Source organism: Serratia sp. CY83965 (genome assembly GCF_052166375.1).
GTDB classification, from domain to species: domain Bacteria; phylum Pseudomonadota; class Gammaproteobacteria; order Enterobacterales; family Enterobacteriaceae; genus Serratia; species Serratia marcescens.
The window spans coordinates 338114-392647 of the sequence record NZ_JBJNOV010000003.1 but is presented as its reverse complement, the minus strand read 5'-3'; the positions used below and the strand labels follow the sequence as shown (position 1 = coordinate 392647).

The 54534-nt window shown below is 53.9% G+C and carries 66 protein-coding genes (1 of these 66 running past the window's edge); 14 read left to right on the top strand and 52 right to left on the bottom strand.

All coding sequences use genetic code 11. The annotated features are described in order from the left end of the window. Positions 1–451: 451 nt before the first annotated feature. Positions 452–2944: a P-loop NTPase gene (locus tag ACJ8PL_RS09830; RefSeq protein WP_442531132.1), complete on the bottom strand. Its 2493-nt coding sequence runs from the start codon at positions 2942–2944 to the stop codon at positions 452–454. A gap of 391 nt (positions 2945–3335) precedes the next feature. Between ACJ8PL_RS09830 and ACJ8PL_RS09825 the strand changes: the two genes are divergently transcribed. From ACJ8PL_RS09825 to ACJ8PL_RS09815, 3 genes are all read left to right on the top strand, one after another. After that, the gene (locus ACJ8PL_RS09825) at positions 3336–3521 is read left to right on the top strand and encodes a hypothetical protein (protein ID WP_442531131.1); all 186 of its coding nucleotides are present in this window, start codon (positions 3336–3338) and stop codon (positions 3519–3521) included. Beyond that, on the top strand, positions 3522–3710 hold the full coding sequence (locus tag ACJ8PL_RS09820) for a hypothetical protein (protein WP_442531130.1): 189 nt from the start codon (positions 3522–3524) through the stop codon (positions 3708–3710). A 360-nt stretch (positions 3711–4070) separates the two neighbouring features. Further along, positions 4071–5075 (top strand): LacI family DNA-binding transcriptional regulator, encoded by a 1005-nt coding sequence (locus ACJ8PL_RS09815; RefSeq protein WP_442531129.1) that lies wholly within the window; start codon positions 4071–4073, stop codon positions 5073–5075. 6 nt (positions 5076–5081) lie between these two features. On the opposite strand, the gene araD is transcribed toward ACJ8PL_RS09815, so the two are convergent. The 10 genes from araD to ACJ8PL_RS09765 form a co-directional block, all read right to left on the bottom strand. After that, on the bottom strand, positions 5082–5774 hold the full coding sequence (gene araD / locus ACJ8PL_RS09810) for an L-ribulose-5-phosphate 4-epimerase (RefSeq protein WP_033632583.1): 693 nt from the start codon (positions 5772–5774) through the stop codon (positions 5082–5084). Beyond that, positions 5768–6637, bottom strand: coding sequence for an L-ribulose-5-phosphate 3-epimerase (locus ACJ8PL_RS09805; RefSeq protein ID WP_442531127.1), 870 nt, complete (start codon positions 6635–6637; stop codon positions 5768–5770). Before ACJ8PL_RS09805 ends, araD begins: the two co-directional genes overlap by 7 nt. Further along, positions 6624–8111, bottom strand: a complete 1488-nt coding sequence (locus ACJ8PL_RS09800; RefSeq protein ID WP_442531126.1) for an FGGY-family carbohydrate kinase — start codon at positions 8109–8111, stop codon at positions 6624–6626. The genes ACJ8PL_RS09805 and ACJ8PL_RS09800 overlap by 14 nt, the downstream gene beginning before the upstream one ends. An 8-nt stretch (positions 8112–8119) precedes the next feature. Further along, entirely contained in the window at positions 8120–9109 is a 990-nt protein-coding gene (locus ACJ8PL_RS09795) for an ABC transporter permease (protein ID WP_079452223.1), read from the bottom strand. Beyond that, positions 9106–10596: a sugar ABC transporter ATP-binding protein gene (locus tag ACJ8PL_RS09790; RefSeq protein WP_442531125.1), complete on the bottom strand. Its 1491-nt coding sequence runs from the start codon at positions 10594–10596 to the stop codon at positions 9106–9108. Before ACJ8PL_RS09790 ends, ACJ8PL_RS09795 begins: the two co-directional genes overlap by 4 nt. A 53-nt stretch (positions 10597–10649) precedes the next feature. Further along, entirely contained in the window at positions 10650–11567 is a 918-nt protein-coding gene (locus ACJ8PL_RS09785) for an ABC transporter substrate-binding protein (RefSeq protein WP_016927010.1), read from the bottom strand. Between the two features lie 135 nt (positions 11568–11702). After that, on the bottom strand, positions 11703–12770 hold the full coding sequence (locus ACJ8PL_RS09780) for an erythritol/L-threitol dehydrogenase (protein ID WP_016927009.1): 1068 nt from the start codon (positions 12768–12770) through the stop codon (positions 11703–11705). A 354-nt stretch (positions 12771–13124) separates the two neighbouring features. After that, on the bottom strand, positions 13125–13442 hold the full coding sequence (gene tmaR, locus ACJ8PL_RS09775) for a PTS system regulator TmaR (RefSeq protein WP_004935612.1): 318 nt from the start codon (positions 13440–13442) through the stop codon (positions 13125–13127). Between the two features lie 160 nt (positions 13443–13602). After that, positions 13603–14670, bottom strand: a complete 1068-nt coding sequence (locus ACJ8PL_RS09770) for an FUSC family protein (protein ID WP_442531169.1) — start codon at positions 14668–14670, stop codon at positions 13603–13605. A gap of 94 nt (positions 14671–14764) precedes the next feature. Then, complete coding sequence (locus ACJ8PL_RS09765) at positions 14765–15532, bottom strand: N-acetylmuramoyl-L-alanine amidase (RefSeq protein ID WP_442531124.1); 768 nt, start codon at positions 15530–15532, stop codon at positions 14765–14767. A gap of 175 nt (positions 15533–15707) precedes the next feature. Between ACJ8PL_RS09765 and ACJ8PL_RS09760 the strand changes: the two genes are divergently transcribed. Continuing rightward, positions 15708–16454, top strand: a complete 747-nt coding sequence (locus ACJ8PL_RS09760) for a S24 family peptidase (protein WP_019453597.1) — start codon at positions 15708–15710, stop codon at positions 16452–16454. Between the two features lie 34 nt (positions 16455–16488). Here the strand turns inward: ACJ8PL_RS09760 and ACJ8PL_RS09755 are convergent, their stop codons facing one another. Continuing rightward, a complete protein-coding gene (locus tag ACJ8PL_RS09755) occupies positions 16489–17598 on the bottom strand; it encodes an SDR family oxidoreductase (protein WP_079452255.1) in 1110 nt (369 codons plus the stop codon). A gap of 258 nt (positions 17599–17856) precedes the next feature. Between ACJ8PL_RS09755 and ACJ8PL_RS09750 the strand changes: the two genes are divergently transcribed. The 4 genes from ACJ8PL_RS09750 (at position 17857) to ACJ8PL_RS09735 (ending at position 19098) form a co-directional block, all read left to right on the top strand. Then, positions 17857–18063 carry a hypothetical protein gene (locus ACJ8PL_RS09750; protein ID WP_079452220.1) on the top strand — a complete coding sequence of 69 codons (207 nt, stop codon included), beginning with the start codon at positions 17857–17859 and terminating at the stop codon, positions 18061–18063. 54 nt (positions 18064–18117) lie between these two features. Then, positions 18118–18306, top strand: coding sequence for a DNA polymerase III subunit theta (locus tag ACJ8PL_RS09745; RefSeq protein WP_016927003.1), 189 nt, complete (start codon positions 18118–18120; stop codon positions 18304–18306). 311 nt (positions 18307–18617) lie between these two features. After that, positions 18618–18866 (top strand): DinI-like family protein, encoded by a 249-nt coding sequence (locus ACJ8PL_RS09740; RefSeq protein ID WP_046687465.1) that lies wholly within the window; start codon positions 18618–18620, stop codon positions 18864–18866. Continuing rightward, positions 18859–19098 (top strand): hypothetical protein, encoded by a 240-nt coding sequence (locus tag ACJ8PL_RS09735; RefSeq protein WP_442531123.1) that lies wholly within the window; start codon positions 18859–18861, stop codon positions 19096–19098. The genes ACJ8PL_RS09740 and ACJ8PL_RS09735 overlap by 8 nt, the downstream gene beginning before the upstream one ends. A gap of 24 nt (positions 19099–19122) precedes the next feature. On the opposite strand, the gene ACJ8PL_RS09730 is transcribed toward ACJ8PL_RS09735, so the two are convergent. The 39 genes from ACJ8PL_RS09730 to ACJ8PL_RS09540 all read right to left on the bottom strand — a co-directional run bounded on the left by ACJ8PL_RS09730 (position 19123) and on the right by ACJ8PL_RS09540 (position 51100). Then, on the bottom strand, positions 19123–19317 hold the full coding sequence (locus tag ACJ8PL_RS09730) for a recombinase RecA (RefSeq protein ID WP_442531121.1): 195 nt from the start codon (positions 19315–19317) through the stop codon (positions 19123–19125). 2 nt (positions 19318–19319) lie between these two features. Beyond that, positions 19320–20228, bottom strand: coding sequence for a hypothetical protein (locus ACJ8PL_RS09725; protein WP_368927156.1), 909 nt, complete (start codon positions 20226–20228; stop codon positions 19320–19322). Then, positions 20229–22772, bottom strand: a complete 2544-nt coding sequence (locus tag ACJ8PL_RS09720) for a prophage tail fiber N-terminal domain-containing protein (RefSeq protein ID WP_442531120.1) — start codon at positions 22770–22772, stop codon at positions 20229–20231. Between the two features lie 51 nt (positions 22773–22823). Then, positions 22824–26207, bottom strand: coding sequence for a host specificity protein J (locus ACJ8PL_RS09715; RefSeq protein ID WP_442531119.1), 3384 nt, complete (start codon positions 26205–26207; stop codon positions 22824–22826). Positions 26208–26266: 59 nt separating this feature from the next. Next, positions 26267–26881, bottom strand: a complete 615-nt coding sequence (locus ACJ8PL_RS09710) for a tail assembly protein (protein ID WP_438916854.1) — start codon at positions 26879–26881, stop codon at positions 26267–26269. Between the two features lie 42 nt (positions 26882–26923). Further along, positions 26924–27307, bottom strand: coding sequence for a hypothetical protein (locus tag ACJ8PL_RS09705; RefSeq protein WP_442531118.1), 384 nt, complete (start codon positions 27305–27307; stop codon positions 26924–26926). Positions 27308–27352: 45 nt separating this feature from the next. Further along, the gene (locus tag ACJ8PL_RS09700) at positions 27353–28054 is read right to left on the bottom strand and encodes a C40 family peptidase (RefSeq protein ID WP_442531168.1); all 702 of its coding nucleotides are present in this window, start codon (positions 28052–28054) and stop codon (positions 27353–27355) included. A 2-nt stretch (positions 28055–28056) separates the two neighbouring features. Continuing rightward, positions 28057–28806 carry a phage minor tail protein L gene (locus ACJ8PL_RS09695; protein WP_442531117.1) on the bottom strand — a complete coding sequence of 250 codons (750 nt, stop codon included), beginning with the start codon at positions 28804–28806 and terminating at the stop codon, positions 28057–28059. 8 nt (positions 28807–28814) lie between these two features. Continuing rightward, the gene (locus ACJ8PL_RS09690) at positions 28815–29168 is read right to left on the bottom strand and encodes a phage tail protein (protein ID WP_019455898.1); all 354 of its coding nucleotides are present in this window, start codon (positions 29166–29168) and stop codon (positions 28815–28817) included. Then, positions 29165–32527: a tape measure protein gene (locus tag ACJ8PL_RS09685; RefSeq protein WP_442531116.1), complete on the bottom strand. Its 3363-nt coding sequence runs from the start codon at positions 32525–32527 to the stop codon at positions 29165–29167. Before ACJ8PL_RS09685 ends, ACJ8PL_RS09690 begins: the two co-directional genes overlap by 4 nt. Before the next feature lie 32 nt (positions 32528–32559). After that, positions 32560–32790 (bottom strand): phage tail assembly protein T, encoded by a 231-nt coding sequence (locus ACJ8PL_RS09680; protein ID WP_406818551.1) that lies wholly within the window; start codon positions 32788–32790, stop codon positions 32560–32562. 56 nt (positions 32791–32846) lie between these two features. Then, positions 32847–33269 (bottom strand): phage tail assembly chaperone, encoded by a 423-nt coding sequence (locus ACJ8PL_RS09675; RefSeq protein WP_442531115.1) that lies wholly within the window; start codon positions 33267–33269, stop codon positions 32847–32849. 17 nt (positions 33270–33286) lie between these two features. Next, positions 33287–34006, bottom strand: a complete 720-nt coding sequence (locus ACJ8PL_RS09670) for a phage tail protein (RefSeq protein WP_438811708.1) — start codon at positions 34004–34006, stop codon at positions 33287–33289. 58 nt (positions 34007–34064) lie between these two features. Then, positions 34065–34412: a tail completion protein gp17 gene (gene gp17 / locus ACJ8PL_RS09665; protein ID WP_193146543.1), complete on the bottom strand. Its 348-nt coding sequence runs from the start codon at positions 34410–34412 to the stop codon at positions 34065–34067. Beyond that, positions 34409–34825, bottom strand: a complete 417-nt coding sequence (locus ACJ8PL_RS09660; protein ID WP_019455891.1) for an HK97-gp10 family putative phage morphogenesis protein — start codon at positions 34823–34825, stop codon at positions 34409–34411. The genes gp17 and ACJ8PL_RS09660 overlap by 4 nt, the downstream gene beginning before the upstream one ends. After that, complete coding sequence (locus ACJ8PL_RS09655; RefSeq protein WP_019455890.1) at positions 34822–35160, bottom strand: phage head closure protein; 339 nt, start codon at positions 35158–35160, stop codon at positions 34822–34824. The genes ACJ8PL_RS09660 and ACJ8PL_RS09655 overlap by 4 nt, the downstream gene beginning before the upstream one ends. An 8-nt stretch (positions 35161–35168) precedes the next feature. Beyond that, a complete protein-coding gene (locus ACJ8PL_RS09650; RefSeq protein ID WP_019455889.1) occupies positions 35169–35495 on the bottom strand; it encodes a head-tail connector protein in 327 nt (108 codons plus the stop codon). An 8-nt stretch (positions 35496–35503) separates the two neighbouring features. Continuing rightward, positions 35504–35923: a DUF7210 family protein gene (locus ACJ8PL_RS09645; protein ID WP_442531113.1), complete on the bottom strand. Its 420-nt coding sequence runs from the start codon at positions 35921–35923 to the stop codon at positions 35504–35506. A gap of 48 nt (positions 35924–35971) precedes the next feature. Further along, positions 35972–37192, bottom strand: coding sequence for a phage major capsid protein (locus tag ACJ8PL_RS09640; protein WP_442531112.1), 1221 nt, complete (start codon positions 37190–37192; stop codon positions 35972–35974). 15 nt (positions 37193–37207) lie between these two features. Continuing rightward, complete coding sequence (locus tag ACJ8PL_RS09635; protein ID WP_033655091.1) at positions 37208–38059, bottom strand: head maturation protease, ClpP-related; 852 nt, start codon at positions 38057–38059, stop codon at positions 37208–37210. Positions 38060–38071: 12 nt separating this feature from the next. Beyond that, complete coding sequence (locus ACJ8PL_RS09630; RefSeq protein WP_342182650.1) at positions 38072–39376, bottom strand: phage portal protein; 1305 nt, start codon at positions 39374–39376, stop codon at positions 38072–38074. Continuing rightward, positions 39376–41121 carry a terminase large subunit gene (locus ACJ8PL_RS09625; protein WP_019453554.1) on the bottom strand — a complete coding sequence of 582 codons (1746 nt, stop codon included), beginning with the start codon at positions 41119–41121 and terminating at the stop codon, positions 39376–39378. Before ACJ8PL_RS09625 ends, ACJ8PL_RS09630 begins: the two co-directional genes overlap by 1 nt. Further along, entirely contained in the window at positions 41072–41539 is a 468-nt protein-coding gene (locus ACJ8PL_RS09620) for a phage terminase small subunit P27 family (RefSeq protein ID WP_047574388.1), read from the bottom strand. The genes ACJ8PL_RS09625 and ACJ8PL_RS09620 overlap by 50 nt, the downstream gene beginning before the upstream one ends. Before the next feature lie 125 nt (positions 41540–41664). After that, positions 41665–41994, bottom strand: a complete 330-nt coding sequence (locus ACJ8PL_RS09615) for an HNH endonuclease (RefSeq protein WP_442522726.1) — start codon at positions 41992–41994, stop codon at positions 41665–41667. 122 nt (positions 41995–42116) lie between these two features. Continuing rightward, the gene (locus ACJ8PL_RS09610; protein WP_110621455.1) at positions 42117–42320 is read right to left on the bottom strand and encodes a hypothetical protein; all 204 of its coding nucleotides are present in this window, start codon (positions 42318–42320) and stop codon (positions 42117–42119) included. Positions 42321–42382: 62 nt separating this feature from the next. Next, on the bottom strand, positions 42383–42562 hold the full coding sequence (gene lysC / locus ACJ8PL_RS09605) for an Rz1-like lysis system protein LysC (RefSeq protein ID WP_442531111.1): 180 nt from the start codon (positions 42560–42562) through the stop codon (positions 42383–42385). Next, positions 42516–42929, bottom strand: coding sequence for a DUF2570 domain-containing protein (locus tag ACJ8PL_RS09600; protein ID WP_108681524.1), 414 nt, complete (start codon positions 42927–42929; stop codon positions 42516–42518). The genes lysC and ACJ8PL_RS09600 overlap by 47 nt, the downstream gene beginning before the upstream one ends. Further along, positions 42926–43366: a lysozyme gene (locus ACJ8PL_RS09595; protein ID WP_171454585.1), complete on the bottom strand. Its 441-nt coding sequence runs from the start codon at positions 43364–43366 to the stop codon at positions 42926–42928. The genes ACJ8PL_RS09600 and ACJ8PL_RS09595 overlap by 4 nt, the downstream gene beginning before the upstream one ends. Next, a complete protein-coding gene (locus ACJ8PL_RS09590) occupies positions 43353–43670 on the bottom strand; it encodes a phage holin family protein (protein WP_442531110.1) in 318 nt (105 codons plus the stop codon). Before ACJ8PL_RS09590 ends, ACJ8PL_RS09595 begins: the two co-directional genes overlap by 14 nt. 167 nt (positions 43671–43837) lie before the next feature. Beyond that, on the bottom strand, positions 43838–44347 hold the full coding sequence (locus ACJ8PL_RS09585) for a hypothetical protein (RefSeq protein ID WP_442531109.1): 510 nt from the start codon (positions 44345–44347) through the stop codon (positions 43838–43840). 256 nt (positions 44348–44603) lie between these two features. Next, positions 44604–45407 carry a hypothetical protein gene (locus tag ACJ8PL_RS09580; protein WP_442531108.1) on the bottom strand — a complete coding sequence of 268 codons (804 nt, stop codon included), beginning with the start codon at positions 45405–45407 and terminating at the stop codon, positions 44604–44606. 6 nt (positions 45408–45413) lie between these two features. After that, on the bottom strand, positions 45414–45653 hold the full coding sequence (locus ACJ8PL_RS09575) for a hypothetical protein (RefSeq protein ID WP_060559925.1): 240 nt from the start codon (positions 45651–45653) through the stop codon (positions 45414–45416). A 361-nt stretch (positions 45654–46014) separates the two neighbouring features. Further along, a complete protein-coding gene (locus tag ACJ8PL_RS09570; RefSeq protein ID WP_442531107.1) occupies positions 46015–46686 on the bottom strand; it encodes a hypothetical protein in 672 nt (223 codons plus the stop codon). Next, positions 46683–47261 (bottom strand): recombination protein NinG, encoded by a 579-nt coding sequence (locus tag ACJ8PL_RS09565; protein ID WP_063990587.1) that lies wholly within the window; start codon positions 47259–47261, stop codon positions 46683–46685. Before ACJ8PL_RS09565 ends, ACJ8PL_RS09570 begins: the two co-directional genes overlap by 4 nt. Beyond that, on the bottom strand, positions 47245–48231 hold the full coding sequence (locus tag ACJ8PL_RS09560) for a toprim domain-containing protein (RefSeq protein ID WP_197766042.1): 987 nt from the start codon (positions 48229–48231) through the stop codon (positions 47245–47247). The genes ACJ8PL_RS09565 and ACJ8PL_RS09560 overlap by 17 nt, the downstream gene beginning before the upstream one ends. Beyond that, the gene (locus ACJ8PL_RS09555) at positions 48228–49757 is read right to left on the bottom strand and encodes a DEAD/DEAH box helicase (RefSeq protein ID WP_046687494.1); all 1530 of its coding nucleotides are present in this window, start codon (positions 49755–49757) and stop codon (positions 48228–48230) included. The genes ACJ8PL_RS09560 and ACJ8PL_RS09555 overlap by 4 nt, the downstream gene beginning before the upstream one ends. 186 nt (positions 49758–49943) lie before the next feature. Continuing rightward, the gene (locus tag ACJ8PL_RS09550; RefSeq protein WP_033653818.1) at positions 49944–50243 is read right to left on the bottom strand and encodes a hypothetical protein; all 300 of its coding nucleotides are present in this window, start codon (positions 50241–50243) and stop codon (positions 49944–49946) included. A 34-nt stretch (positions 50244–50277) separates the two neighbouring features. Then, entirely contained in the window at positions 50278–50811 is a 534-nt protein-coding gene (locus ACJ8PL_RS09545) for a YmfL family putative regulatory protein (protein WP_149559508.1), read from the bottom strand. A 58-nt stretch (positions 50812–50869) separates the two neighbouring features. Then, positions 50870–51100, bottom strand: a complete 231-nt coding sequence (locus tag ACJ8PL_RS09540) for a helix-turn-helix transcriptional regulator (protein ID WP_072008241.1) — start codon at positions 51098–51100, stop codon at positions 50870–50872. Between the two features lie 104 nt (positions 51101–51204). Here ACJ8PL_RS09540 and ACJ8PL_RS09535 point away from each other — a divergent pair, with 104 nt between their 5' ends. From ACJ8PL_RS09535 to ACJ8PL_RS09520, 4 genes are all read left to right on the top strand, one after another. Next, complete coding sequence (locus ACJ8PL_RS09535; RefSeq protein WP_033653816.1) at positions 51205–51870, top strand: LexA family protein; 666 nt, start codon at positions 51205–51207, stop codon at positions 51868–51870. A gap of 402 nt (positions 51871–52272) precedes the next feature. Next, complete coding sequence (locus ACJ8PL_RS09530) at positions 52273–52539, top strand: hypothetical protein (RefSeq protein WP_442531105.1); 267 nt, start codon at positions 52273–52275, stop codon at positions 52537–52539. A gap of 17 nt (positions 52540–52556) precedes the next feature. Further along, positions 52557–53102 (top strand): hypothetical protein, encoded by a 546-nt coding sequence (locus tag ACJ8PL_RS09525; protein ID WP_139375489.1) that lies wholly within the window; start codon positions 52557–52559, stop codon positions 53100–53102. A gap of 40 nt (positions 53103–53142) precedes the next feature. Beyond that, on the top strand, positions 53143–53283 hold the full coding sequence (locus ACJ8PL_RS09520) for a hypothetical protein (protein ID WP_188265704.1): 141 nt from the start codon (positions 53143–53145) through the stop codon (positions 53281–53283). A gap of 51 nt (positions 53284–53334) precedes the next feature. Here ACJ8PL_RS09520 and ACJ8PL_RS09515 read toward each other — a convergent pair whose 3' ends face one another. After that, positions 53335–53646: a hypothetical protein gene (locus ACJ8PL_RS09515; RefSeq protein WP_164033980.1), complete on the bottom strand. Its 312-nt coding sequence runs from the start codon at positions 53644–53646 to the stop codon at positions 53335–53337. A gap of 188 nt (positions 53647–53834) precedes the next feature. Here ACJ8PL_RS09515 and ACJ8PL_RS09510 point away from each other — a divergent pair, with 188 nt between their 5' ends. Both ACJ8PL_RS09510 and ACJ8PL_RS09505 read left to right on the top strand, forming a co-directional pair. Next, positions 53835–54197 (top strand): hypothetical protein, encoded by a 363-nt coding sequence (locus tag ACJ8PL_RS09510; protein WP_442531104.1) that lies wholly within the window; start codon positions 53835–53837, stop codon positions 54195–54197. 42 nt (positions 54198–54239) lie between these two features. Next, on the top strand, positions 54240–54534 hold the 5' end (the start) of the coding sequence (locus tag ACJ8PL_RS09505) for a YfdQ family protein (RefSeq protein ID WP_442531103.1). Its footprint extends 527 nt past the window's final position; only the first 295 of its 822 coding nucleotides appear in the window; it begins with the start codon at positions 54240–54242; its stop codon lies beyond the right edge, outside the window.

The following is a 54534-nucleotide window of genomic DNA, read 5'->3' as shown; positions in this document are numbered from 1 at the left end:
TGCATCCCAAATATATTTCTTAAAAAAGAATCCTAGCCATTCAGGTAAACCCAATCATATTCTACCGGAATGGCTTAGAACCCTTTTCTAACATAATGTCGTTCATTATGTATTCTTAGATTTTAGAGGCTCAATGTTAATGTCTATTTGTGGCTTATAGTAAGAATTACAGTAACAACAATTATGCAAAGCTTTAATCGACTCAGGTTCCTTCAGGAAATTTTCGATTCCCTTCTTACCACACATATTTAGATCTCTGACTGATATTGGAACGATTACTGGAGCGCTATCGTGAACATGGAGCACTTTCTCTTCTAAACCGATGTCGTAGCCAGTCTAGTAACTGGAAACTGATGCCGGACCACGCTGAAAGTGCGCGACATATCGTAGGGGAGGTTCTGGCTCCCCTATTTATTTACCAAATCATTAATGGCACATAAGACTGATTTGATTAATCATAACTATGTATGTCAACAATAATTCCTTTAGTGAAATATACAGTAAGGAATTTTTTGGTAGCAATAACCATCTCATTCAGCTTGGCATCATTTTTTCCAAATTTATATGTGAGTTCATCAAAATATTGCTTGGCAATTATTTTCGCCTCACTCTCCCTACCTAGCTTATCTAAAATACGGACATGGCTAATCGAGAGTGTAATAATCGGATAGCGATCACTTTCGTGTTTGTTAGTTTTATCAAGCCTATTTAGAATGTCTTTTGCCTTACCTAAGTATTCTAGCGATAAATTTGTATCGCTAGTATTTTCAGCAATGATAAGTAATTGTTGAGCATACGCATGCTCGATATGAGGTGATTCAGGAAAAGCCTCTCGGGCATTAATCAATTTTTGAAGCGCTAATTCATTATCTCCATATGCACGGAGAGCCAAACCATATTGCAATAAAAACAAGCCTTCTAGTTCTAGTTGTTTTTCAAAAAAGGAATAAATATTAAGTATGGATTCTTTTGAATCTCGAAGTACTTTCTTTAAAAACTTATAATTAACAAGTCCTTTATAAACTGCAGCATCTTTCTTAGAAATATTAACAACTATAGGAAATTGATATACGGAAAACGAATATATGTAAGCCGTAATAAGCTCACTCATTTCAGCTTCATCAACAAAAAGAGATGTTAACCGCTCAACATATATTCTATGTCGAGTACTTACATACCCGTTATTATAATTCACTAATCCAGATAGTCTTGAACAAAGTTCACTTACATTTGAAGTCGCTCCCAAGTAAGATAAAGCGCGAGTTAAGGTGGACTCAGATGCCTCACTTCTGTGCAGTGTCGCCAACCCTGAAAGTAGTAAAAGAGCTCGTTCACTCTTATCATTAATGTCTGCGAACTCACGCTTAATTATTTGATCAAAACCCTCTCCAGAAGTAGCCTCAATAAGCCCAATTAACAACTGACGTTTAGATTTTTTCAAAATTTCAAGGCGTCTATTTCTATAAGACATTTTTTTCAATCTGGCCCAATTACCATATAGCTCTATCTTGTTTAATATTGGATCAACATCTTTTTCACTTATAGAATCATAACTTTGGATATATGGAGAGAACTGCTCAAGATGTTCTCTAACCCGATACTCCCATATTCTGACATTCTCTGAACCAACAAATATGGCATGTTCATCAAAACCATTTGCGATCAATTGTGATAAATCGGATGCAATGTCAGCAAGTTTCTCGAAAAAGACGTAAAAAGAGGACGTATTTCTTTTATTTAATACCTTTAGAAGATTAGTTAAATCTTCGGGTATCCCTTCAACATAGTAACAATTTTTCGCCGTTCTGTCTGCTATTTCTAAAGCTAACTGCTTCAAAGCCGTTGTCTTACCTGAACCTGCTGGCCCTAGTATTAAGAACAATTTTTTGTTTAATTTGTTTCCGACACAAGCTTCAATGATTTTTTTAGTATTATCAAGAAGTGCGGGAATGTTATTAATTATATCTGACCAGGTAGGTTTAAATCCTTTGTAGAACTCCTTTACCATGGGTTGCATACTTTCAGTATGCTTCAATAACTCAGATCTGTTAACTTGCACCACCTTATCTAACGCTTTTGCTATTGATTTTGAAAAAGTTGGTTCTTCTCCGCTGCTTAAATAAGCCATTTCAGGCCGAGTATTCATTAATATATCTTTGGGAGTTAATCCAGAAGGAAATGTATCTTTCATCCAATTCATGAAATCTGATAAAGTTCCATTTATATATTCAATATTGCTCCCAGATAAACTATTCTGCTGTACGGAGCTTAGCTCTGGTACTATAAGATAGCTTTTAAGACTTTGATCACCTGTTCTTTTTTTGTACTTTTCAATTTGATGCCTAAAAATAGGCTCTTTGATTTTTGTACCAATAAATACAAATGTAAATCGATGATAATCTCTAGCTAATTCCATATACCATACAGGTTCTTCAGCAGAGCCTTCCCCATATTGTGCTGGAGAAAAAATAAAACCTTCCTCAGGGTAATTAATATCGCCATTTAGTTTAACAAGATCCATTTGACTAAAGAAAGGATCGAAATCCTCAATTCTACTATTTCTTCTTCTTACATTGAACACTTTGTTTGTAGTTACACCAGCTGCTTTTTCGATGGCATCATCAATATTGAATGTATAAACTCTTGGGAATGGATATTTCATCATATCCAGATATTCTTGAGAGGGCTGACAATGCTTATAGTATTTTTCAAGTAACTTTTGCATTCCTATTTCGCCTAAATGATTTAAGCCGGAAGCATATACATCAGATAAGTCGTCACCATCCTCCAATTCAAACCCTGCTTCTTCCGCAATTATTTTTGATAACGCATTACCGATTGGAGGATTTGATTTGAGTCGATTTGAACAGCCAAAAGAGGCACCAGCGCCAAGCAGTAACACAAATCGTCCATTCAAAATGGCTGTTCGGATATGATTATTCATTGACATATACCTTTTGTTTTCAAAGCATTCTGATTAAAATCTTATCTGTTTTACTCGATATTAAGTTATTTAAAAGATTAAGACAATTATATTGAATGCTTTTCTGATTTTTATCTACTTATTCAAACGTACGTTTGAATAAGTAGACTTCTGCGGTAGGCTCTGACGGTGTCATTTACCTCGATTTTTCACGCAGCTCGCCGGACGGTTTCCGTTCTGTACGGAGCGCTGGATGGCACTGATGCCCGATAATGCTTCGGATCTAATCATGTCGCCAGTGGTCATTCCTCTCGATGAGAATTTCCTCCCAGCGTTTGCTAGGAGTGACAAATCTGTCAGTCCCGCCCGAGTCTACCTGCGATCCCTTAATTCTCCCAGCAGTCGGCAGACCATGGCTTCGTTCCTGAATATCGTTGCCGGCATGCTCAGCGCCGATTTCCTGGAGTCCTGCAACTGGGGTAGCCTCAGTCGCCATAACGTTATGGCCTTGACCGAGCTGCTGCGCGACACCGGCCGAGCCACCGCCACCGTCGACACCTATCTTTCGACGTCGAAAGGCGTGGCGAAGGAAGCGTGAATGCTGAAGCTAATGGATGTGGACAGCCTCCAGCCCATCCGGGTGGTCCGTAACCTGCGCGGCAATCGTCTCTCGCAGGGTCGGACCCTGCCGCCGGAAGAGAACCGCGCGCTGTTCGGTGCCTGTGAGGTCGATGACTCCAGTGTCGGCCTCCGCGATGCTGTGATGCTGTGTAAATATCCCGTATAACCGAACCATTTAATATTGGTATCACGATCGATTGAACTCACAGTACGAATTTGTCCATAAGCTGAAACCGAAGATCGGCTGACCTTCTCCCTAGTTATTAATAGGTTTCACCTTTAGCGAAGTCCGCTCCTGGCACAAAGCAGCCATTGATACCTAACTTCAACAATGAAACACACCTTACCAACCTCTCTTCAAAAAAACACAGCCACATAAAATGATTAAATTCACAATTAATAAACCAACGACATTATTACATCTATTTTTATTCCATTATTTTCCCTCCCCCAACTCCCCCCTAGCACCGCCCCCGCCCTTTCCCTACAATAAGGGATCTGTTGAGGCATAACGCAAGGAAAGACGGTGTCGAAAGCCAATCCCAATGCCACTATCGTGGATATCGCCCGCCGCGCCAAGGTGACCAATATCACCGTTTCCCGCGCCTTCAATAAGCCCGAGCTGGTCAAGCCGGAAACCCGCGAGCGCATTCACGCCATCGCCAAAGAGCTGAACTATGTGCCCAATGCGTTCGCGCAGGGACTGAAAAGCAGCAGCAGCCAGATTATCGGCATCGTCACCAGCAGCATGTACAACCCGTTCTATTCCGGCCTGATCAAGACCGTGTCGCGCATTGCGCGCCAGCAGGGCTACCAGATCATGCTGTTCGACACCGACGGCAGCGAAGAGGCGGAAATGCGCGCCATTCAGGCGCTGTTCGGCTATAAGGCGCGCGGCATCCTGCTGTCGGCGGTGCGCGACGACAAGCGCTACCGCCCCGCCTATCTCGAGCTGGCCGAGGTGTACGGCGTGCCGCTGATCCTGATCGACCGCGATCTTTACGATCAGCAGCTGAGCGGCGTGTTCCTCGATAACCGCGAGATCGGCGTTTTGGCCGGGCGTTATCTGGCGGAGCAGCCGGAGCAGAAGCTTTTGATTATAGGCGGCCCGGCGGATTCGGAAATTACGCTAACGCGCACCGCCGGCATCGTCGCGGCGCTGCAGGGCAGCGGCCGTGAGATTCATATCATCAACGGCGACTACGATTTCACTTCACAGGAAAGCGAAGTGCGCGCCTATCTGGCGCAGCCGGAGAACCGCCCGGATTACATCATCGGCCTGAACGGCATCATCACGCTGGGCGCCATCGCCATCTGCCACGAGATGGGACTTTATCAGCAGGTGAAGTTCTTCTCGATAGACGAGCCGCCGCGCGCCGGCGCTTACGGCCTGCACATTCCGGGGGTGTATCACGATACGCAGAAACTGGGGGAGATCGCCGCGGAGCTGTTGTTCAGCGCCATTAACAGCCCGCGCGGCGAACTGCCGGTGCGCAGAGAGTTCTTCACCGGCTCACTGTTGAATCGCTGACGGGCGCTATTGCCCGTAGTAGGCGTGTTTGCCGTGCTTGCGCAGGAAATGTTTGTCCAGCAGCTCCGGCTGCATCGGGGCGATGGCCGGCGCCAGCTGGCGCGTCGCCATCGCCATGATCGCCACCTCCTCCAGCACCACCGCGTTGTGCACCGCATCCGCCGCGTCCTTGCCCCAGGCGAATGGGCCGTGGGAGTAAACCAATACCCCCGGCACCTGCTGCGGATCGCGCCCCGCCTGATTGAAGGTCTCGATAATCACCTTGCCGGTTTCCCCCTCGTAATCCCCGGCGATCTCCGCCTCGCTCATCGGCCGGGTACAGGGAATGTCACCGTAAAAGTAGTCGGCGTGGGTGGTGCCCAGCGCCGGGATCGGCTGCCCGGCCTGCGCCCAGATGGTGGCGTTGCGGCTGTGGGTGTGCACCACGCCGCCGATATCGGCGAAGGCGCGGTACAGCGCCAGATGGGTGGCGGTGTCGGATGAAGGCTTGCGGTGCCCTTCGCGCACCTTGCCCTCCAGATCCACCACCACCAGATCCTCCAGCGTCATCGCCTCGTAGGCGATGCCTGAAGGCTTGATCACCACCAGCCCGCTCTGGCGGTCGATCGCCGAGACGTTGCCCCAGGTAAAGGTCACCAGCCCGTATGCCGGCAGGCTGAGGTTGGCGGCCAGCACCTGCCGCTTGAGCTCGTTCAGCATGCGATGCCTCCCTCGATCATCTGTTGTTCGATCCAGGCCTTGGCCTGGGCGATGCGTTGCTTATCCTGCCCGTCTTCGCGCGCCCACATCTCCAGCAGATAGGGGCCGCGATAGCCGAGCGCGTTGAGCACGGAAAAGGCGTGGGCGAAATCCACGCAGCCTTCGCCGAACGGCACGTCGCGGAACTGCCCGGCGCTGCCCGGCCCCACCGCGACGGTGTCTTTGAGGTGTATGGCGGTGATGCTGCCGATGCCCAGCGCCAGCTCGGCGGCGACGTCGTTGCCCCAGGCGCTGAGGTTGCCGAGATCGGGATACACTGTGAACCACGGGCTGTTGACGTGGCGGGCGATGTCGCGCCATTTGCTGATGCTGTTGATGAACGGCGTGTCCATCACCTCCACCGACAGCATCACCTGCGCTCTGGCGGCCTGCGCCGCCGCCCACTGCATGCCCTCGATAAAGCGCTCGCGGCTGTGGCGATCGGCGGGTTCATAATAGACGTCGTAGCCCGCCAGCTGGATGTTGCGGATGCCAAGATCCGTCGCCAGTTCCAGCGCCTTGCTCATCAGCACCCGCGCCCGCTCACGGGTGGCGGCGTCGGCGCTGCCGAACGGATCGCGCCGGTGCGCCGACAGGCACAGGCTCGGCACCGTCACCCCGCTGTCGAGCCGCGCCTGGATAAACGCCAGCCGCTGGCGGCGATCCCAGTCCAGCCGCTGCTGGCGCGCCGGCTGCTCGTCGATCGACATCTCCACAAATTCAAAGCCCAGCTCGGCGGCGGTGGCCAGCCGCTGCGGCCAGCTCAGATCGGCAGGCAGCGCCTTTTCATACAGCCCCAGACAGGCGGCGTTAGTCGTTTGCATCAGTCACCTCACTCAAAGCCTGGGCGACCGCCAGATAGTGCGCCTGCTGGGCGCGCAGGCGCCGATGGGCGGCGGTCGCGGGATAATAACAGCGCAGCTTGGGCGGCGCGGCGGCGATCGCTTCGGCGAACCCGGCGTACTCCCCGGCGCCGACGGCGGCGCACAGGGCGGCGGCGCGGCAGCCGCTCTGGCGGGTTTCCACCACCTCGAGCGGCAGGTTGCCGGCGTCGGCGTACATCTGCATCCACACCTCGGACTGCGTCGGCCCGCCGGTCATACGCACCCGTTCGATGCGCGGGTTCAGCTGCACCATGCGCTCCTGATGGATCAGGTGCGAAAACACGATGCCCTGGTAGATCGCCTGCACCACGTCCGCCATCTCGTGGTGAGCGCTCAGGCCGATCAGCCCGCCCGGCGTGTTGCCGCCGAGGTTGGAGCCGTACAGATAAGGCAGGAACAGCAGCCCGCTCGGCTGCTCGCGGCGCTCGGCCACCCAGGCGTTGAACTGGGCGTAGCGCTGCCGGTCGTCGGCGCAGAACTGGCGCAGAAACCAGGCCAAATTGCCGGCCGAGGTCGGGCTGCCTTCGTGCACGAAATAGCGGCCGTCGATGCAGTAGCGCCCCCAGGCGTAGGGATAATCGGCGGGAATGATGCGCTCGGTTACGCAGGTGGCGATCGACCAGGTGCCCGCCACCGCGCTGAGCGTGCGATCGTCGGCCACGCCGGAGCTGAGCGCCGCGCCCACCACGTCGAACAGGCCGCCGTATACCGCGGTGCCCGTTCGCAGGCCGCACTGCGCCGCCGCAGCGGCCGTCACCCGCCCGGCCAGCTGCGCCGAGCCGATCACCGGCGCGGTCTTCTCCTGCGCCTCTTCGATGCCGAAGGCCGCCATCAGCGCCGGATCGTAAGCGCCGCTGTACTGGTTAAACAGGTTGCTGCCGGAGATGTTGGTCACCTCGGCCGCCGCCTCGCCGGTGAGGCGAAAGCGCAGGTAGTCGTGCGCCATCAGGATGCGATCGACGGCGGCGTACTGCGCCGGCTGCCGCTGCTTCAGCCAGCGCAGCAGCAGCGCCGGGTGGCTGGGCCACAGCGGCTGCAGGCTGCGCGGGTAGGTCTGCGCGTCCACGCCGGCGCGGCGCAGCTCAGCCGCCGTGGCCGCCGCGCGGTTGTCCGAAGAGAGGATGCCGTTGCCGACCGGTTTGCCGTGGCGGTCGATGGCGTACAGCCCTTTGCCGTGCGCCGAGAAGCTGACGCCGCGCACCTGCCCGGCCTCCAGCCCAGCCGCGTGCAGCGTCTGGCGGATCGCCGCGCAAACGTCATCCCACAGCGCGTCCATATTGCGTTCGCTGAAGCCTGGCTGAGCGGCGATCGCCGCGCCGTCGCGCTCGGCGATCGCCAGTTCTTCGCCATCGGCCCGGTACAGCCCGGCCTTGATCACCGTGCCGCCGACGTCTATGCCAAGAAAGACTGACATCGCGCCTCCTATTTGCGCCGCACGGAGCTGAGGTAGATGGCGGCCAGGATGATGCCGCCCTTCACCACGTTCTGGATATACGGCGATACGTTCATCAGATTGAGGCCGTTGTTGAGCACCCCGAGCATCATCGCCCCCACCAGCGTGCCGACGATGGCGCCGCGCCCGCCGGAGATCGCCGCCCCGCCCAGCACTACGGCGGCGATGGCGTCCAGCTCGAAGCCTTCGCCGGCGTTGGGCTGCCCGCTCATCAGGCGCGAGGTCAGCACCAGCCCGGCCAGCGCGGCGGTCAGGCCGCTGATCACGTACACCAGCATCTTGTAACGCGGCACACGGATGCCGCTCAGGCGCGCCGCCTCTTCGTTGCCGCCCATCGCGTAGACGTAGCGGCCGAACGGCAGCTGATTGAGCATCAGCCAGGCCAGCACGTACACGCCGAGCATGATCAGGATCGGCACCTGAATGCCCAGCAGCGTGCCGCGGCCGAAGAAGGAGAAGACGTCAGGCAGGCCGGAGATCGGGTAGCCGCCGGTATAGAGCAGCGCCAGGCCGCGGGCGATGCCCATCGACGCCAGGGTGACAATGATCGGCGGCATGCGCAGGTAGGCGATGCAGGCGCCGTTGGCCAGGCCGAACAGCGCGCCGAGCGCCAGCGCCGCCACCATAGCCAGCGGGATGGGCACCGCCGCCAGCATCAGCCCGGCGGCGACCGAGCCGGCCAGCGCCATCACCGGCCCCACCGAGAGATCGATGCCGCCGGTCAGGATGGCGCAGGTCATGCCCACCGCGATAATGGCGTTGATCGACACCTGGCGCGCCACGTTGGTCAGGTTGTTAACGCTGAGGAAGCTGTCGTTCAACAGGCTCATCAGCACGAACAGGATCACAAAGCCGATAAACGGCAAGACCGCCGGGTGATGCAGCAGTTTTTCCCAGCGCTTGCCGAGGCTGGGGCCGGCGGCGCGGCGCGCCACGGCGGGTTGTTCAATTCCGATCATAAGGCACTCCCGGTCGCGTGAAGCATGATGTGGTTGGATTCGATGTCGTCGCCGGTCAGCTCGGCGACGATGTGGCCGCCGCGAAACACCAGCACGCGGTCGCACACGCCGATGATCTCCGGCAGTTCGGAAGAAATCATGATGATGGAGATGCCCTGCTGGGTCAGTTGCTGCATCAGCTGGTAGATCTCGGCCTTGGCGCCCACGTCGATGCCGCGCGTCGGCTCGTCGAAGATCAGGATGTTGCAGTCATTGTTGAGCCAGCGGGCGATCACCACCTTCTGCTGGTTGCCGCCGCTCAGGGTGCTGACGGCAGTCTCGGCGTCCGGGGTTTTCACGCCCACGGCGCGGATCAGCCGCTGCACCACATCGCGATCCTTGCGGGCGCTGACGAAGATCTTGCCGCGCCGGTGGTGCCGGTTGAGGGTGATGTTCTGCGCCACCGAGAACGGCAGCACCAGGCCCTCGGTTTTGCGGCTCTCCGGCAGCAGGCCGATGCCCTGCGCCAGCGCCTGCGCCGGGGAGCACAGCGCCGCCGGTTGGCCGCCGAGGCTGACGCGTTTGCGGTGGCAGCGGCTGGCGCCGATCAGCGCCGAGACGGTCTCGGTGCGCCCGGAGCCCACCAGCCCGGCGAAGCCGAGGATCTCGCCCTTGTGCAGGTGGAAACGGTCGGTCGCGCCGTGCTTCTCGCGCTGGATCTCCGCCTCCAGCAGCACCGTCGCGGTATCGACCGGGTGCTGCTTCACCGGGAAAGCGTTCTCGATTTTGCGCCCGACCATCAGCCGCACCAGCTCTTCCACGTTGGTGTCGCCGGTGGCCAGCGTTTCGATGTAGGCGCCGTCGCGCAGTACGGTGATGCGATCGCAGATGGTGAAGATCTCGTCCAGGTGGTGCGAGATAAACACCATGCCGACGCCCAGCAGCCGCAGATCGTTCATCACGCTGAACAGGTGCTCGGCCTCGCCCGGCGTCAGCGTGGCGGTCGGTTCATCCAGCACCAGCACCCGCGCCTCCAGCGACAGCGCCTTGGCAATTTCAACGAACTGCTGCTGCGCCACGCTCAGCTGCTCCACCGGGCAATCGAGATCGATAGCCACCGTCAGCCGCTTGAAGATCGCCTCGGCCTTGCGCCGCATCGCCCGGCGATCCAGCAGGCCCCAGCGGTTCCTGATCTCCCGGTTGAGGAAGATGTTGTCGATGGCGCTCATGTAGGGAATCAACGAGAATTCCTGAAAAATAATGCCGACCCCAGCCTCGATCGCCTGGCGATAGTTGTTAAAGCGGCACTGCTCGCCGTCGATAAAAATATCACCCTCGTCCGGCTGATAGATGCCGCACATGATTTTCACCAGCGTCGATTTGCCGGCGCCGTTTTCGCCCAGCAGGGCGTGCACCTCGCCGCGTTGAATGGCCAGATCGATGCCGTCCAGCGCCTTCACGCCGGGAAAGCTTTTCTTGATTCGCTTCAGTTCCAGTAAAGGTGTCACCGCATTGCCCTCCGCGCCGAACGCCCCGCCGCAGCGGGGCGAACCGGCCGCTGTTACCAGCTAAAGCCGGCCGCATTGCTGCGGTCGATCAGCTTCACTTTGACCGGCACGGTTTTCGGCACCGTGGCGCCCCAGTAGCGGGCCAGCGCAATGCCGAGCGCAATGCGCAGCTGGTCGCGCGGGAACTGCGCCGAGGTGGCGATAAACGGCGAATTCGGCTTGAGGATCTCTTTGATGGCTTCCGGCTGGCCGTCGACGCTCACCAGCTTGACCTTGGCGCCGTTGCTTTCGATCGCCGCCAGGGCGCCGAGCGCGCCGACGTCGTTGACGCTGAAGATGCCCGCCAGATCCGGCGCCGACTGCAGCATGTTTTCGGTCACGGTCAGCGCGGTGTCACGCTCCTGCTTGCCGTTTTGCTTGGTGACGATCTTGATGTCGGGGTATTTCTTCATCGCCGCTTCAAAGCCGCGCACGCGCTCCAGGATCGGCACCACCGGGATGCCGTCGAGGATCGCCACCTTGCCTTTGCCGCCCAGCGCTTTCGCCAGGTATTCGCCCGCCTGGAAGCCGGCGTCGTAGTTTTCCGATCCGACGAACGAGTCCAGCGGCCCTTCCGCCTGCGCGTCGATCGCCACCACCACCGCGCCGGCCTTATGGGCGGAGATCACCGCCGACTGCACCCCCACCGAATCGGTCGGGTTGATCAGCAGGATATCCACCTTCTTCTGCAGCATGTCTTCCACGTCGCCGATCTGTTTGGCAACGTCATGGCGCGCATCGGCCACGTACACCTTGGCGCCGATATCCGCCGCAGCCTGATCCAGCGCCTGCTTCATGGTGACGAAGTAGTCGTTGTTCATTTCCTGGAACGACATACCGATCGTGATTTGCTTGGCCAGCGCCACCTGGCTGGCCGCCAACATTCCACCGGCGACGATAAAAGGCAGGGTCTTTTTGAATAATGAAAACATAGCCAATTCTCCTGTAGGGAAGCTTCTTGTTGTGGTTATCAGAGCAACAGCATGTCTTTACGTTTGGCCGACCGGCCGGCCCCCCATTGCGGATGGGCCGGCGGTCGTGACTGCAACAGCGGTACGGCGGGAAAATCAGGGAACCAGGATCACCTTGATGGAATCGGTCGAGTCCGCCAGGGCGAAGGCTTCGTCCCAGTCGTTCAATGAATAGCTGTGGGTGACCACGCCGTTGGAGGTCACCAGCCCGCGCTCGAACAGATCGATGGCGATTTCATAGCTGTAGGGCGCCAGGTGCGCGCCGCGAATGTCCAGCTCTTTGCGATCGCCGATGATGGACCAGTCGACGGTGGTTTCCTTGCCAAATACGCTGAACTCCACGAAGCGGCCCAGCTTGCGGATCATCTGCAGCCCCTGGGTGACGCCGATCGGCGCGCCGGTGGCCTCGATATACACGTCGCAGCCGTAGCCGCCGGTCAGCGATTTGACAATCTGGTCGGCGTCTTCCTTCAGCGGGTTGATCACCACGTCGGCGCCGAATTCCTTCGCCAGCGCCAGCCGCTCGTCGATGGCGTCGATCACGATCAGTTTCTTCGGCGTCTTCAGGCGCGCCACCTGCACCATGCACAGCCCGAGCGGCCCGGCGCCGGCCAACACCACCACGTCGTCCAGCTGGATGTCGCCGCGCGCCACGGTGTGGATGGCGCAGGCCATCGGTTCGATCAGCACCGCGTCTTCATGGCTCAGGCTTTCCGGGATCTTGTGCACGATAGCGTTCTCGGAAAAGCGCATGTATTCCGCCATGCCGCCCTCCGCCACGTCTTTCTGGAAGCCGTAAATGTTATGCGTCTCACACATCCAGTAACTGCCGGATTTGCAGTAACGGCACTCCCAGCACGGCACGATCTGCTCGGCGATCACCCGCTCACCGATCCGGTATTTGCCTTCCGCGCCCTCGCCCAGCGCGGCGATGCGGCCGTAGAACTCATGTCCCGGCACCACCGGCGGTTTGACCCACGGGTTCTCCCCCCAAAACATCTGCGCGCCGTTCTTGCACTTGCAGTCGCCGGCGCAGATGCCGCAGCCTTCCACCTTGATCACCAGCTCGCGCGCCTTCGGCAGCGGCGTGGGCACCTGTTCGAAACGGTAGTCCTGCGGGCCGTGGCAAACGACCGCGCGCATTTTTTCCGGCAACTGACTCATCTCTTCCTCCAATACACTCGTTAAACGCTTGAAAATTCTAAATGTTGACGTTGTCATTTTTATTCAACAAAAAACGAGCAGCGAAACAACATGTTAAATTTCAATAAATTAATCATAAAACATCTCGAAAACTCAAAATGACAACGTGAACATTGATCGACATATAACCAAAGCTGCAAAAATAATTGTTTGAGCAAAATCACAGTTCGTTAACATTGCGGCTAAAAAAGCTACAAATGCGGATCGCGATCCCATTTACGGGATCGATGAGGATCGGGAGATGATCGAAACGGCAGGAAGAAGATGATTGGCAGGAATGCGGGCCAGGCATCGCGCCCGGCCCGATAAAGCGGGTTACTTCACTTCACCCATCGCTTTCAGCTTTTTGGACAGCTCGCGGCGCTCTTTGGACAGATCGGCATTTTTGATGATGTAGTCATCAACGCGATCTTCGTAGTCGCTGCGCATGTTGGCGATGATGCCCTGAATGTCTTCAATGCTCATGCCGGGCTTGATGTACTCGCTCAGGTTGTCGAGCAGCAGCACGCGCTTCTGGTTATCACGAATTTTCTTTTCGTTGTCGACGATCTCGCGTTGCAGTTTGTTTTTGCGGCGGAACATACGCACAAACTCCAGCACGTCCTGGAAACTCGGCTTATTTGCATTATCCATCTTTATACCCTTGCTTTAGTAATACACAGATTCATTTGCTTACGGCCACATGGCACCAAGATACAGGTTTGTGGCGGTCCGGCACAACAGTGATTGCCTTATCTTACCCACTTTGCCCCGGCGGCCAAAACCCAAAGCGCCGCCTTCATGATCTGACCCCTTATTCACGCCCGGCGGCGGTGCAGACCTGGAGCAGATCCCCCAACTCTTCCAGCTGCTGCGCCAGCTCCATGCTGAGCCAGACATAGCCGTAAATCGGCGCTTCGCCGTGCTGACCGAGGCTGACCTCCTGCATCAGCGTTTTCAGCTCGCCGGCGATCTCCGCCAGCTGCCCCGCCGCCGCCTGCCGCTGCGCCTGTGGCCCTTCGCGCATCAGCAGCGCCAGCGATTCCAGCGAGCTCAGCGTCAGCAGTTGGGTGCTGCGCAGCGTGCGGGCGTTTAGCATGATGAAGTGCGTTTCGCGCGAAGCCCAGTAGGCGTCGGCCATCAGTTCCAGCGTGCACACCAGATTGCGGCTGAGGGTTTGCACCGCCTCGAACACCGCTTTGGGGATGCGGGTTTCCTTGCTGGCGGGCACGATCAGGCTGCGCAGCTTCACCACCTGATTCAACAGATCCTTGAGCTGCGGCTCCAGCCGCGGCCGCTCAATGACGTTCGGCGAAAAGTAGGCGCCGTAAATTCGGGCGGCGGTTTGCAGGCAGTCCGCCATTTGCATGCGCCACAGAATGTAGGCGCGCTGCGGGTAGATGCTGGTGAACAGCAGCGCCAGCAGCGAGCCGAAGATCACGTCGCCGCTGCGCCAAAGCGCAGTGTGCATGTCGCCGGCGCCCGCGCCGCACACCACCGCCAGCGTGATCCCCACCAGCAGCGCCATATACGGCCGTTTGCCGAGCGTCAGGTAACCGCAGACGAACATCACCACGCCGCACCAGACCAGCATCAGCGGCAGCGAATAGAATTCCAGATACAGGGCGATCAGGCCGGACGCGGCGCCGAACACCGTGCCGGCAATGCGTTGCAGCGCCCGCTGCAGCACGTTGCCCCAAAACGAGATCGGCCCCATCACCACCACCAGGGTGATCAGCGGCCAGGTGCCTTCGGGCACCGCCAGCAGGCGGATCAGCAGAAAGGTCAGGATAAACGCCAGCCCGATGCGCACGCCGTGAACGACGCGATAGTGGCGATAGGTCAGCAGTTCAAGGGGAGAGATTTTTCGATCGAGGCGCACGATGCCTCCGATAAAGACCAGCCAGGCCGCTATTTTAGCGGAGGAAGCCCGGCGAGGAAAAGGCGAATGAGGCGTCCCCCATTCGCGGTCAGGCTCAGGCGGCGTACTTGTCGACCAGCGCGCGCAGAACGGCGGCGGTTTCGACATCCATCACGCCGTCATACTTCTGCGGACGGAAGTGCAGCTGGAACGCGCGCACCAGCTGGCGATAGCCTTCTGCGGTGTTCGCCGCCGAGGTGTCATAGCCGTATTGGGCGAACAGTTTCAGCAGATCGGCCTGCGCCGGCAGGCCCTGGCTGCAGTATTCCTGCTGGCGCTGCTGCTTGGTCGCTTCGTCATACCAGGCGCCGACGCCGGCCTGATACAGCTGCAGCCACGGGAACTGCGGGCCCGGATCGCTCTTGCGGCCCGGCGCGATGTCGGAGTGCGCCACCACGTTCACCGGCGAGATGTCCGGATAACGCTGCAGGATGTTCTGCGCCAGCTGGGTGACCGCCTCGATCTGCTGCGGATTGAACGGCGGGAAGGTGATGTTTTCACCGTCGCCGCTCGCCAGATTGACGATCTCGATGCCGATCGAGGTGTCGTTGATATTGCTGCGGGTGCCCCACTGGCTGGTGCCGGCATGCCAGGCGCGCTCGTTCTCGTCCACCAGGTTGAAGATGCGCACGCCGCTGAAACCGGCCGCCTGATAGGTCGCCTCGGTCGGATCCGGCACCAGGTAGTGCGCGCTGACCGATTTTCCGGTCAACGACGTCACCGAGTCGGCGAAGTTTTGCGCCGTGTAGTGCAGCACCAGAAAACGCACGCGGTGGCCGAAGCTGGCGACCGATCGGTAGCTATTGTAATCAATCTTGTACATCGTAAAGTCCCTCTCTCGTTTGATTTCACTGAGCGGCTCCTCATCATGACAAGCCGCCCCGCACGGGTGAACCCTTGGCTCACCCTTTTGTTTTAGCTAATTGCTAAATTATGCGCAAGTGTTTTTTAGCAAAATCGTTATTTACCTTTTTGCTAAAGAGTGCGATCATTGCGCGATGGAAACTAAAGAAATCAGGCGCAACAATCTGCGCGAATTGATGGCCCGCTACGCCCGGCAAGGCGTCAACCAGAATGAGTTCGCCACGCTGGTTGAGTCTTCAGCGCCGACGCTGAGCCAAATCATCGGGGAAAAATCCTCCCGCAATCTTGGCGACAATCTGGCCAGGCGGATCGAGGCCAGGCTGAATTTGCCCAAGGGCTGGTTCGACGTGTTTCACGAAAAGCAGCTGGTGCGCCCGTTTGACAACGTGGCGGCGGAGTCGGACTTCCAGCCCGCCCGTTTGAAACCGGTGGTATGGGAAGATACCGAACAAGACAAGGAAGAGTTTGTGGAGATCCCGCTGCTGGATATTGATTTTTCCGCCGGCGACGGCTGCTACGAAATCGTCGATCGCGAGGAGTTTTCGCTGATCTTCCGCCGTTACTATCTGCACAAGATGGGGGTGGCGGTCAACGCCGCGCGCATTATCCGCATCTCCGGCTCCAGCATGGAACCGCGCCTGCAGGACGGCGACGTGGTCGGCATCAACACCGACGACACGCGCATCCGCGAGGGCAAGACCTACGCCATCCGCCACGGCAATTTGCTGCGGGTGAAGGTGCTGATCGAGCAGCCGGACGGCGGCGTCATCATCCGCTCCCTCAACCGGGAAGAGTACCAGGACGAGCATCTCAGCTATCAGCAGCGCAAGGAGCAACTGGTGGTGCTCGGCCGCGTCTTCTGGTCGTCTTCGTCCTGGTAGCAGAGCAACCTCGGGCGCCCGTTGCGCCCGGCGGTTATTTGAAGTCCACCACCATCTGCTGCTGGATAGACAGCCCGCGCGTCGACTGCACGCAGCCGGCGATGTAGTCGGTGAAACGCGGCGGTTTCGGCATGCCCAGCTTGAGGATCTTCTCGTTGCTGAAACGCACGTTGAGCATGGCGAACGAGCCGTACAGGCGCATCGCTTTGAGCATCAGCCGCTCGTTGCACGGGCCGAAAATGTCTTTCAGCTGACGGCGCATTTTCACCAGCGCGTCATAGGTCACCTGCGCATACTCATCGCCCACCGGCGCTTTTTCCAGGGCCGCCGCCATGGCGTTGTCAATTTCAGCAAAGCTGACGCTGCTCTCCTCACCGGCGGAGATGTGATAAACGTCGTTCTCCAGCGTTTCTCTGTTCATCAGCATCACCAGCGCATCCGCGCAGTAGTCCGCCGGGATCACGTCGATATTGTCCTGCAGCGAGCACATGAACTTGCGCAGCATCAGCGCCATGCCAAACACCCAGAAAATGCTGCTGGAAGGCTGGCAGCCCAGGCGGGTGTGCCCTACCACAATCGACGGACGAGCGATGGTCAACGGCATTTGCGGGCAGCGCTGGCGCATCAGCTGTTCGATGGTGGATTTGGAACGGGTATATTCCACCAGGTGCTCGGCGTCCTCCTCAAATTCGCCGCTCTCCGCCACCAGCGAACCCGGCTCCGGCGAACAGGACATGGCGGTGCCGACGTGCAGGAAGCGTTTTAATCCCGGCACCTGCGCCATTCTTTCAGCAAAGGCCAGAGTGCCTTCTACGTTTACCTTCCAAATGAGCGGGTTATTACCAAATGAAGCAACGGCCGCGCAGTTAATAACGTGCGTGACATTGTTAATACGTGCGTCAGTTAAAAAGTCGGCCGGCTCGGAAAGATCGCCCAACAATATATTTCCCATCGTAATTTTAGACAGCAGATTCGCGTCGATATTAAACTTTTCCATATTCGCGCGAATACGGGCCAGCCCTTGCTGCGCATCATCGGCGCGCACCAGCAAAAGATAATTAATAGACTGATTTTCAATCAATAATTTTTCAAGAACTGCACCACCGAGAAAGCCGGTAGCGCCGGTCAACAGTAGCGTTTTCATCATTGTCACCCACATTGGCATTGAATGTGGGAGATTGTATCTGCGGATATTTAAACAAATATTAAATAGAATTACGGCGCCCAGACTCGCTTTTCTTAATATTATCTTAAGGAATCTTTTGAAACATCCATCCTGGGTTTAGTAACAAAAGAACCGCGTAGATTCCATGATTAATCTCCGCCGTTTAAATACCATTGATGTAGTGCCTGATTTAATTTAACGGTCAATGTTATTTCTCTTTTCGTCCGTGGAGGACTTATGACCTATAACCAAAAAATCTGGTTGGGGGTTTTACTGCTGTGCACCCTGTTTTGGGGGGCGGTGATAAGCGGCGCCTGTTCGCTGTATAACCGGGCGGATCGCCTCAATGCGCACCAGGCGCAGAGCGAGTTCGCCGCGCGTCACAGTCTGACTCCCAGCCCACAGCAAAGCGCTCAGGCGTCCACCTCCCCTCGGAATGGGTAGGGACAAGACCCGCTAACGATCCTATTATACCCTAAGGTTAACAGGGAGATAACGATGGTTCGAAAGCTGGATAGCTTACCGCAGGCGCAACGCGAGAAAATAGAAACCGATTTGCTGGCCATCAGCGTGATCTACAACGAGCGCTACGGCATCGCCTCGACCCAGGCGGAAACAGAACGACAGATCCCCGACCACCTGCTCCCCTACTTTCATCAGCGGCTGGATTTCTATCGCCGTGCGTAATTGCGCGCATTTCGCTAACCGCCGCTTGGCATCGCTCCCCACGCCGTTACAATAGGGGCATATTGTATCCGCCACTGAAGAGACGCGATTTTGAGCAGCAAGGCAACGGCCACATTTTACATTCACGATTACAAAACAATTAATTTAATATACTGATATTATTGATTTTTTATTTTAAAAAAATTCATGTGGTACGCAATTTTGTACACATCATTTTCTTCAATTCACCTCACGAAACCGGTTATTGCTTGACGTACACGAGTTCATCGAACAACATTACTGTATATACATACAGTTATTCAGGGGTGCGAATGTTCGTAGAGCTGATTTTTGACCAACGTAATGTTAAAGGTTTGCCTGACGCGGCAGAGATAATCAAAGCAGAACTGACAAGGCGGGTACATCGGGTGTTCCCTGATGCAGAAGTGAAAGTAAAGCCGATGCAAACGAACGGACTCATTAGCGACGCTAACAAAAGCGACAGAGAAAAGTTAAATCGGCTTCTTGAAGATATGTTTGAAGAGTCAGAGCAATGGCTGATGAGTGACATCTATGGGTAGCATTACCCTTGCCGGGCGGCAGATTTTCGTTCTCAACGAGAACGACAGATACCCAGAGCCGCAGCAAAATAGCCCTCCGATGTTCGCGATACGTGAAGACGAGGAGCAGCAGCACTGGCTATATGTGTGGCACAAGGGGCGCTGGCCGCTCGTGTCAGCGGTACCGTTTGAAACAGAGGGCAAAGCCGTTGATGCGGCGCTCGCATTCGACTTTGCCTCGCTGTATAAATAGCCGGGTTCCCTCCCGGCATTTGATTTAATCCCACCAGCCCTCGTTCAGCGCTACCTCTGCAAACCCAGCGGCTAGCACCTGCTTTTGCTCATCAGTAAAGCTTTGCCATATTTGCTGAACAGCGCTTGAGACATAATTATGCCAGTGATGAGGCTGGCTCGTGTCCCGATTCCATATCGGATTTTGCCAATCATGTGGGATCATCCAATCTTCAACCATAGTTACATCCCCAATCGTGACGCAAGAATTGCGTCGGATTCGTCTGCGGTGTGAAGACAGAGCATGTCCTGGAATGCCCCGTAGCACGCACTGACGATGTTGTTCGCCAACTGCGTACCACCGATCAACATCGGTGAAGTGTAACTGCTCAAGTCGGCCAGTTTTCCAGTTGCCGCAGGTGCGGAGGTCACAAGCAACTTCCCTTTCTCGTAACCCTCAACAACCCCTTGAGCCACTTTGAATAGGCCCGCAGATGGCACGTAGTCAGCATAAATATTCGTTGCGGCATTGAGCGCGCCGCCGCTACCAGCTGGCCAAGCGCTATCGCGTGTTCCATAACGCCAGGCTTCCGTCTCTTTTTGACCGTTCGTTATCATTGTCCGAAGATATGCCATCGGCAAACCTGTCAGATTGTATCCTGCAGTAATGCCGTTGTTGTCAGCGCGATTTAGATCGCTCATGCGGCCAGCGAGCAGATAAGTCGAACTTTTATGAATGACAAGGCTCGCGCGGCTTTTGAGATACCACCCACCACCTGATGTGACCTGAATTATAACCGCGCGGGATGTAGCATCGTAAGTCATGGGTAACGGCGGCGTACCCTGCGAGCCTGCGATTAAATCGCCAGCATCGCCGAGCAGGTTATAAACGGTTTGGACATTGCCAACGCCGTCAACTTTCAATCCAAATGCAGGCGCTGCACAGAACGCGGTTTTCTCATACATGCCGTTATTCAGCAAAAATGAGAACCGGGCCAGGCAGCCTGCTTCATCTGGGATAGTGCCACCATCTGCAACCACACGCGCCTTGTATGCAGCAAAAAGAGCCTGAGGGTCGAGAATAGATGCTGATAGATCTAACGCTGGGCGAAAACCGTAATAGGCTTTCCCAGTTTGGTTTACTGCTACCATTTAAAATTCTCCGGTCATTGGCAGGCGATCGAGGCACAGCCAGTTGTATAGTGGGAATGGGGCATTATTTCGCGTGATCCATCGGGATTTAACCGACGACGAATCACGGAAGCATGTAAGCGGATAAACGTGACCGCTTGAACTTAGCGCGGTATTTGTAAATCCGATCAGCATGTAGTCGTCTGATGCGGGAGCTTTATCAAACTCAACGCGAATAATGTTACCGTCAACGATTGTGATGCTCTGAACCGCTGCCGTGTTTTTCTCAAGGCTAATACCCTGATTCAAACAGTCTGCGATGAACGTCGTATCAATAACGATCGGCGCGTAAGGCACATCACAAAGAAGATCTGCAATACTTCCTGATACGGTAAGGCTTTTTACTTTCAACCCCGTCCATGTTCCTTTTTTCTCTGCGTTGTACAGATGCCAGTGAATAGCCTGGGCTGTATATTCCCCCTGAAGCACTTTCCCTTTTGCATTAAGATGACTGAGCGAGTTGTCGTTATAGAGCCAGTTCAGCATGTATTTAGGGCCGTACATAATCGCCGTGGCTGGGTTCTGACGCACATAGGCAAGCTGATCAACGGCAGGCACGGAATACGGCTGGACAACGACGCTTTCGCCCGTAGGGTTGCCCTCCTCATCAACTGCGCCGGTCTTTGTGTCAATGCGGCTTCCGACCTGGCCGATAACAATCAGGAAATCATCTGGTTGGCCGGTAATGCCTTTGAAGTCGATTTGAATGCCGGAGAAATAAACATTTTCTTTTGCGAGATAATCCCCAGGATTAAGGCAATCACCATTATCTGAATCAGTTTCGCCATGTTCGAATCCGAGGAACTTGAATACATAGCGCTTGCCCACTGCATCAGATGCGGATTTAGCCATTTTCACGTATTTCAGGCCGTTCTCATAAGGCACTGTACCTCGGCTAATTTGCACAAATGAGCGACCACCGGCGGCGAACGGGGCATGGATAAAGACGATATTGCCCACCCCCATATCCATCAATGCGTTATACATTGGCAGAATGTTCCCCTGACGATATGAGGGATCGCTCATGTCATTCATCGTCGAGACATCATCAACTGTCACAGGGTTAACATTATTTCCTTCCGGTTTTCCACGCGCACCCGCTAATATGCGGCCACGAAAAGCAGGGTTTCTGTTAACGATGTTTGAACCGGCAAAATCGGCTGAAAGATTCAGCGATTGTCCCGCTGAGCCACCGCCATGTGATTCTTCAGCGTCAACGGGCATTTCACGCAGGGACGGGACATACATCACACCAGCCCCCGAAGTTGCCTCGCCGCCTGGCATGTAACTGAATACGAATCCTGATGCTGATAGCTTTTGCGCCGTTAATACCGGACGCTCTGACCACACAATATCACCGCGCCACGCTGCGGCTGGAACACCGCTGACAGTCTTGACCGATGCCAGAGACTCGCCCAGATTATCTTGAAGTGGGCCTTCAATTCCGGGTATATGCACTCCGCCATCATCATCAATTGCGAATAAAGCCGACTTGAGGTCTTTTGCAAAAATCACATACTGGAAGCCGACAATGCGACGAGAGAAATTAGTCGAACATATGGATTCTAATCTGTCTTGCAGAACGTCATCCATACCGACCATTCTTACATCGCCGTTATCGTTAATTGTTAATAGGCCATCAACCCCGTTTTTGGCAACGAGGACGAACTGCATATTTTGATAACGATTTGCAATGTTTTTCGGAATTAACTGCTCAACGTAATCCTGGATGGATGACTTTAAACCGGCAAGCCATAGACCAAAATCATTATCTAATGCCATTGCCGTCTGAGAAGGGCCGAGAGCACTTTCTACTGTCCACTGCCACTGCTCTGACTGATATTGTCTCAAGGCGGCAGTTCTCTTATTCGTCTCCATAAGACTCGCCAGCAGCGAAATAACCGATGCGGCAATCTCATCAACGTATTTCCCATTGCTCAGATAGCGGCCCGTTGGCGTCGCTACACCGTTGACGTTCTCATATTCATCAACCCACTGCGTTGAAATTGTTGAGCGAACAGAAAAATAACGCCGAGTTTCTGTGCCTGCGTCAATTGCAGCTTGAGCCGCAGCTGCATCAGGGTAAGCATCAGCACCAGATTTTGCTATTTCGGAACTCGCTTTTGCTTCCTCAGCATAAACCTTTGCTGATGCGGCTGCGCCCACCGCTTCAACTCGCATATCGTCCACCATTGCAACGATAGCTGGTGTCAATTCATCTTGTCCTGGAGCATTCAAAAAATCATTCAAAGTTCCCGGATTAGAATCGTTATAAACAGTAATTTGCCCCGCTTTTTCAAATGGCCGACCATGCGCCTCAATCATTACGTTATGGGTGCCAACCTCTACGGATAACGAGTAACTACCATCCGCCGTGGTTGTCGAAATGGACGGTGCCTGTTTAACAACTGCCGATGAGGTTTTTACCGCCACCAGCATAATCGTTACATTTGGGCGTGGGTCGCCATTGGGGCCAATGAGTTTACCGCTGATTAAAACAGCCATATTCTCTTTTATCTCCAATAAAAAACCCGCCGTAGCGGGTTGTTATTTCAATTATGGGTATTCAACCGAGAAACCACTGTTTTGCGGTGTAGCCCAAATCATTACCGTATATTGCGTGGACTCTCCTGCTCCCTGATCTAACGCCCCAGCATGTACGTTAATATCAAGACCTTCACCTTTAGCTACGTCGCGGGAAAAGTTGAACATTGTTGTATATGAATAGCTACTTGCAGAATCTCCTTTCCTTGCGATATATAACCCATCAACGGCAGAGCCTTGGTTTCCATTGAAGTAAATTTTTGTTTTCTGCTGGCGACTCATTACAGCCATAACATAGCCATAAATTCGCATCGGCATTAACGCATTACCTTCATAGCGAACTATTCGCTGACTGTTAGTATTTGCAAGTGTGAAACTGAACGTATTTCCCTGAACAAGATTGCCCTCAATATTTGCGGCTGACAATTTGCCGTCAATAACGCAAGTATCAAGAATATGGCAGTTCCCTATTGTACCGTTATTAAAATTACCGGCATCTGCATAAACAACACCGCGTACAGTTACCTGATGAAATTGAGCGGCACCACTTTTATCAATTGCCCATCCGCGCTGACCATCGATGTAGTTTGATGACTGTATTTGCTGGGCGATCTTTGCACTATCGATAGCCGCATCCTTAATGAATGCGCTATTCATGAAGACCTGGCCACCTTCAATAGCGAACGGCGCAGATACCGCTGATCCTTGACCATCAGCCGTGTTCAGCACTGCGAAACGGTCAGCCAAAATCAGCACCTGGCTTTGCATCCCCTCCGGGGTATTTTCGACGCCGACGCCGATACCGGCGGTGTAAAGTTTGCCGTCAACAGTCTGGCCAACTTTGACCGACCACATGTCCTTTAGCTTTCCGGCATCTTCAACAGGCCCCAGCAGCTCCTGCCCCAGCTCAGTTTCGGTGATCTTCCCTTGCAGGTAGTCCAGAACCTCGCTGGCGTCTTCGCTCGATGTTCCCTGCACCCAGTTCGTCCACGGGCCGGTATTCCCGAGCTTATCCACCAGGCGTGCCTGGAACCAGAAATTCACGCCTGCCGCCAGCCCCGTCATCGTGTGGCTGCGCTGTGGGTAGGCATAGTCGCCCAGGTGCATTTTATTGCTGCCGTCGGCGTTCTGGCTGTACCAGATTTCAGTGCGCTGCGTGTCCTCTGCCCCGAGAGGAAACTCCCAGCTCAAGACAATGCCGAACACTTGGCCCACCGTAACGAAGCTGGCCAACGCGGGCGGGTCGCCTTGCTTACCGGTCAGAGCCATTTCTGGCGCATTGGCCCAAACGCTGGAAATTTCAGAAGGGTTTATCGCACGTACTCGAGCCTGATATCGTCCGGCATAAATACCCGAAACCTCAAACCCGAGAGTTGATGTTCGCGGTGCTGGTACCCAGTTACCGTTGTCCCGACGCCATTCCGCCTCATAGGCGATCGCGCTTTCCGCCCGCTCCCATGTAACTCGCAGCGTGGCCACGGCCATGCCCTGAATTACCGCCGATGATTCGCCGATTTGAACATTTGTCGGCGGCGGTTGAACACCTGGCGGGATAACGCTAATTGGCGGGTCTTCAATCCGCGCTCCTGTATCGATTTTGGCGTACTTATTCGGGTCATGCTCGACGGCAGTAATATCGAACGATACCCCGTCATCGCCTTCCTTGATGCCGGTTACACGATACTGCTGCAGTGCCAGGTCTGACGCGTCTATTGCCCATACAGCCTCGGCGACCGGCTGCTCAGTGTATGCGGTGGTGACCGTAATGATTTTACCGGCAACGGCCGCAATGGTTCGCCCTTCCGCCTTACCGCTTGGAAGGTTCAAAATTAAACGCTCACCCACCACAGCCGAGGAAACACGGTCAAGCGTGATGTTGCGGCCATCGACGGAACTGATACGGCCACCGAGTGGACGCCCTGCCAGCATTTCATCGGCAACCGCGATGATCCAGCCGGGTAACGGTACTTTTCCATCAAGGCCAACAGTAAAGGACACCATGCGGTCTTTATCGTTGGTATGAAGCAACCACTTGCCACGGCGGATACCTTCAGACTTTCGAATGCACCCGATCGCCGTCAGATCGGCCTGTTTGATGCCATAACGGCGGGTCAGTGATTGCTCCGCAACAGGCTCTATTGCGTCTTGATAGCCGTTTGCCGGGTCGCTCCAGCTAACCATGCAGGTGCTGTAATGCGTTTTATCGCTAGCGCTGGCATAGGTAAATTTGCCATCTTTAACATTAGCGCGGGTGAAGATGTATTTAACATCGGCGGGCATGTCAGCAAGCGCATTCATGCCATTATTTGCCCAGAAGGTTGAACCGCGATAAATCGACGCAATATCACGCAAAACGTTCCAGGCATCCTCTTGCGACTGGATATAAACGTCACACAGAAAACGCGGCTCTTTCCCGTCACCACCGCGGCCGTCCGGCACCAGTTGATCGCAATATTGCCCGATCTGGTACAAATCCCATTTTGTCAGCGCAAGATTCTCAGCCTTTACCCGTGTTCCGATGGAAAACCGGTCATTTATCATCAGGTCGTAGGTTATCCAGGCTGGATTATTCGTCGAGGCCGTCTTAAACGTGCCGTCCCATGTGCCGGTATATTCCCGCGTCTCGGGGTTGTAATTCGATGGCACCCTGATAACACGCCCTTTGGGTTCGCAGGATACCTGGGGAATGTTGGGGAACTGTTTCGCATCGAACTGGATAAACAGCAACGCGGTTTCCGGGTAACGCAACTTGGCGTCGATCGTCTCCGTAATGGCTTCAACCACCATTTTATCGGCAACCCGGTTACTGGTGCTATTTGGCGTCAAGCGCCGGACGCGCACTTGCCACCCGGTTGTGGCCGCAGGCAGATCGATACGGTGGCTACGTTCATATTTGGTCGTCGTTTTGCCATCAACGGCTGTGCGCAACACCTCTTGATAGGAGCCGCCATCAGTGGCAACGTCAATCGCATACTCGATCCGGTACCCAACTACGTCGCCGTTATCTTGCTGTTGCTGTAACTGTGCCCAAGAAAAGCGAAGCCGTACGGCTGAAAGTTGTGTATTCGTTACTGCTCGAACCCAATCACGATCGCTGGTTAGTTCGGTGCTGACGGTGATTTCGTTCTCTACGTCCGGCATGCCGGGAATATAATCCTGATGCGGTGTACCAGGTCTAAACTCCCAGCGAACGCCGGGAAAGTTTTCAGTGCCATCGGCTGAAATAATTGGCGTGCCGTCGAGGAAAATTCGGGTTCCATCGAGATCACCGCCAAACTCTCCCTCCCCCAGCGCCAGAAGAATTTTTGCATAAGAGGTGGATTGCAACGAGTCAGGGGACTCTGTCGGAGTGCTGGGGCTGCTGCTGCCACCTTTGCGGCCTTCAATGACGTGCATTCTTTTCTCCAGGCGTAAAAAAACCCGCCGCAGCGGGTTATGGTATTCATTGTGCTGTATTATTGCTGGTCTTCCGCATAGATGCCTGCTGAGATAATGGCACCACCAATGCGGCGCTTTCCATACAGGATCGGAACTGGATTACCCTGAGCAACAGTATTAACCGGGCCGCCAAAGGCGTAGGAAGGTTTATTATCCGGGTCCTGCCGTGATGCCAAACCGCCTTGCATGGGGGAAAGCATTTGTACAACGCCGCCCAGCATCATGGATGCGCCACTCATGGCCGCAAAGGCAGTCCACCCTTTAGCTGCAAAAGCTGCACCTATACCACCAGCAGCAAATGCAGCCGCAGTGATCAAAACTGCGCCCAAAATAGTCTGAAAAAGCCCCGCACGCTTGCTGCCAATTATCACTGGAGCTATACGAATATCGCTTCCATTAGACTGAAGGGGTAGGTCGTCTTTTCCGAGGTTACGTCTACCTTCAAAAACAGCAAAAGTAAGTCCACGACTCTTACTTTCTAACATGAAAAGTTGGAATCCTGGAATTATTACGCTTAGGGCTTTCAACGCTTCAATTGGAGAAGCTACCGCCAAAGAGTGTACTCGTCCAAACTTCTCGCCAAGCACCCCATATAGGCGTATTACTTTCACTTCAGGGATTAATATCGACATGCTTTCTCCAATAAAAAAAAACCGCCGGGGCGGTTTTAATACTTAATTCATTAATATCTTGGGTTTCGCCCTATCGCACATATTCAACCACGATTCAGAAAATTCACTATTTCCATCATCGAATGTTAAATTGCCTTTTTCCAATGAATAGATAAACCGTGTTTCTCCTGTATACCCACCATAACCATTTTTTGCGTTCACAGTGCCACACAGGGTAAATTTATCCTTACCTTGGTAAGAGTATCCAAATTTTGCTGAGTCAGGGTCTTTTAGGTTTTTTAAAACTGCTGATTGCCCAATTTCAACCAAGCTAGCCGAGGTATCTGTGTTAACAGGTGAGTCATCCACTTTCTTTTTCGGATAGAAAAACACAAAAGCCAAGAACAAAATCACTACCGCAATAAAAATTAAAAACTTCTTATTCATTTCCATTATCCCTATAGAATTCCACGTCCATATGATAGCAGTAGATCAGACGTTGTAACGCAAAATAGTGATAGTTCGCTCTGCCCAATACCCGCCGTAGGGAACGCGCGTGCTGAGCTGCCCATACATGTGATGGATCATTATCCCGTCGCCAAGATAGATGCCTGCGTGATTAGGCTCTGGCGCCTGCACCTGCATAACGATTACGTCACCGATCTGCAACTCGCCCACCGCCAGCACAAAACCCGCCTCGGCGTAAAGTTTCATGTAAAGGTTTTCGCCCCGCTCCCACCAGCCATCCGAGCGTTTATAGTTCGGCAATGCGATCGCGCGCTCCAGCTGATACCAATCCCGGATTATGGCGTAGCAGTCCCAGAACCCATGCACAAAAGGTCGTCCCAGCAACGGCTTGATGCCTTGCGTGGGCATTACCTCCCGGATATCCCCTTCAGGCCAGCTGACAATTATCCAAGGCAATTGTGACAAGTCACACTGTGCGATATCGAGCTGACTGGGCTGAGTAGTCGCATCAGGGTGGCTGTGAACAACCGCAATGATTGTGCCGACATCCTCAGCGGCCGCGTAATCCTCTGGCGATAGGCTAAACTGTTCGTTAGGTTCAGGGGCCAAATTTCGGCACGGGATATAGCGCTGCCGACGGCCGTTCTGCACCACCAACCCGCAACACTCCCGTGGATACTCCGCCGCCGCATGCGCCAGTACAGCGCTGATTATCTGTTTACGCATCATTACCTCTTTAGCAATGCCGAACCAGGGAAGCCGCCGAACGGCAATTGCTCTGTCGCGCCCCAGCGTTTTTTACAATCGCTGAGTAATCCGCCGCAAACATCCTTTGACGGGTCGTCTACCGGGTTGCCATCCTGATCAAAATAGTTTGTGCCGGTATAGCCACATGACGGGCCTCTGTATTGCCCTCGAATACACCAGGTGCACAGGCTATGGATTTGGCGAGTGGGTATTTGGATGCCCTGTAGGTCTGCCGGTGAAGACAACTGGAACTGAATCACTTCGTCGTCTTCGCTGGCCTTATTTTCGATGTAGTAAACATCCAGCTTTTCTTTGGTGGGATCGGCTTCCGGGTTACCGTCTGGATAATTTCGCGCATCCAAATATTGCGCAAAAGTAAAGTGTCGGGTGACTTTTGCCTGCGCCATATTTTGATACGCCAGGCACATCGCCGAGATCGTTCCGTCAAGATTCGCGACACTTAACGTCGGGGTCGGTGCACTCCCGTCGCTCGTTACCTCAAACCCGACAGCCTCGACTGGCCACGGCTTGTACTCTTGTCCCTGCCACCAGATCGATTTTGCCGGTAGCAGCGCCGGATCAGTGTCGGCCGCTACCAATTCAGCTTCCGTGTAAGGGATTGGATAGTTATGAAAAAACAGTTCTGGCCCGTCAAACATACTTCCGTCAACATGGAACAGGTACACTCTTTTCCCCGGTGCAAGTAGCTGCAGGTCTGCGTTAATGCTCATGGTAAATCCTATGGTCGATTTGCAGTTTCAAACGTCGCAGCCAGCTGATACATCGGTTCAGCGCGGGAGTTTTTCCCCATTGCTGTGACCTGGTGGCCATTGCAGGTGTACAGCCCCAATTCGAAAAGCGGGTTGCGCCACTTGAAGGCCCGAAAGCCTTCGTGACGCTTCAGGAAATTGCGAATACCGACGATGTATTGCCAGTTGCCGACAAACGTTAACGGCCAGCTTTGGTGCTCACCGTTGATACCATCGCCGGACTGCTGTTTGTAACCATCCCCGAATTGCACCTCGCGTACCCGCTGGGTGATATCCCCGGTCGTGTTTATCCGGGGGCTATAAACAAACTCCTCCAATATCATCGTCTCCCCCCTAATCGTTGAGTCAGCACACCGTTTTGCCCTAAGTCCTTGTCCCGTAGTGCGCGGTAACGTTGATCGACAAACTGTCCAATCTCGCTACCAAACTGCTCCCACCCAGGCGTTGTGGTCTGGGTCGTTTGTCCGCTGCTGTCGATATTGATGTATACCTGAGGTGCGCCACCGCCTCCGCCACTAACTCCACCTTGCGATATGGCACGAACACCCAAAGAACCATCTGCCGCACGAGTCAGCGGCATGATCGCCTCTGGCCCCGCCTCTCCCATCAGCCCCGCCCCCTTTGCAAATGCAAACATGGTAGGACTGCTGACAATCTGCCCGCTGAACTGGCTCAGATCGCTTGAGGCGACAACACCGCCTTTGGCATATGCCAGATAGCTAGTGCTCATCCCCATAGCACCGGTGCTTCCGGCGGCGGCTGACGCTCCACCTGCAGCGCCACCTGCAACCCCACCAAAAATGCCGGTAATAGTCTGCATGATGGAGCTGGTAATCAGCGCCTGCGCCGCCATATCCACCAGATTTTTGATGATGGATTGCGTCAGCGTGGAGAACAGATTGAGCATGCCTTCTTTGAAGGTCTGCGTCCCGGTCAACATACCGGTAAGCATATTGGTAACGCGCTCCTGCGAACTCTGGAACAAATCCACAGCAAGCTTTTGCATGTCGCCTTGGGAGGAATACAGAGCCATAGCCGCCTGGTACCGCTGTTCGTTGGTTTCATTTTCAGAAGCCAGGATCAGTTGGTTTTTTCGTTGCTCTGAAATGATACCGGCGGTGGCATAGGTCTCTATCAGGGCTTGACGCTTGGCCAGTTGGTTTTCAATGTTCTGCAGGGGGTCAACGTTACCGGCCAGCTCCTGATTGCCTGTCACCGCATTGCGTTGGTTGGCCTCAGCTATCGCATTGAGGTAGGTGGTATTGATTTCCTGCTTGCGCCGCGCCAACTCTTCAGTACTTTTGATTTCGTTACCGGCAATCTGGCGCTGAAGCTGTGCCTCTGCCTCTTTTCGGGTTTGTGCCGCCTGCCGGTAAGGGTCAGATGCGATCGCAGCGTTGTGGTCGTCCCAGCGTTGTTTTGCCTCCGTTAACGTTTTATTTAGCCGTTCAAGTTCGGTGCGCTGCGCACCAGTCCACTTACTGCCGGTCTCAAGTGATGCAGAGAATAAGGCTGCAGCGGCGTCCCCCTCTTTCAGGCGCACCCGCTCGACCTGAATTTCTTTGTTCAGGTTCGCGATCTTCTGTTGATATTCACCCGTGACTGTGGCTGATTTCTTCGCAGCGCTGGCAGCATCCTGCTCGGCTTTTTGCTGGGCCTTAGTAGCTGCGGTGAGCGCTTCCGTTTTCTGCTCTGCGCCTACCTTGGCCGCAATATACTGCTCGTAGCGACCGGGGGGGAGTTTCAGGTCATCGGCTTCAAAGGTGGCGGATAGGCGCACCTTATCGAGTCCCTTCAATCCTGCAAGTTGCTGTTCGCGCATTGCGCGAGTCATCGCGTCTTGTTGTTTGGTATCCAGTTTTGGCAACTGCATGCCAGCGAATGTCGGTAACGCCGTAGAGGTTGCCAACCCTGTAACACGGTTGAGCTGCTCATACATTCCGGCCAGAGAGCCTACTGCTCCAGCCAGTTCCGCTGTTTTGCTGATGGACTCATTCAGCGCCCGGCTTCGCAAAGCTTCAGTAGCGCGCAATTTATCGGTCTGCTGTTCAAGTACATAATTCTTTTGGCTGAGTTCCCCCTGGGCCTCAATTAACGCCTGCTGGATATCTTCCAACGTCATCAGGGTATTGATCCGACTCATCCACGGGCTTTCCTTAGCCTCCGCTTCCATTTGAGTCAGTGCCGACACGCTGTCTTTCAGCTTGCGGATTTGCTCCTCAGTCTTGGCAATCTCGGCACGTTGCGCAATGATCGAATTGCTGGCATCAACAGCAGTAGACTGCAAACCGGCGAGTGACATGCCGGACATTTGTTTTTTCACCTGCTCAACGGTATCGCCATAAGCAACCGCCACCTTGCGGGCCTGCTCGTTCTTCTCGTTGACGTACATCCACGCCGCGCCAACGCCGAGCACAATGCCGGGTATCCCACCAACAACACTCAGCAGGCTTCCCCCAAGACGAGCACCGAGTGACGTCACCGAATTTAGTCGGGTTTGAGCGGCACTGCGAGCGCCCACACTGGCCGATAATTGGTTTTGAGCAATCGCTAATTGTCGCTCTGCCACGATCTGTTGTTCGATACCAACTGCGGCGGCTTTGGCCTGCTGTGCACGGTATAAAGTGGCTCGCGCAGCAGCAGTTGCTGTTTTTGCCCCTTCCACCTGAGCTGCGGCCACCGCGACTTCGGCACGATAGGTGGCCAGCATATTGGCGGTGGCAGTCCCCATGCTGCTGACCAGCCCACCGAAATAACGCGCAACGCCAACAGCCACCAGCGCACCAAGGGCCATAGCGACGTTGTCGATGTTTTCTGACAGAGCATCCAAAGTGCTGGATAACGCTGCCGTGACACCGCTGGTTTCGTTCGCACCGCCCACCCATTGCATGAAGGCGTTTTCAACTTTCACCACTGATCGACTGACAACGCCAGGCATCGAAGCATACTCTTGCTGCAGAGTGCCGAGCTGGCTGATTAACGCGGGTATCACTTTGTCGGAGGTCAGTAACCCCTGATCGGCCATCGCCTTCATATCTTTTCGGGCAATACCCATTCCCGCCGCCAGCGCACGGATCACACGGTCGCCGTTTTCGTTGACGGAGTTAAACTCCTCACCACGCAGAACGCCCGATGAAAACGCCTGGGAAAGCTGTGTGATCACAGAGTTGGTTTCTGCCACGCCAGCGCCAGAAAGTTTCAGGCCGGTTGAAACAGCTTCAGTGACTTTCAACACATCTGAAGATGCATAGCCATATTCACGCATTGATGCAGCGGATCGCGCGAACAGGTTGGCGTTATCATTAAAAGCAGTACCGGTGCGCTGGCTGATATCCATCAGCGCCGCCTGATTATTTTTAAAGTCTTCTGTCGATTGAGAGGCCAGCTTTAACCGAGCATTAATCTGCGTCCACTGATCGGCTAAATTGATGAGGTTTCCCGTGGCAAAAGCCCCGGCAAATACTCCCGCCATGCCGAGTGCCGTTTGACGGACTGTCGCCAGTTGTCCATTGAGCTCAACCAGCGCGCGCTGGCTTTGTCGGGTAGCATATTCGGCTTTACGGTTACCCTGCTCCATCGTTTTGTAGTAATCGGCTCCCATGCGTGACGCGCGGGAAATTTCAGTCTGGAACGAGCTGGAATTCGCCGAAATTTTGATAATTAGTTCGCGCAAAGAAGCCATATTTCACCCATAAAAAAACCCGCCTAAGCGGGTTATCCAGCCATTTCATCAAGCCAGGACTCCAGACCGTTCAAACTTTCCTCCGGCCCGTCGCCGCTGGCGCCCCACTGAATCACCAGGTCGTTGAGGTCAAGAGGCTGGCTTTTCGGATCACGCTGAGCGTTATGGACGGCTGCAACTACCTGAGCCGCACGGAAATCGCCGCGCTCATCCCCAATCGGGCTTATCCGGTCATACGCGGCCCACAAGCGCAGTTCACTCATGCTTATTGATTGCTTGAGCTCACCCAAGGTTCTCCCCAGGCGAAGCGCAAGTTTCATCATGAATTGGGTGTCGGGCTCTCGGACTTTTTTTCGGCTTCCTCTGGCGAGGTGGTCAGATCCATAGCCTGCTTAAGCAAGCGGGCATGCACTGGGCCATAAAAGGCAACCACGGTATCCAGCTCGCTCAAGTCAAAAACAGGCTGCAGCTCTTCATCAAGCAACACGTCAATGAACATCACCGAATCAGCGCGGATATTTCGCTGCGTTTCCTCCGAAATGGACAGCTTGACGGGCTGCTCACCTTCTTTTGGCTCAGGAGGGGTCATAATCTCGCGCCAGCGGCCCCACCCCTCTGGTGAAGGCTCACGCAGTACAACTTTTGCCCCGCCCCACTCTTTAACCGGTACAGTTTTGGTACGGAACCCAGATTGCGGCGCTGAAACCAGCGCCTTGAGATCGAATTTATTTTTAACGGCCATGTGTTACTGGTCTCCCGTTATGCGGTTACGGTCGCCGCAAACGTTGCGGTAAAGTCGCCATCGCTGGTTTTGACGATAATGTTTGCTGCGCCGGCGGTCGCGCTGCCTGGTGCCGAAACAGTGACATTCATGCCGGTAGCAGAGGCGGTTGCGCGTGCAGGGACAGATGAACTCAGGGTAAATCCCTTATTCGTTGCATCTGCCGGCGCAATGTTCACGGCAAAGGTTGTAGTGCCACCCGCAGCGAGGCTACCACTGGTCGGCGTGATCGTTACCCCGGTCACCGGCACGTTGTCAGAGGCTTTGATGCGCTTCGGTTTACCCTTGAGCCGCAGCGTGTAAGAGGCCGAAACCACACCGGATGTTGCTGCAGACCAACTGTTTTGACGGACTTCTGCCAGATAGACAAAGCCATTGCCGGACGGAAAAACAACTTTGATCGCACGCCGCTCATCGGTTTCGTAGGCGGTCAACAGTGACTCCTGCGCCTCTTCGTCGCCTACCCAGTTCCGGTTAATCGTCATTTCGCCCGGAGACGGCAGACCGTTGGTGTTTTCCTGCTCTTCCGAGCACAACGTCGTAACGTCAATATCGGCTTTCTGCCCGGCGGTATAGCTGATTTCTTTGGTGGCACATTGGGCCTCAAGCCAAACGATGTTTGGATCATCAACCGAGATGGGTTCAGCAGCCGAGACGGAAACTTTCGTTCCCTGCGTTTTTTCATACTTACTGGTCATGTGTATTCTCCAGAAATAAAAAAACCGCCCGGAAGGCGGTTGGTAGAGGAAAGCTGGTTTATTGCCACACTCTGAATTCGAATGAGGCACGATAAAGGGCTGTCGCGGGTTCGTAATCTTTGAAGGCCCGCATTTCTGCCGGTTCCAGTGATTTAACCGCCTCCTGCGCTAATGCACGGATAGCGGTTGCCTCATCCACGGTATCAGCATAGACATCGACCTGAACCGTCACAGCGGTTTCTGCCATTCCGCAGAACACATCCGCCGAGTCCTCGTTGGGTAGCGAATATACGATCCACGGTGGACTCACCGCCGGTTCTCCTTCAGCTGTCAGTTTGACAACATAAGGGTATGCCTGACCACCAACCAACGGTTTAAGCAATGGCTTGATATCGGCTTCAGTCATTTGGATAGCACCTTGTCGATAGCTGCGTTGGCTTTGTCGAAAGCGGCTCGCGCGGCCTCTTCCTGCTTGCCGTCATAGGCAGGGCGAATAAACGGGATTGGGGCCATATTCGAGGTGCCAAGCTCAACAAACCGCCAATAGAAGGCGTTATTTCGATTACTGGCTTTACCCTTACTTCGCACATGAACACCTGCAACAGCCTCACCCTGGCTGCCACGCTGGCTTACAACAACGATATTCCGCGCCAACTTTCCGGTACGCTTCGGCGCTAAGCGCCGAGCCTCGTCCCTGAAAATAGCAGCTGAAGCACGGGTAGCCTGCCGTAAAACATTGCCACTTTCCGCTTTGCTAAGCACATCAAGTTCTTTTGACAGGTCAAGCAGGCCGGAGAAGTCCAGCTTTCCACCGATCATACCTTCACCCCCGTTTTGCATAAAACTTCTAATCGAGTTGCTTTCGCGTCAGGGATTGGCGGGCCGATAACTTGCAAAATGTTCCCTTTAAATGGCCCCATAATAATTTTAAATCGGGATGTCGCGAAGATATCTTGCCGAAACCGAAGCCACACACGGATAGTTGCATCAGATAATTCGGCACCAGAAGACATTAATTCTCTGCCGCTGATACCCCTTACATCAGCCCATACTTCTGCACCGTCGAGCCAAATTTCTTTTTGCTGACCTGAAGGGAGATCTTCTATTTCAGCGTTTTGAATAATTAGCCGGTGACGTAATCGTCCTGCCTGCATAGCCCCTCCTATAGCCCATAGATCCGATAAGGCTGAAGAATTGACTCTACCGCCATTGGCAATTTGGAAACTGACTGTCCGACAACACTCGCCTCTCTGTTTTCATACCAGTGCCCAACAAGTAACAACATTGCCGTGCGTACATCATCATCCAGCAGCAGGTGATCTTCATCGGCATCGTATCCTGAGTCGGATTCGCTGGCGTATAGGGTGCGGCGGGTATACATCTCAACATGCTTTTTCGCGGCACCGATATAGACGCCGATCAGGCTGTCATCCGCATTGAAATCAGGCTCCAGGCGGCAATGCTCCTTCACCAATTTCAGTTCCAACATGGCTCACCTTACTTTTTGGATTTCTTGGCCGCTTCTGGCTGCTCTGGCTGCTCTGGCTGCTCTGGCTGCTCTGGCTGCTCTGGCTGCTCTGGCTGCTCTGGCTGCTCTGGCTGCTCTGGCTGCTCTGGCTGCTCTGGCTGCTCTGGCTGCTCTGGCTGCTCTGGCTGCTCTGGCTGCTCTGGCTGCTCTGGCTGCTCTGGCTGCTCTGGCTGCTCTGGCTGCTCTGGCTGCTCTGGCTGCTCTGGCTGCTCTGGCTGCTCTGGCTGCTCTGGCTGCTCTGGCTGCTCTGCAGGATTGTCATCACTCACCTGCTCGGCATAGCCTTTTTTGATCAGCTCGCGCCCGTGAAGCTCCTGCGTTTCGAACAACTCGCCGTCATTCACCACCCGGCTACCGAACAAGATCGGTACAAGTGCTTTAACTTTCATGGTTATCTCCTTGAAAGCGGCCCTAAGGCCGCTATGCGTTGCGGATAATTAACCGCCGGTTGGTGGGGTTGGCACGGTGAAGGCACCGGTAACAAACGCTTCAGGTCGTTTGACCGCCAGCGCCACACGCTCTTCGCAACGAATCGAGATCATGTTCTTCTCGAAGTCGTCGGCGTTCTCGGTACTGATCACCACGTTTGCCTCTTCACGGTCAAAGAGCTGTGCACCCGCGCTGAAGGCACCGGTCAGGAATTTACCCAGGAACGCCGCTGACTCCGTCGCGACAACAGGCAAGCCCCAGAGAGTCGGGCCGGTTAGCGCGGCTGGATTGGCGAGGATATAGCGGCCCAGCGAGTCCTTGAGCAGCTCAATCTTGGCCCAGTCAGTGAAGTGCAGCACATGGCCCGTTGATGGGAAACGTGCCAGTTGTGCCTGCAACATTGCCAGGCGCAGATCGTCAATGCCGTTTTGCATCGCAACTTCAAACGCCGCCTTGTACTTCGACGCCTGCGGCATGATGCCTTCCAGGTGTGCGCCAGTGCCGTCACCGAAGAGAATCTCCTGCTCTTCTACATACTTCAGGCCGTAACGCATCTCTGCATCAATGGTCGATTGCAGCTGTGCGAAGTCATCCAGAATCTGCTTGGAGGCTTTAAACATATGGGCCAACGTGCGAACCGGCGTGATCTTTTCAGCGAATTGGATATCGCTGTACGGCTTCGTGGTATTTTCAGGAACGGCGGCGGCCTTGTTGGTGAAGCCGGTTTGTTGCACCCAATAAATCGTGCTGGAGCCGGTGGTGCCTGGTGCGATCAGGTCGCGAATAAACAGGCGTTGTTTCGGCGCGGTATCAATACCCGGCAGGCGTTGCGGGGCCACGATCTGCCCAGGAACATCGGTAGAGATCAGTGTCGCGTTAACCGGAATGCTCAGCCGCTGAGAGGCCTGAATACCAGAGGCAAAGTCTTTCAGCGCTTCTGCCGAAATCACCTGCTGCCCGACCGATTGAACCACTTCAGCCGCGCGGTTCAATGGCATTTGCGCCACATGCTGCTCCAGCTCACCCAACCCAGCCTTCAGCGTTTTTTCTGCCTCCTTCAGGGCGTTCAGTTCGGTCGCCATTTTATCAACGCTGTCCTTCGTCGCTGCGGACAGCTCGCCTGATTTTTTCGCCTCTTTCAGGGCGTCCTCGGCCTTGGCGTTAAATTTGCTGGTTGCATCTTCGATAGATGCGGTGACTTTTTTCAGAATCTCATTAACTTCAGACATAATTTCTCCAAATAATTAGCACGCCGCGCACAGCCCGCTTAACGCGGCGTTCAGCTTGGCAAGGATTTCAGGGGATGGTTCGGTAGCGCTCGGCGTACCCGTCGGATCGGTAACAGCGCTCGGCGTGCTACCTGTTAAGGCTTTCAACAGTTTTCGGCGTTCTGACCGAGGGGTATTAGCCTTGGCCAGTATGGAATCCAGCTTGCGCAATGCTGCCGCCGGTGAGTCCTCATCACTGCTTACCGCATCGGATGACAACAGACTATCGGCCAGCCCTTTCTCGATGGCATCACTGCCGCCGATGTAGCTTTCGCCGTCCATCAACTGCTTGACGGTGTCGCTATCGAGACCGGAGCGGGCAGAGTAAATATCCGCCATTGCGTTATCGAAAGGTTCGAGGTACTCCACCATTGCAGCAAAGTCATGGCGATTACCGATCGCCACCACCCAGCAGTTATGGATCATCAGGAAAGCACCGCGGCCAATTTGAATCTCGTCACCGGCCATCGCAATGATTGAGGCTGCGCTTGCAGCCAGCCCCAACACTTTTACGGTTACTTTGCCCTGGTACTCTCGCAGCAGGTTGTAAATCGCCAGCCCCTCAAACATGTCCCCGCCCGGCGAGTTAATGTTTACGGTAACGTCAGCGCCATTCATTGAGCGCAGCGCACCGGCGATCCGTTTCGCTGTAACGCCTTCTCCCCAGTAATCCTGGCCGATAACGTCGAACACCGAGATAGAATTGTCGTCAGAGGCAGCGGCCTTTAGACCGCCATTCCATCTTTCTAGCGCCGAAGGCAGCGGCTCACAGGTAACGCCCGCGCAGGGACGCCCCGCCGGTGCGACCGGAAGTCGTTTTTTTGTCATGGGGGAATGCTCCTACGCCGCTTTTTTCAGCGGTGACTGGTCTTCAGGAATATCGGGGAAAAGATAATTGTGCAGCCGGGTGATAGTGACAGCCTGAGCGCCGAGGTTGTTCTGTTTCAAGTCCTCAAGCGGGGTCAGGTTAAGCTGCACGGTATAGATTTCACCGCCTGGAATTGGCGGCAGGTTTTCAAGTCGGCGAACATCGTTGCGACTCATCCAGCCATTCTGCAGAGCGGTGGTGTAGTACGCCGCGCGGCCAACACTGTCGGCACGCAACAAACCTTCCACCGAGAACTCTGCAAAGTAATCTTCATCGCTATCGAGCAGGCAACGTGAGATTTCTTGCTCGATGTTCACCAACAGTGGGCGTAGCGTGTTGGTCAGGAAAATCAGGTTCATCCCTTCAACACTCGATGCCCAGCTACTTTGCTTCGTCACATGCCCCACCATGAAAGGCGGCACCCGGAACCAGCGACAGATTTCCTCAATGCTAAAGGCACGGCTCTCCAACATCTGCGCGTCTTCAGGATTCATCGTGACATTCTGGTACGATAAATCCCCCTCCAGCACCATCATTTTACCGGCGTTTTTTGAACCGGCGAACGCGGCTAAGTATTTGCGCAGACGCTCTCGCTGCTCTTTATTCAGCGCAACTTTCGAACTGATGTATCCTGACGTTTGCAGACCGTTTTCAAAGATTTTTGCTGCCGACTCATCAACAGCCATCGCCGCCCCAAACACGTCACGGCCCGAACTCAGCGGCATCATGCCGCAGACACCATCCAGACCAAAGCCGCGAATGTGCATCATCCGGTCTACCGGTATCACACGCTTTTTGCCGTCCTCGGTGTAGGTGTACTGCAACTGCCCGGTATCCAGACGTTTAACCACCATGTTTTGAGGCAACAGCGGATTAAGCGCCACCAGCTTTCTGCCAATCATTTTTTTCTCAATGAAGGCATTTCCTCGCAAACAGATGCTGGCCACCACCATCAACATGAATCGGGACGGCGTCATTTCGAGGTTCGGACGGCGGCACAACACCTGGTATGCCGGGTGATCCTGCGCCAGCTTACGAGAACCATCCGCCTCACGACGATAGACTTTCATCGGTAAAGTGGAAACCGATTCGCTGAGTAACCGAATGCACGCCCATACAGCGGAGAGCTGCATAGCCTTGTCGGCAGTGACCACCTTGCCGCTGCTGCTGGTGCCGAACCATTCTTGCCAGAATGTCCCGGTAGTGAGACTGATAGGAACACCCAGCCAATTTAAAAGGGCGCTTTTAACGCGCCCAGGTTGCTTGTTTTTGCCCATCAGATACCTACCATGATCGGATCATCGAAAAAGCCATCAATATCGCCGTCATCCTCAACAACGCCGTCAGCAGCACCGACGGCCATCGCCAGCCCTACTACGCCATCTATGCGGCCATTACTGCGCCGCTTACTGAATACCCGGTTACCGCTTTTATCTTCTTCAATAACCGCGTTTGCCGCGTTCCAGCGCAGACAAGGATTAAACAGGATGGTGATTTCTTTCTCGGTGATGAGTTGCTCGAGCAGCTCGATTGAGTGCGGCATCCACAAGCCAGACTCCGCCGATTTGCCGAAGCCTTGCCCATGAGGAACCAACGGAACGGTCACCCCTTCATCCAGCAATTCAGGCTCGAGATAATCCATGTGATAGCGGTCGAAGGCGATCGACCGAATATCAAAGAGTGCCGCCAGCTCGGCGATCCGTTTAGAAACGAAGCCGTAATCGATAGCGCTGCCCTTTGGCGCGTGCAGGTACTTTTCACGCACCCAGGAATCATATGGAACGCGGTCATTTCTGGCCCTGTCATGCAGCGTGTCGCGCGGCGTCCAGAACTCCACCAGCGCCGTCTTAATGCGCGGGAAATACAGCCCCAGAGCTGTCAGGTCGCGCTTGCCGGACAAGTCCAGACCGCCAAAACACTCTTCCCCTTTCAGGCTTTCGATATCGAATGTTTTTTCACATGCCATCCAGATATCGCCACCGATCCACGGGTTTTCAGCATCCACCCACTCACAGAAATTAAGGCGCCTGACCAGGCTTTCTTTTGACGGCATGCCTCGCGCATCTTCCACCTGCTCGCGTAAATATTCAGGTTGGAACGTATGCCCCATTGAGGGGTTGGCTTTTGCCCAGCAGGACTCATCCTTGAAAGGATCGTCACCCTCATCCAATGAGCAGATGAACGCAAAGAAGGCATCGTTAACTTTCTGACCGGCGGCTAGTTGTTTGCCGTACTGGTGGTACTCGTAGCAGACGCTGGTTTTATCGTGACCGCTGTTTGTGATCATGAAGATGAGCGCTTGCCTGCGGCCTTTTGTCCCGGCGCGCATCATCTCAACCACTTTGTTGTCTTTGTGCTCATGCACCTCATCAATGAGGCAACAGTGCGGACGCGGCCCTGATTGCCCGTCATCAGAACTGATCGGACGGAAGAAGGAACCCGTTTGTAAAAATGCCAGGTTCCATTCTTTACCGGCCCCGCCGGAGGGATCGATACGCTGAGCCAGCGCCGGGGACTGATTCACCATCGCCACCGCATCACGAAACAAGATCATCGCCTGGTCTTTTTTCGTGGCTGCTGCATAAACTTCAGCACGCGGTTCTTTGTCCGCTACGAGGCAGTAAAGGCCAATCCCTGCGGATAATGGCGACTTGCCAGAGCCTTTGCCTGATTCGATATATGCCGTTCTGAATCGACGCGTGCCGTTTGCTTTTTTCCAGCCAAACAGTGAGCCAACAACAAATGCCTGCCATCCAAGAAGGACGAAAGGCGCTCCTTCATGTTCGCCGCCGTTCAACTTCAGCACCTTGGCAAAGAAGTCAACCACGCGGCCAACAGCATCAACATCCCAATACAGCCCCCGGCTTTCACCTTCGGCTAAATCATTAAGGTGACGTTTGCAGGCGTTTCGGATATCAGGCCCGGCGATAATTCGCCCTTCGGTAACGTCCAGCGCATATTGCGTGGCTGGATCAGGTGCCGAAGAATTCGGCGAGCGGGTCTTCTTCTTTCTCTCCACCATTTACTTTCACCTTTGACCTGGCGGCAGGCGTCAGACCAAACTCCACCAAATAACTTTTGAAGCGGCGATCGGCGTCTGCCAGCATGGCAACCGCAGGGTTAGCCTTAATCAAAAAGCCCCCCTCCGTTTGAACTGTATAAGTTCGGCCCTCGTCGGCGATCGTGTTGCGCAGTTGCAATATATCGGCGTAAATATCGCAGAGCCGCTCAAGCGCAAAAGTATCGGCAACGGTCAGAACGCCCATGCCGTCGAGCAGCACAGTCATTTTTCCCCAGGCCGTTTTCCCCCAGTCCGTCAGGTGCGAAGGTGGGCTGGGAATTTCTCTCGCCGGTTGCGGCTCTTTATCATTAAGTTTACGTTTGCCCGGATTGCCGGTGACCACCTTGAGGTGGGACGGTTTCGGGCGTCGTCCTGCCATCGGAACCTCCCAGAAAAAAAACTTTTCATTTCGCGGTTGTGCGCACAAATGACAAGCGGCGGTCTTTAAGGGCGAGAGGGGTGAACTCTTACCCCGCCCCTCCCCACCGCGTCCAAACGCCGCTGTCAGCGGTTCCAGTGCGACGCAGGGTCAAGCGGCAGGCCGTCGGGCGAGCACCCTATTACCTTGCCGGTCTTCTCCATACGTTGCTTTGTGGAGTCGTGGTGTGGCTTACATAAGCCCTGCCAGTTCTTGCGGCTCCAGAAAAGGTGCTGAGCCTTCTTCATTTCCTCGGGCGTCTTCGCTTCTTTCATGCGGTGCGGCACGATGTGATCCACCACCGTTGCTGGCTCAATACGCCCCATCTGCTGACACATGGCACACAGAGGATTATCCCGCAGGAACACAAGCCGTTCGGCTTGCCATTTGCTGCCGTAGGGTTTCTTGATGCTCATATGGAACTTCCTGCTAGTTAGTTGGATATAACCCCGACGATGTAGCAAACCACCTTATGGGAATTCAGATCGTTTATTCTGTCAAAGGCACTCGATGAATGCCTTTTGCAGAATTTTATAAATTAGGCCAACTGCAGAACGCCGTGCTCTTCCGACTCCGAGTAGGCGATCAGGCCGCTGTACTCCGGCACATGCTTACCATCATCCGCCTCGAACGCATCAATAAGTCCATGCGTAATGGTGTATGACGGCTGACCATCTTCAGCCGCGAACCGTGCCAGCTCTTTGATTTGCTCTTGAGTCAGCACAATCTTGCTGACCTCCATCTCTTCCATGCGGCGGCGCTTCTCTTCTAAATAGCGCTTACGGCGCTCGTAAAACTGCTTGCTCATTGCTCTCTCCCGGCGCTCTGCGCCCACTTGATTAACGCCTCCATGCGTGAGGCGCACACCTTCATTTCGCCTTGTTTGGCGTGCAGTGCTATCACTGCATCACCGAACGTTGTGCCAGTGAACGGCGCGTCATCGCACTGTTGCAGCAGCACCGCTGGCGGCAGGACGTAAATCATCTGCGTGCTCTGCGGCTTTGGCCTGTCCGCGCAGGATGTTGAGAGCAGCACCAGGCAGAGGCTTGTTGCTACAGCCGCTCGCGTCCAGAGCCTCGCGCAATGCTTTGTTTTCTGCATCAGCCTTTCCCCTCAGTTTCCGCTCTTTTTCCAACTGCGCGGCGCTCGCTTGCCGGTCAGCATCTGATGCCTGTTTCATCGCCACCAGCGCTGCATCTTTGGTGTCCAGCTTTTCCACCAGCGAGCCGAGTTCCCTATTGGACTTCTCCAGGTCATCGCGTAGTGAATGCGTATAGAGCACCAGCGCACCAACAAGCAGCGCCACCAGCACAGGCCACGCCTTGATGATTACGTCCCACCGCCAGCTCATGATAGGAACATCCGACGTTCTGCCGCTCGCCGCGTGACAAGGCCATCCAGCCGCTTGCCACCAGCATTAACCCACCGGCCGAATTCGTCCGCTGCACCCTGCTTATCCCCGTCGTTCAACTTCCGAAGCAGCGTTGATGTGCTCAGCGAACGCAGGCCGAGGTTGTAGGCAAAGCTCACCAGCGCGTCGAACTGCCCCTGAGTGATGCGCACCTTCACAAGCTGATTAACCCCCTGTTCATACTGCACAACTCCACACTTCAGCAGCCGGTCGGCAGTGGCCTGATCGATCCTCATGCCGGGCGCAATCTTTTTACCGTCTACCGCTTGCGTCCAACCGTAGCCGATAGTCCAGACGCCTACTGAGTCCGGATACGCTTTCAGCTCCAAGCCCTCGAACCGTTTGATCAGCTCGATGCCGTTTTTACTTATATTCATTGCTATCGCCTGCTTTGTTGAGGAAACGACGCTCCAGCGCCTTAATCAACGATGCACCCGACCATCCCGCCATGCCGCATACGCCACCCATCACTTCAGATGGCCATTCATAATGCAGAGCGATCATCACCATAGTTAACCCGGCGAAGATCGAAACGAAGAGCTGCAGGAACAGCGTGCGCCAACTGAAGGCCTCGCCGTTCAGCACCTTGAATGAGTAGCTCGCAATGGCACCCAGCAGGGTCATGCCGAACGCAATCAGCATTGATAGAATGTTGGGTTCATTCTTCCAGGGCATCTTCATATCCTCCCCCTGTCGGGGCATTCCCCGATCATCGGGTGGTAGAAACGAAAAAAGCCGAGCGTTAGCTCAGCTTTTGTTTTTTTAACTTTAAATTTTACGGTAATAGTAAATATTAGGGTTTATTCATACTGGAGGTATAACCACACCCAATATTTACTTAGAACATTTCAATCCCATAAATTTACCGATTCAGCGAATTGTTTTTTTCCAAACGCATTACCGCCTATAGATTCAAGTATGCCTTCTTTAATAAACTCACATACCTCTGAGTATTTCTCATCAGAATCAATAGGAGAGAAGGTATTCAAACTTTCAATGCTTACTTCTAGAGCATCTCCAGAGAGTGAGATTGAAATTCGCGTGCTTTCATACTTGGGCTTGTTGGGGTCGTCATCAGTAATTGTAAACAGAACAAACCTAGCACCAGAACTAGGGTCTACCGTCAGTTCTTCAGGTTTGGCGTGATTCCCATCTCCAGTACGCGGTGCTAAATCCTGAATAAAAACATATGGACAATCCTTTCCCGCTGAGTCTTTCCATGTTTCATTAGGTAGTTGTAGGGAATCGATATAGATGCTAATGAGCTTCCCTGCACATTCTCTAACTCGCTGTACGTATGCTTTACGCTCTTCTTTTCGGGCTTTGCGCCTTTCTTTGAAGTCATTGAATGTAATCATCGTTCCTTCTCCCAGACAAAGATAGTGAGGCCTTATATTACCTCAAAATTCAACTTGAGAGTTAGCGGCAACACTATCTAATCCTCCCCTAGGGAAAGCCAGGCTCCATCTCTACACAAACATTAAGGCGAAGCCCCATCAACCCAATGCCGACGTAACCCTCAGTAGGGACATCGGTTAATGTTAGATGAGGCTTCGCTTTAATTTTTCCATGAAAAAACCCGCTAGCGGCGGGTTTGGTAATCGACTTGTTACTTCATGCAGCTTCTATTTCCGGCTCACCGTCTTGTTCTTGCTTCTGCTTTATTATTTCTTGGAAGGTTTCGTAAGTATCAACGTTAAACAGTGAAAATGACTCAATTTGATCAACCGGCAGAACATGCCGGAACTGATAAACCGACAAAGGCTCGGAAGTGAGCGTGATACCCTCGCTTTGATAGTGATCAACATAGTTATGCTCGACACAGAACGTCAAGGTATCCTTATGGCGATAACCTGACATAAACGGGATCAACACCAGGGTATTCGTATCAAGCTGGTTGAATCTCGCCTCATCTATCATGCCTACATAGACCTTTCGAGATTTCAAAGTGACCAAAAGCAACAGCCCTTTTTCGATAGACTCCAACAAAATATTTTCTACCGCGCTATGAGCTGCAATCTCTCGAAAGATTTCGACTCGCTTTTGCGGGTCTTTAGAGTTTTTTGTTGCCTGAGATGCCTGACCGATACTGATAAATACTGTGCAGGCGAGGCTTAGCCCCGAGAACATACTCATACCGAAAAATCTGGTTTTCCATAGATCATGAGCAAAAGTAAATTTTTGGTATGGAACCCCAAGATAGGCCAAGATGTTAAGGGCAAACATCAGCAAAAACATGAGGAATACACAAACGCAAGCCAACAAAATGCCGCTGATTAGAAACTCGCCACCTTTGAGAGCAACGTCAAAGTAGGCATTCCAACCAACGGCTTTGTTTTGTTTATACCTTGATGGTAAATGGCATTTGGTGTAGTGATAACCGCAAACCAGAACAATAACGATGAGCGCTGCCCACATTGAAGATTACCTTGTCTTCTTGTCGGTCTTATTTGTGCTCAATCCAGCGATATTGTCAGCAAAAGCTTTCTGGACTTCTGCGTTATTGCGGTTAAGGACGACCGAACCATTGCTGTCGATGAAGAACTTGTCATCATAAGCCTTTTTCGGTGCGTTGTCACAGCTTGAAGTCACGTCCGCGATTTTCTTGAGGATCTTCTCTGGAGAGATGATCGCGCGGGCAACGAGAGTAATTAATCTAGTCATACCATCCTCCTTCTCTCTTCGTTATGTGAACCGTCGACTAACTAAAATACTTTGTCGACTGACTGTAAAGCCATTGTAGTAGCCCGGGCGGCATTAACGCAAGGTTAACTTGTTCACCTTCACGCATTGTTCACAACATTTACAATCCGTTTAAGCGGAGATAGCTGCAACTTCAAAGCAAATTACCACTTAGGTAATGCAAATACCCGACATGTTCGGTGCACAATCGTGCGTTTTTGTGTGGGATACAGATAAGAAATTACCTTTCATTACCATCCTTTCCCCCATTAAAAAACCCGCTCAGTGGCGGGTCATTTTGTTGCATCGCTTGATGGTACAGCTTCGCGAAAGCATACCTGTATTATGCAGTTTCTTTGGCTATTTTCAAGCTATTTTTGCATTTTTCTTCATTTTCGATGCAGATAGCTGCACGAACGGCGACAAAAACCGCAGAATTGAATATTTCAATGCACCAGCGCACGCGGTCATCCACCTGATCGCGTGTCAGCCAGGGGGCGTAATGATTTTGCATATAGCGCCCCAGCACCGACACCGTGTTGTTCCGGCCCGTGTAGAACAGCTTGCCGATGATGTAGACCGGGTTATCGTGCTTCATCGACGCCAGCACCGCTTTTTCCATGAAGTCGCATTCCTCGCCAGCGTCAGCAGCCACCAGCATCGACTCAAGCGAGCGGTGCGGCCAAAGAATTGTGGTCGCCTTCTTCAACTGCTCCTCCCCGCGATACCCAAGTTGGCGCAGGTCGCCCAGCACCTTCACAATTCGCGCAGCGCTTTCGTCGTCCCACTGCTCAGGCATGATTTGCCCCCATACACCACTGCCGCCGCTGCACTTCAACTTCCCATCGGTGTTGCCGCCGTACATATCGCCCCAGGCGTTCAGCAGCGAAGTGATCCACAATGTTTGCAGCCGGGTCAGGCGCTGGTATTTACCCAGGTATTTCTTGCGAGGAACACCGGCAACAGTCGCCCATGCGTTGTGTTTGATTTCTCGTTTCTGTTTTGGGGTCATCATGCTGCCTTCTCCTGCTTCAATGCTTTGCGTTTGGCTTTATACGTGTCGCGGATGCGCTCATAGTCACTGCGGCCCAGCTTGCCGACTTTCGGCGGTGGCCCCATTAACCGGTCAAAACGTGCCTGCCCGATTTTTGCTATCAGGTTAGGGCGGTACTCGCTCAGATTCGCGGATTTGAAGTTGTTGCAGACCGAGCACTGCTTGTGGCAGTTATCTTCATCAAAGCGCAGCTCCGGATGACTCCCGACAGTGCGGTAATGCCCGGCGTGGTATTGGCCTGTGTGGTAGCGCCCACAGCTGATGCATGGCTCGTCGGCATCGCGCTCGCGGATGTAGGCGTTAAATTCGGTCTGCGCCTGGTTGATGAAGTAGCGCAGCGGCTTAACGGCCAGTTTGCGGATTTTCAGCTTGTCCTTACGTTCCCTTTCCTCAAGACGCTTACGCGCGTCACGCTGGTATGCGATAGCGCAGAGCGGGCCACAGACCTTTTGCAGGTACTTCACCGGCGTGAACGTTTCACCGCATTGAGCGCACTTTTTCGCCTTGTACTGCTTCGGCTTAGTTGGTTTTTTCATTGTTTTCCTCGCGGTGGAATACCCACTCGTAGACCTCTGAGCCGTTAAGCAGCAGATCGTTAAAGTCGCCGGATTTCGGCCAGCGCACTGAGACTTGTTGCAGATCGTTCTTTGCCAGCAGATTGGCGCGGGCGCATTCAAACGCCGCAGCGTGGCCGGATGCGTTCTTGTCTGCGTCAGCAAAGATGATCAGGCGTTGCACTCCACGTGGTACGCGGAACTTCTTCATGAAGGTGGTGTTCAGCGTCGCCCAGGTGTTGCATTGCGTGATTTGATGGCAGGACAGCGCGGTTTCGATTCCCTCAGCGATGCCCAGCGTGGTGGACGGCGGGAACATGCGGATAGCGACCGAGCTGGCGTGCTCCAGATAGCTGTCCTCTTGCAGCTTCATCATTTTTTTCGGCGCGCCAGCTACCGTGGCTTTTTTGTCCCCGTCGAGCAGGGTGCGGTGCAGGTAGCACAGTTCGCCTTTGTCGTCCGTTGCCAGCGCATAGATCGATTGGTATTCGCCACCCGCTGCGCGTTGCCGGTCGCAGTAGCGGACGTTGTCTTGTGGCAGACTGGTGATGCCGCGCAGCTTCAGGTAACGGTCTGCGCCGGTGCCTTTCAGGCTGGTCAGCGATGCAAACTTGCAGCTCACGCGCTGGCGTTGCGAGGCTATGCCAGATGAAGGGCCACCAGCTTGATAACCCTCTTCCGGCGAGTAGACGCGGCCAACCAGCTTATCGACCTCTGCCGCCAGCGTTTTAAAGTCCTTGCCGGTTGCCCCGGTCAGCAGCGCCCAACCGTCACCCGCGCCGCATGCGCAGATGTAAGAACCGGTGCCGTTCTTGTCGTCGCAACGATATTTGCCCTTGCGGCCACACAGCGGGCATTCACCCTTAAAATGTTTTTTCCCAGTTACCGGGGGGAGGCCGTAAAACTCGAATATTTTCGGCCAATGGCCGATAGCTGCCTGTTTGGTATTCATGCGGCTTTCCCTTCGTTTTGCTTAGATTTTGCGTAGGCGATCTGCGTTGATTTGATGAAATTGCTCACCACTGGTGTGATGGCCATCGGTGCGTGATACAGCCCTTGCGGCCATACCCCGAATTTTTTGCGGTAGACATGCGAGCACCAGCCGTCACTTACCGGTTTGCCCTGGGCGGCGCGCATGCGTTGGTAGTAGATGATTTGACTCCACCAGGCTTGTTTCACTTCTTTGGTGACAACCTCCTTGGCTTGCTTCACTTTTTTCAGGCCGCGTGACTTATCGGTTTCTACGTCCTCACCAGCGATAGGCTTGAAGCCACATTTCGGGCAGATGTAGACGCCGACCGGCTTAACGTAGTGGCACTGGGTGCATTCTTTCGGCAGGCGCTCAGGCTGATCAGTCTTAACCACGCGCGCGGGCGTTTTCTCCATCCCGTCAGAACTGGCTGGCAGGTAGTCATATTCGATATCGTCGGGATAACCGAGCTTATGCACGGTGCCGGTGTGATCGAAGATGAGGCAGTGATCTTTACCGGGCGCAGTACGCAGGCCACGGCCAAGGCATTGCAGCCAGCGGATTTCTGATTTCGTCGGGCGGGCGTAGATGATGCAGCGGACATCGCTATCAAAACCGGCCACCAGCACGCCGACGTTGACGATGATCTTCGTGATGCCCTGCTCAAACCGGCGGATCGTCATCTGGCGGTCTTCGTGTGGCGTCGCCGCCGTCATCACTTCAACGGTCACACCCACTCTGCTGAATTCAACGGTCACGTAATTTGCGTGGGCCACGTTGACGCAAAAACAAATGGTCGGGCGGTCTTCCCCATTCTCCAGCCAGTTCTTAACGATATCGCCCACCAGCGTCGGGTCGCTCATCACATCTGCAGCCTGCTGTTCTTTGTAGTCTCGGCCATAGCCTGCTTGCTCAGACGTCTCCACTTCGCTCAGGTCTGGGTGCGATGGGGCATAAAATTCGTATTTGCTCAGCGCGCCGATAGCGATCAGCTCTTTCATCGTCGTCGGCTTGATCAGCTTCTGGTAATACGTCCCCAGCCAAGCCGAGAACGGAGTACCGGACAACCCGATCACTTTCACGCCTTTAGCGGTCAGCTCGTCGATGAACTCCAGCATTTTTTTGCGCTTCAGGTGGGCTTCGTCGATGATCAGCAGATCGATGTTGTCGGGGAAGTCGCGGCGGATCAGCGTGTCGGCTGATGCGATTTGAATAAGGCGGCTTGGGTCATAGGCTGGATGGTCGCGCCAGATGTAGCCGATCTCCTCGGCAGGCAAGCCGTACTCAATAAAACGCGTTGCTGTCTGGTCGAGCAGGACGGTATACGGGGCCACAAACATTATGCGCATGTTGCGGCTGATGAACCCGCTGGCGATGAGCGCCGCGATTGCGGTTTTGCCGAACCCGACCGGGGCGTACATCATGAACGAGGCGTATTGCTTCCACGCCGCGCGCAGCATGTTCAGTGCAACTATCTGTTTTTCGCGTGGCTGGATTGTAAGCGTCATCGTTATCTCCTCGTTTAATCGTCTAGCCGTCTAAATGTCCGTTTGGCGTTTTTAAACACTCGATCCCTTAAAGATCTTCTCTCTGGTAAAGCCCGTTCCTTCCCCCACACCCCAACCCGATCACCCCCCTTTCCCCCCTCTTACCCTTCCCCTCTCCCCCGTTTAAAAAAACACCGGCTAAAAAATTCATGCCGCTACCCTGTTTTGCCCCACCAGCGGTGGCGCGGTTGTCATGCCCTGGCCTGCCCGTGAATACCGCTCGACGTACAGCCGCAGGCGCGTGTTAGCCGCTTTGCGGCCTGCGTTCTCCTGCCGGTAAGAAACCTCCTCGGCGTCAAACGCTGTGCGGTAGGCCTCCTCGTAGGCGTGCGCAATCTTCCCGCGCTGCCCGTGCGGTAACTTACCGAGCTGGTCTTGAATCCATGCGGCATCCTCGCGGCAATACACCGCAGGCATGGCGGTTCGAACAAACGATGCAGGCTGCATACGCTTACCCTCCGGTTGTGAAATACAGCAGTCCCTACGGCATAGGAGCGCGCCACTTCGCTGTGTGAATTGGGGTGACTTCCGCCGGGCAGAACACGCTATAGAGCAACAGGATGTGCTCCTGGAACGTCGCGATCAGGCGGTAGGTATTGGCGTCCAGCGCTTTACGCTCGGCGGCGTCTATCTCGCCGTCTTCGGTAAATTTGCGGACAAGTTCGGAGTGCTTGCCGATGTACTCAATCGCTTCCATCAGCTTGGCGTTGATGTCGTCTCGATCGATGTCTTCAACTTCGGGCAGAGGCACATTCACGCTGCGAGACTGGCGGGATACAGCGTCGGCAAAGTGGGTATTGCCACCAGCCTGCTGTAAAACCATGAGCCAGCCGATCGGGAAAATTTGATTGCTGTTTGGGCGAAGGCGGTTAAACAGCGCGTCTTCCGTAACCCCCAGCCACTGTGCGGCCTCAGCATAGCCACCAGGCAGACCAGTGATGATTTTTCGGGCGACACTGACTACCCATTCAGGCTGTTTTTCTGCCTGCCAGTCCGGCGCTTTTTGCTGTGACACAGTTGTAATCCTCGAGCTGTGGTTACTAAGGCTTTAAAATTGCGTGATACTTTCCCCATCAAATTGATGGGCTTGTTTCACGGTGGTTTGTTGGCGGGAAAACATCATCCAACCCGACAGGCTCGCCAAGCTTGTTAAAAATCGCCACGAAACTGCGGCAAGTTTGTATATCCATGCTCCGTCGTCCGGCCTCGTAATGGCCTATTGCACCCGGCGTGCATCCAGCAAGTTGAGCCAGCTCTGACTGCGTAATTCCCAGGCGCTTGCGAATCACTTGTATGTTGTTCATGGTGCCTCCTATTTCGACGAAGTATACATATCGTATTTATTGATCGCAAGTGAAGTATACAAATTGTGTCTCGATAGTGGCTATACAAACCGTATAATTCAGGAATGAATATGAAATGGTATGAAGCAGCCAAGGCCAAAATGAAGGAATCGCGCATTGGCCAAGAGCAACTCGCAGAGCACCTTGGGGTTACCAAAGGTGCCGTCAGTCACTGGCTAAACGGCAGAAGGGAGCCGGGGATAGAAATCATCGCCAACATAATGAATTTTATTGGTTTGAAAGATTTTGTTGTTAACCCTGGCAATTCTCAGCCAGCTTCGCACCACACCGAAACCTCAAACGTTAAATTTGCTGGGCCTTATAAAAAAGGCAGGGAGTATCCGCTGATCAGTTGGGTTCAAGCGGGAGCTTGGGCTGAGGCAATGGAGCCGTATACCGTCGATGAGATCGATGAATGGTTCGAGTCTGATGCAAAAGTTTTCGGTAAGGCGTTCTGGCTACGTGTCGATGGCGACTCTATGACAGCGCCAACAGGGATCAGTATCCCTGAAGGGACATTAGTCCTAATAGATACGGGTCGTGAGGCCGTCAATGGTAGCCTTGTTATAGCCAAGATGGTTGACGCCAATGAAGCCACATTCAAAAAACTCATCATCGACGGCGGGCAAAAATACCTTAAAGGTCTGAACCCTGCATGGCCGATGAAAGAGATCAACGGCAACTGCAAGATTATCGGAGTTGCAATCCAAACCATGATGCGTTTGGTTTAATCAACGCCCGGCACAATGCTGGGCTTTCTCTTAATTCCTGATTCCCTCCCTCAAAGAAACCCATCTCCCTCACTCTAGGGCGAATTCTGCACAAATAATTTTTTAATAAAAATCACTACGATACGTATACTTCTGCATTTTATGTATACATTCCGTATTGCAAGATAAAAATACAATTCGTATACTCACCCCATCAACCCGGAACGCCACCAGCAAAACACCGCCGCAAACGTTACGGGAACGGCAGGAAGCCAACAGGCAACACGCCACGGGGTGAGCGATGCAATCACTCCCCGGCCCCGAGAGGGATCGACCGGTAACGTTCTTTAGGGAAGAAGTGGATTTACCCTGCCGCTGCCAGTTTGGGGCGGTAGGCATAAAACCACTACAGCAGAGGGTTACATGATGGCTACGCAGATTTCTATGCAGCAACTGAAGTCGATTTATGAGCAGTACGGTGCAGACGTATCTGAACGCCAACTGCGGGACACGCTGGAACAATGCAATGAGCAGGCCGACGTAGTTTACAACGACTACAACGGCAACCCGTTGCCGCCACGGACTGCCACAGAATGGGCGCATTGGTTTGCACGCGGCGCGGCGGAAGAACAACTCTGCGAAGGGTTGGCGGCTGATGATTTCCAGCGTAACGCCTACGGCTTCGATTAACAGCGGAGGGTTACACGATGAATAGCGAAATACACCCAGTAGCAGCAGCGGTTGAACCACTTCGCGCCGCCTCCCTGGATCGCGCAGCGAGCGAGGCGCGGGCAGTGATAGAAAGGGTTTGCGGTTGGATGGAGGCTGCGGGCTGGGACGCGCAACAGGCTGCCCCTTACCCGGACAGCCGCCAGAGCCGCCTTGGGTTCCAGCAAGCGAAAGCCCGTTACACACTGGTTCGCTTGCTGACAGAGGAAGCACCAAGTGAAGGCTATCGCAGCTATCGCCCTAATTCGCCTGAGCCGCGAGTGCTTTCCCTTGGCGGTATGGCCCGATTTATCAGTTCCGCGACTGAAAATGCTAATGCGCAATACACGGCATTCATCGCCAAACTAACGGAAAAGGTTGGCGATGTAACCGAAGCCACGCTGACCGGTTCCCATGTGTGGGGACATTCGATTCTGACGGTAGACGGCCCGAACGGCTGCGAGCGCTGGAAAACGCAAATGATCGTGAACGTGTCGAAGCTGGGCAACATGTTCAACCAATGGCCGACCCGCAAAGTCAAGTAATACCCACCGCGCCCTACGGGGCGCAATAGCAGGACTTTCTATGCGCAAAATTGTTTTGACTAACCGCATTCGCCGCCGAGCACGCCGGGAATTGCGCTCACAGCGTCGCCGAGCATTCAAGGCTTATGGCCATTGCAATAAAGCCAGCCTGCTGAATAGCTACGCCCGCTGGTATTTCTAACTCTATCGCGCCATTCGTGGCGCAACAGCAGGACTCGCCATGCAGATCATCTTAACAAAGCGTGAGCGCCGTAAAGCACGTCGGGAATTCCGATCCTTCCGCCGCGTTGCTATCCGAAAATTCGGTAATTGCGATGTTACCAGCTACCTGAACCGCCTGGCGCGCTGGTACTTCTGAAATAAATAGCCCCGGCTGCAGACGCCAATCTTTGCCGGGGCATGACCAGTAGAACGGAGATTCAACATGATCAACCACAATGCTAACACAATCGTTGTAGACGGTATGCGCGTTGTCCCATCCGTGCAGGCCGTTCGCCTCACCTTCTTTGCACGTCTGCGCAAAATCCTCTGCCAGAAAGGCCACCCGCTCTAAATCTTTGCTGTGTGTAGTCTTTGGCGGCCGCCGAGCTTCAACCAACCCAAAGGAGGATGAAGATAATGTTCGTAGGCGAGCCGCCCTTTTTCATAGAGAGAAGAATTCAGGCATCCATTTAACCGTGGAGGGCGTCACCCGGCCCGAGTTCTTCTCTGTATGTGACGAGGAGAAATAGTATGTCTGAAAGCAAATGCACTCCCTTTAGCCAGCAGCTGGCTTATATCAACAAAGGCACCTTAGACCAGGAGCTTACCAAAGCGCTGGCCGAGGTTATTAAAATGGTTCGCGAAACCGGCAAGAAAGGCGCTGTTACTTTGACGCTTAATTGCCAGATGTTGAACAGCCGCGACGAAAACACGATGAAAATCACCCCGAACGTCAAGAAATCCATTCCTGAGCTGGATCGGGCTGACACCATTATGTTCTCAACCGCCGATGGCGATTTAATGCGTGATGATCCTTCTCAAGTGCAAATGGATTTGAAAGTCATTGATACAGCCCCCGCCGCAGCGCCTATTAAGCTGCAAGCCAACGGCTAATTAATTTAGCCAGCAACGTTAATATTAATTAAGGAAAATAGCATGCAAGAACTTGCAAGCCTCGCTAATAGCTCTGTACGCGAAATTCAGGAATTGGCACTGACCGCGTTCACGCCGAAAACTGATATCCCGGTAGCGGTGGTTCCTGACAACCATGAAGTAAAAACGCTCGAGCATTTTCAGCTTCAACCTTCGCTGATTCGTCAGGCGGTACGTCTTATTTCGGTGTCCTCGCTGATCGCCTACGTTCAAAAGTTCGCTGATCCGCGTACTGCAATCTTCGCCGACAAATCTGAAACCCGCATTGAGGCCGTGCTGGATTACCACTCTGCGGCAA

Bases quoted from the DNA above. Each gene is read 5' to 3' on its own strand.
- ACJ8PL_RS09830 (WP_442531132.1), bottom strand. From the start codon at position 2,944: ATGAATAATCATATCCGAACAGCCATTTTGAATGGACGATTTGTGTTA.
- ACJ8PL_RS09825 (WP_442531131.1), top strand. From the start codon at position 3,336: ATGGCTTCGTTCCTGAATATCGTTGCCGGCATGCTCAGCGCCGATTTC.
- ACJ8PL_RS09820 (WP_442531130.1), top strand. From the start codon at position 3,522: ATGCTGAAGCTAATGGATGTGGACAGCCTCCAGCCCATCCGGGTGGTC.
- araD (WP_033632583.1), bottom strand. From the start codon at position 5,774: ATGCTGAACGAGCTCAAGCGGCAGGTGCTGGCCGCCAACCTCAGCCTG.
- ACJ8PL_RS09805 (WP_442531127.1), bottom strand. From the start codon at position 6,637: ATGCAAACGACTAACGCCGCCTGTCTGGGGCTGTATGAAAAGGCGCTG.
- ACJ8PL_RS09800 (WP_442531126.1), bottom strand. From the start codon at position 8,111: ATGTCAGTCTTTCTTGGCATAGACGTCGGCGGCACGGTGATCAAGGCC.
- ACJ8PL_RS09795 (WP_079452223.1), bottom strand. From the start codon at position 9,109: ATGATCGGAATTGAACAACCCGCCGTGGCGCGCCGCGCCGCCGGCCCC.
- ACJ8PL_RS09785 (WP_016927010.1), bottom strand. From the start codon at position 11,567: ATGTTTTCATTATTCAAAAAGACCCTGCCTTTTATCGTCGCCGGTGGA.
- ACJ8PL_RS09780 (WP_016927009.1), bottom strand. From the start codon at position 12,770: ATGAGTCAGTTGCCGGAAAAAATGCGCGCGGTCGTTTGCCACGGCCCG.
- tmaR (WP_004935612.1), bottom strand. From the start codon at position 13,442: ATGGATAATGCAAATAAGCCGAGTTTCCAGGACGTGCTGGAGTTTGTG.
- ACJ8PL_RS09765 (WP_442531124.1), bottom strand. From the start codon at position 15,532: ATGTACAAGATTGATTACAATAGCTACCGATCGGTCGCCAGCTTCGGC.
- ACJ8PL_RS09760 (WP_019453597.1), top strand. From the start codon at position 15,708: ATGGAAACTAAAGAAATCAGGCGCAACAATCTGCGCGAATTGATGGCC.
- ACJ8PL_RS09755 (WP_079452255.1), bottom strand. From the start codon at position 17,598: ATGAAAACGCTACTGTTGACCGGCGCTACCGGCTTTCTCGGTGGTGCA.
- ACJ8PL_RS09750 (WP_079452220.1), top strand. From the start codon at position 17,857: ATGACCTATAACCAAAAAATCTGGTTGGGGGTTTTACTGCTGTGCACC.
- ACJ8PL_RS09745 (WP_016927003.1), top strand. From the start codon at position 18,118: ATGGTTCGAAAGCTGGATAGCTTACCGCAGGCGCAACGCGAGAAAATA.
- ACJ8PL_RS09740 (WP_046687465.1), top strand. From the start codon at position 18,618: ATGTTCGTAGAGCTGATTTTTGACCAACGTAATGTTAAAGGTTTGCCT.
- ACJ8PL_RS09735 (WP_442531123.1), top strand. From the start codon at position 18,859: ATGGGTAGCATTACCCTTGCCGGGCGGCAGATTTTCGTTCTCAACGAG.
- ACJ8PL_RS09730 (WP_442531121.1), bottom strand. From the start codon at position 19,317: ATGGTTGAAGATTGGATGATCCCACATGATTGGCAAAATCCGATATGG.
- ACJ8PL_RS09725 (WP_368927156.1), bottom strand. From the start codon at position 20,228: ATGGTAGCAGTAAACCAAACTGGGAAAGCCTATTACGGTTTTCGCCCA.
- ACJ8PL_RS09720 (WP_442531120.1), bottom strand. From the start codon at position 22,772: ATGGCTGTTTTAATCAGCGGTAAACTCATTGGCCCCAATGGCGACCCA.
- ACJ8PL_RS09715 (WP_442531119.1), bottom strand. From the start codon at position 26,207: ATGCACGTCATTGAAGGCCGCAAAGGTGGCAGCAGCAGCCCCAGCACT.
- ACJ8PL_RS09710 (WP_438916854.1), bottom strand. From the start codon at position 26,881: ATGTCGATATTAATCCCTGAAGTGAAAGTAATACGCCTATATGGGGTG.
- ACJ8PL_RS09705 (WP_442531118.1), bottom strand. From the start codon at position 27,307: ATGAATAAGAAGTTTTTAATTTTTATTGCGGTAGTGATTTTGTTCTTG.
- ACJ8PL_RS09700 (WP_442531168.1), bottom strand. From the start codon at position 28,054: ATGCGTAAACAGATAATCAGCGCTGTACTGGCGCATGCGGCGGCGGAG.
- ACJ8PL_RS09695 (WP_442531117.1), bottom strand. From the start codon at position 28,806: ATGAGCATTAACGCAGACCTGCAGCTACTTGCACCGGGGAAAAGAGTG.
- ACJ8PL_RS09690 (WP_019455898.1), bottom strand. From the start codon at position 29,168: ATGATATTGGAGGAGTTTGTTTATAGCCCCCGGATAAACACGACCGGG.
- ACJ8PL_RS09685 (WP_442531116.1), bottom strand. From the start codon at position 32,527: ATGGCTTCTTTGCGCGAACTAATTATCAAAATTTCGGCGAATTCCAGC.
- ACJ8PL_RS09680 (WP_406818551.1), bottom strand. From the start codon at position 32,790: ATGAGTGAACTGCGCTTGTGGGCCGCGTATGACCGGATAAGCCCGATT.
- ACJ8PL_RS09675 (WP_442531115.1), bottom strand. From the start codon at position 33,269: ATGGCCGTTAAAAATAAATTCGATCTCAAGGCGCTGGTTTCAGCGCCG.
- ACJ8PL_RS09670 (WP_438811708.1), bottom strand. From the start codon at position 34,006: ATGACCAGTAAGTATGAAAAAACGCAGGGAACGAAAGTTTCCGTCTCG.
- gp17 (WP_193146543.1), bottom strand. From the start codon at position 34,412: ATGACTGAAGCCGATATCAAGCCATTGCTTAAACCGTTGGTTGGTGGT.
- ACJ8PL_RS09660 (WP_019455891.1), bottom strand. From the start codon at position 34,825: ATGATCGGTGGAAAGCTGGACTTCTCCGGCCTGCTTGACCTGTCAAAA.
- ACJ8PL_RS09655 (WP_019455890.1), bottom strand. From the start codon at position 35,160: ATGCAGGCAGGACGATTACGTCACCGGCTAATTATTCAAAACGCTGAA.
- ACJ8PL_RS09650 (WP_019455889.1), bottom strand. From the start codon at position 35,495: ATGTTGGAACTGAAATTGGTGAAGGAGCATTGCCGCCTGGAGCCTGAT.
- ACJ8PL_RS09645 (WP_442531113.1), bottom strand. From the start codon at position 35,923: ATGAAAGTTAAAGCACTTGTACCGATCTTGTTCGGTAGCCGGGTGGTG.
- ACJ8PL_RS09640 (WP_442531112.1), bottom strand. From the start codon at position 37,192: ATGTCTGAAGTTAATGAGATTCTGAAAAAAGTCACCGCATCTATCGAA.
- ACJ8PL_RS09635 (WP_033655091.1), bottom strand. From the start codon at position 38,059: ATGACAAAAAAACGACTTCCGGTCGCACCGGCGGGGCGTCCCTGCGCG.
- ACJ8PL_RS09630 (WP_342182650.1), bottom strand. From the start codon at position 39,376: ATGGGCAAAAACAAGCAACCTGGGCGCGTTAAAAGCGCCCTTTTAAAT.
- ACJ8PL_RS09625 (WP_019453554.1), bottom strand. From the start codon at position 41,121: ATGGTGGAGAGAAAGAAGAAGACCCGCTCGCCGAATTCTTCGGCACCT.
- ACJ8PL_RS09620 (WP_047574388.1), bottom strand. From the start codon at position 41,539: ATGGCAGGACGACGCCCGAAACCGTCCCACCTCAAGGTGGTCACCGGC.
- ACJ8PL_RS09615 (WP_442522726.1), bottom strand. From the start codon at position 41,994: ATGAGCATCAAGAAACCCTACGGCAGCAAATGGCAAGCCGAACGGCTT.
- ACJ8PL_RS09610 (WP_110621455.1), bottom strand. From the start codon at position 42,320: ATGGAGGTCAGCAAGATTGTGCTGACTCAAGAGCAAATCAAAGAGCTG.
- lysC (WP_442531111.1), bottom strand. From the start codon at position 42,562: ATGATTTACGTCCTGCCGCCAGCGGTGCTGCTGCAACAGTGCGATGAC.
- ACJ8PL_RS09600 (WP_108681524.1), bottom strand. From the start codon at position 42,929: ATGAGCTGGCGGTGGGACGTAATCATCAAGGCGTGGCCTGTGCTGGTG.
- ACJ8PL_RS09595 (WP_171454585.1), bottom strand. From the start codon at position 43,366: ATGAATATAAGTAAAAACGGCATCGAGCTGATCAAACGGTTCGAGGGC.
- ACJ8PL_RS09590 (WP_442531110.1), bottom strand. From the start codon at position 43,670: ATGAAGATGCCCTGGAAGAATGAACCCAACATTCTATCAATGCTGATT.
- ACJ8PL_RS09585 (WP_442531109.1), bottom strand. From the start codon at position 44,347: ATGATTACATTCAATGACTTCAAAGAAAGGCGCAAAGCCCGAAAAGAA.
- ACJ8PL_RS09580 (WP_442531108.1), bottom strand. From the start codon at position 45,407: ATGTGGGCAGCGCTCATCGTTATTGTTCTGGTTTGCGGTTATCACTAC.
- ACJ8PL_RS09575 (WP_060559925.1), bottom strand. From the start codon at position 45,653: ATGACTAGATTAATTACTCTCGTTGCCCGCGCGATCATCTCTCCAGAG.
- ACJ8PL_RS09570 (WP_442531107.1), bottom strand. From the start codon at position 46,686: ATGATGACCCCAAAACAGAAACGAGAAATCAAACACAACGCATGGGCG.
- ACJ8PL_RS09565 (WP_063990587.1), bottom strand. From the start codon at position 47,261: ATGAAAAAACCAACTAAGCCGAAGCAGTACAAGGCGAAAAAGTGCGCT.
- ACJ8PL_RS09560 (WP_197766042.1), bottom strand. From the start codon at position 48,231: ATGAATACCAAACAGGCAGCTATCGGCCATTGGCCGAAAATATTCGAG.
- ACJ8PL_RS09555 (WP_046687494.1), bottom strand. From the start codon at position 49,757: ATGACGCTTACAATCCAGCCACGCGAAAAACAGATAGTTGCACTGAAC.
- ACJ8PL_RS09550 (WP_033653818.1), bottom strand. From the start codon at position 50,243: ATGCAGCCTGCATCGTTTGTTCGAACCGCCATGCCTGCGGTGTATTGC.
- ACJ8PL_RS09540 (WP_072008241.1), bottom strand. From the start codon at position 51,100: ATGAACAACATACAAGTGATTCGCAAGCGCCTGGGAATTACGCAGTCA.
- ACJ8PL_RS09535 (WP_033653816.1), top strand. From the start codon at position 51,205: ATGAATATGAAATGGTATGAAGCAGCCAAGGCCAAAATGAAGGAATCG.
- ACJ8PL_RS09530 (WP_442531105.1), top strand. From the start codon at position 52,273: ATGATGGCTACGCAGATTTCTATGCAGCAACTGAAGTCGATTTATGAG.
- ACJ8PL_RS09525 (WP_139375489.1), top strand. From the start codon at position 52,557: ATGAATAGCGAAATACACCCAGTAGCAGCAGCGGTTGAACCACTTCGC.
- ACJ8PL_RS09520 (WP_188265704.1), top strand. From the start codon at position 53,143: ATGCGCAAAATTGTTTTGACTAACCGCATTCGCCGCCGAGCACGCCGG.
- ACJ8PL_RS09510 (WP_442531104.1), top strand. From the start codon at position 53,835: ATGTCTGAAAGCAAATGCACTCCCTTTAGCCAGCAGCTGGCTTATATC.